A 57671-nucleotide genomic window follows, 5' to 3' on the forward strand; every position below is an offset into this window, starting at 1 on the left:
ACCGGTGGGACGCGGCGGGCCGGCTCGCCGGTCTGCTGCTGCCCGACGGCGGCGCCGTCGACATCGCGTACGACCCCGCGGGTGCCGTGGCGGGGCCCCCACCGGCTGGTGGGGGCCCTCTCCGCGTCTGCGGGGCCCTCCGGGTGCTCCGGTGGCCGGCCTGGTGTGCTCGCCCGGCCACGGGGCGGCCACGGCTCCCCGCCCACCGGAGACGAAGACGGCAGGCTCCACCCGCCGCGAGCGAACAGCGCGGGTCTCGCCTGGCGCCCGCGGCCGACCGCGCTCTCGTCCGCTGCGAGCGGACAGCGCGGGTCTCGCCCGCCGCGAGCGGCCGACCGCGCTCTCGTCCGCCGCGAGCGGGCAGACCCGGGGCTTGTCCGCCGCGAGCGGATGGGGAGGTCTCGCCGGCGGCGAGCGGGACGCTCACGTCCCGTCCGCCCGCGCGAAGCGCCCATGTCTCGCCTGGCGCCAGCAGGCGGAGGTCTCGCGTGCCGGGGGGCGCGGGGGCCGTTCGTCCGGCGCGAGCGGAGGGGGCGCCCGCACGGACGGGTGGCCCGGGCCGGGTGCGAGCGGAGGGAGCGCCCCGGCTCACCGTGCGCTGCGGACGCGGGTCCATCCCGTCCGGTGCCAGCGGACGGATCAGTCAGGCACTGCTCGCGCGAGCGGGTGGGGATGATCCCACCAGCCCGCGGGCGGGACGCCCACGTTCCGTCCGCGCGGACGTGGGTGCGGCTCGTCCGGCGTCAGCGGAGGCCGGGGGTCGTCCGCCGTCGGCGGGCAGCTCACGTGCCGGGTGCCGCGGGGGCGAGGGCCTCTCGTCCGGCGGGGGCGGAGTGGGCCGGTCATGCCCGGTGCGAGGCGGAGGCCGGGGCTCGCCCCGCTGCCCGGGCGGCTCGTGCCGCGGGCGGGTGGGCGGCGGGAGGGTTCAGACGACCTGGTGCAGCCAGCGCACCGGGGCGCCCTCGCCCGCGTAGCGGAAGGGTTCGAGCTCGTCGTCCCAGGGCTTGCCGAGCAGCTTGGAGAGCTCGGCCTCCAGGTCCGTCTCGCCGCGCTGGGAGCGGACCAGGGCCGCGCGCAGCCGGTCCTCGGGGATCAGGATGTCGCCGTGGATGCCGGTGACGGCGTGGAAGATGCCGAGGTCGGGGGTGCAGCTGTAGCGCTCGCCCTCGGCGGTGGGGCAGGGCTCGGCGGTCACCTCGAAGCGCAGCAGGTGCCAGCCGCGCAGCGCGGAGGCAAGCTTGGAGGCGGTGCCGGCCTGGCCCTGCCAGGAGAACTCCGCGCGCCAGGTGCCGGGCGCGGCGGGCTGCCGGATCCAGTCGAGGTTGACGCGTGTGCCGAGCACCCCGGCGATGGCCCACTCGACGTGCGGGCACAGCGCGCGCGGCGCGGAGTGCACGTACAGAACTCCACGTGTCGTCACCGGGACCTCCGGGCAGAGCGGGACATGGTGCGGGCTGGCGGACGGCTGTGGCGCTGGACCACGTGATGGCGAGGCTACCGTGAGACGGCGCAAGGAGTGTGACGTACCGTCGGTCCCGGTGCCGAGAAACGCCCCCCATTCACCCAGGGGGACGCTTGTGCGGGCGCGCGGCGCCCCTCCGGGCCGGGCCGGGAACCTCCGCGCGTTGTCATGGAGGGAGAGCACCTCACGACGACCGAGGGGATCGGGAGCGATGCACAAGGGAAGCCGGCGGACGCGGACCGCCGTGGCGGTCGTGGCGGCGTCCGTCCTGGCGACCGCGGGCTGTGACGCCTTCGGCCACGGCGGCCCCGGTTCCCGGGAGCCCGGCACCGGCACGTCGCGGCCCTCCCCCAGCCCGTCTCCGGTGTGGGACCGCAGTCCGGAGTCGATCGCCGCGGTCGGCGACTCCATCACGCGCGGGTTCGACGCCTGCGCGGTGCTGTCCGACTGTCCCGAGGCGTCGTGGGCGACGGGCAGCGACACCGGGGTGGACAGCCTGGCCCTGCGGCTGCTGGGGGCCGACGGGGCGGCCCGGCGCAGCTGGAACTACGCGGTGACCGGCGCCCGGATGGCCGACCTGACCGCCCAGGTGACCCGGGCCGTGGCGAAGCGGCCGCAGCTGGTGACGGTGATGGTGGGCGCCAACGACGCCTGCCGCACCTCCGCCGCCGCGATGACGCCGGTGGCGGACTTCCGCGCGCAGTTCCAGGAGGCGATGACGAGGCTGCGCAGGGCGCTGCCGAGGACGCAGGTGTACGTCTCCAGCGTGCCGAACCTGATGCGGCTGTGGTCCGAGGGCCGGACGAACCCGCTGGGCAGGCAGGTGTGGCGGCTGGGTATCTGCCCGTCGATGCTGGGCGACGCGGAGGCGCTCGACGCCGCGGCGACCGCGCGGCGCCGGACGGTGCAGACCCGGGTGGAGGCGTACAACGGGGTGCTGAAGGAGGTCTGCGTGAAGGACCGCCGGTGCCGCTTCGACAACAACGCCGTGTACGAGTACCGCTTCGGCACCGAGCAGCTCAGCCACTGGGACTGGTTCCACCCGAGCAGGAACGGCCAGGCGCGGCTGGCGGAGATCGCCTACCGCACGGTCACGGGGAGGACTCCGTGACGCCGTGACGCCGTGACGCGGTGACCTAGGGTTCCCCCATGACTGAACTGTTCGGCACACTTTCCGACGGCACCCCGGTCCACCGCTGGACGCTGGAGCGGGGCGGGGTACGGGTGCGGGTGCTGTCGTACGGCGGGATCGTGCAGTCCGTCGAGGTGCCGGACCGGGACGGGCGCCCGGCGGACGTGGTGCTGGGCTTCCCCGGTCTCGACGGCTACCTGGAGCACCCCGGGCCCTACCTCGGCGCCCTGGTCGGCCGGTACGCCAACCGGATCGCCGGCGGCCGCTTCCCGCTGGACGGCCGCACGTACGCGCTGGCGCGGAACGACGGGCCCCACTCGCTGCACGGCGGCGAACGCGGCTTCGACAAGCGGGTGTGGGACGTGACGCCGGTCGAGCACGGGCTGCGTCTGAGCCGGGTCAGTCCGCACGGCGAGGGGGGCTTCCCCGGCCGGCTGCGGGTCACGGTGACCTGCACGCTGGACGAGACCGGCGCGCTGCGCTTCGCCTACCAGGCGGTCACGGACGCGCCGACCGTCGTCAACCTGACCCACCACGGCTACTGGAACCTGGGCGGCGCGGGCTCGGGCGACGTCGGCGGGCACGAGCTGCGCCTGGCCGCCTCGAGGTGGACACCGGTCGGCGACGACCTGATCCCCGCCGGCTCGCCGGCGGGCGTGGCGGGCACCCGCTTCGACTTCCGGCAGCCGCGCAAGGTCGGCTCCGGCTACGACCACAACTTCGTGCTCGACGCGGGCGTGACGGACACGCCGGTGGAGGCTGCCGAGCTGTACGACCCGGTCTCGGGCCGCGTGCTGACGGTGGCGACGACCGAGCCCGGCATCCAGGTCTACACCGCCGACCAGCTCGGCGCGCCCTTCGCGCCCGGCGCGGGCATCGCGCTGGAGACCCAGCACTTCCCGGACTCCCCGAACCGGCCGGACTTCCCGAGCACCGAGCTGTGTCCCGGCGAGGTGTTCCGCTCGGAGACGGTCTACGGCTTCTCGGTGCGCTGAGCGGTCCCGTCCCGGCCGGTCCGCCGGTCCGTGACACCACGAGCCCCGGTCCGGGCGTCAGGACCCGGGCCGGGGCTTCCGTGGGATTCACGTCCCGGATCAGACGTTAATCGCCGTGGTGCCGCGGCGCGGGGTGATCGGGCGGATCGGGCCGACCTCGTACGAACCCTTCACATCCGCGGCGCGGGTCCGTCCCCGTCCACACCCGGGCCGTCTCCCGCCGGACGGCCCCGGCGCGCGAGCTGGACGGCGGGCGGCCGGTGGCAGGAGCCGGGCGTCACCGGCCGGCCCGTCGGCGAGGCGTGAGGTGGTCCCGGACCGAAGCGTGAGCGGGTCCCGGACCGAAGCGCGAGCCGGTCAGGCCGAAGCGCGAGCCGGAGGGCGTCAGCGGTGTCCGGCGCCGGGCGTCACCGGTCGGCCCGCTCCTTGTGGAGGTCCACGGCGGTGCCCTCGCCGGGCTCCTCGCCGAGCAGGTCGCGGGCCAGCAGAGTGGCTCCCGCCACCGCGCCGGGCATCAGGAAGACCGCCACGAACGGCACCAGGAACGCCAGGCCGAGCGGTGTGCCGAAGCCCCACACCAGCGCCTTGCGGGAGCGCAGGAGAGTGAGCCGCTCGCGCAGTTCGACCCCGCGCCGCTGGAGGGCCACGGCGGCGAGTTCCTCGGTGAGGAAGAAGCCGGTCACGAAGAGGCCGACCACCGGGACGACCGTCTGGCCGATGACCGGGAGGAACCCGAGGGCGAAGAGCAGGACGCCCCACAGCGCGGCCCGGATCAGGATGCGGAGGCTGTCGCGGGCCGAGATCCACAGCTCCCGCCAGAACGGCAGCCCCGACTCCGGCGCGGTGCCGTCGGCGGACACGTCACGGTCGACCCGCTCGGAGAGGCTCTCGTAGAAGGGCTGGCCGACCAGCAGGGTGACCGCGGTGAAGGTGAGGACGGCCAGGAGCAGGCCGAGGGCGAACAGGACGGCGGTGAGGAAAGCACGGAAGAGGCCGGACCACGGGCTGGCCCAGTCGTCGGCGAACGGGGTGGCCCAGGTGACGGCGCCCTCGCCCCACAGGCCGAGCGCGGTGAGCGCCGCCGCGTAGAGGACGAGGGTGATCAGACCGGGCAGCAGGCCGAACCCGTAGTGCCTGCCGTGCCGGGCCATCCACCGCTGCCCCTTGAGGAGATACCTGAAACCCGCCCCGAGATCGCGCATGGGGGAACTGTACCCAGGGCCTTCCGCCCGACTCGGGCCGGCTCGGGCCGCCGCGTCCGGTACGGCTGCGCCGCGCGGCCGGCGGCCGGGCCGCCCCGGGCCCGGCTGCCCTCACCCCCCGCCGCCGGAGAACTCCCGGCAGCAGGGAGGCGGGGGCCGCACCCCACGTCCAAGGGTGCGACCCCCGCCGTACGCAACGAGCGACGTCGGGCCACGTCACGGGGTCCGCCACGATTGGCCCACCGCGCGGCGCTCGCGGCGCTCCCGCACCGGGACACCGTCACCGAGGGGGGCGGGGCACCGGGAAGGTGCGGCCGCCTCCGCGGACCGGCCGGGCGCCGCGGTCAGAGCTTGACGATCATCTTTCCGGTGTTGTCGCCGCGCAGGACGCCGAGGAACGCCTCCAGCGTGTTCTCCACGCCCTCGACGACCGTCTCGCGGTACTTCAGCTCCCCGGAGCGCACCCAGGGGCCGACCTCCTGGACGAACTGCGGCTGCAGGTCGTAGTGGTCGCCCACGAGCAAGCCCTCGATCCGGCCGCGGGTCTGGATCAGCCGGGCCAGGTTCCGGGGGCCGGGGGCGGGCTCGGTGGCGTTGTAGACCGAGATCATGCCGCAGATCGCGATGCGGCCCCCCTGGTTCAGGGAGCCGATGGCCGCCTCCAGGTGGTCGCCGCCGACGTTGTCGAAGTACACGTCGACGCCGTCAGGGGCCGCGGCGCGCAGCTGCTCGCTCACCGGGCCGTTCTTGTAGTTGAAGGCGGCGTCGAAGCCGTACTCGTCGACGAGCAGCTCGACCTTCTCGTCGGAGCCGGCGGAGCCGATCACCCGCGAGGCGCCCTTGAGCCGGGCGATCTGGCCGACCTGGCTGCCCACGGCGCCGGCCGCGCCGGACACGAAGACGATGTCGCCCTCCTTGAAGGAGGCGGTCCGCAGCAGGCCCGCGTAGGCGGTGAGGCCTGTCATGCCGAGCACGCCGAGGTACGCCGACAGGGGCGCGGCCTCGGGGTCGACCTTGACGGCCTGCCGGGCGTCGACGGCGGCGTACTCGCGCCAGCCGCCGTAGTGCAGGACGTGGTCGCCGACGGCGATGTTCTCGGCGTTGGAGGCGACCACCTCGCCGACCGCGCCGCCCTGCATCGGCTTGTCCAGCTCGTACGGCGCCACGTAGGACTTGGCGGCGCTCATCCTGCCGCGCATATAGGGGTCCACCGAGAGGTACTCGTTGCGGACGAGGACCTGGCCGTCACCCGGCTGCGGAAGCTCCGACTCGACGAGGGCGAAGTCCTCGGGCTTCGGCCAGCCGACCGGGCGGCTGAGCAGGTGCCATGCGCGGTTGACGGCGGGAAGAGTGGGGCTGTCGGACATGCTGTGCGCCTTTCCTCCGGGGGACGGCGGTTACTTCAGTACCTGAAACAACGATGCCCCTGAATATTTCAGGTTGTCAAATAAACCGGTAGGCTGGGGAGCATGGCCGCTCCGCAGAAGACCCGTCGCCCCGACGCGCTGACCCTCGAGGTCGTCGAACTCATCGGGGACGTCGTGGCCCGGTTCCACGAGGACTACGAGGAGGCCGCAGCGGCGCACGCGCTCACCGGAGCACAGGCGCGCCTGCTCAGCCTGCTGTCCCTGGAGCCGCTGCCGATGCGGAGGCTGGCGCAGCGCCTGAAGTGCGAACCGTCGAACGTCACGGGCATCGTGGACCGGCTGGAGGCCCGGGGGCTGGTGGAGCGGCGGCCGGATCCCGCGGACCGCCGGGTGAAGGTGGCCGCGGCCACCGAGGAGGGCCGGCGGGTGGCCCGGGAGCTGCGCGAGGGCCTCCGCTTCGCCCGCGAGCCGCTGGCCGGGCTGTCCGACGAGGAACGGCGGGCCCTGCGCGGTCTGCTGCGGCGGATGCTGGACGCCTGACCCGGCCGGCGCGTGGCGCGCCGCGGGGTGCGGCCGCCGGGCCGCGGACGGCGCCCCGGCCAGGGGGTTCCGGCCCCGCAGCCGTGGCGCCCCTCCCGCGAGTTCGGCCGAGCGTGGGGAGCCGTGCCGAGCATGGGGAGCCGTGCCGGGCGTCGCGGACCCGGGCCGGTCCGGACGAAGTCCCTAGCTGCACCACCACAGGAAGCGGTCGCAGTGCTCCGTGGGGGTCGGCTCCGGAGTCGGCTCGGACGTCGGCGGGGGCGGCGGAGCGCTCGTCGGCTGGGGCTGCGGCGGTGGCTCCGGGTCCGAGGTGACCGGGGCGCCACCGGTGTCCGGTCCGGTGCTCGGCGCCTGCGGGGACTGCGGCGCCCCGCTCTCCTGCGCCTCCTCGTCGTCCTTCTCGTCCCGCGCGGAGGCCGAGGCCGACGGGGAGGACGACGCGTCCGGCGAGGCCGTGCCCGTGCTGCCACCCTTGCCGGGCGCGGCACCGGGGGCCCGCGACTCCTCGTCCTTCCCGGAGGGGGCCGAGCCGCCGTCCGCCGAGTCGTCCTCGGCCACGGCCGGCGTCGGGCTGGAGAAGACCGGCGCGTCCATCCCCAGCTCGGCGAGGCTCAGCCCGCCCGCGGCGAGCACGAAGCCGGCACTGATCAGCAGGACCCGGCGCCTGCGCCGGCGGTGGGCCGCGGCCTTGCGGTCGCGACGGCTCCCGGCCGCGCCCTCCACGCCGTCGGCGTCCTCCTCGACCCCGCCGCGCCCGCGCGACGGCGACCCGCGCCGCGCGGACCGCCTCCGCGGCCCGTCCGGTTCGCCGTCCGGGCCGCCGTCGTCGGAGCCGCTTCCCGGACCGCCGTCGCCGGGATCGTCGTCCCCACCGTCCGCCGCACCGCCGCCGGCGGGGCCGTGACCGTCGGGGTCCCCGGCCCGGTCCCGGCGGGCGCGGCCCTCGTGGCTTCCGGCGCCCGGGTGGCCGAGGTGACCTTCGTGATCGCCGGGACCGGCAGGCGCGGTGGGGGCGGCAGGCGTGGCGGGTGCGGCATGACCGTGGCCGCCGGTACCGGTCGGGCCGGCGTGGCCCTCGTGGCCGCCGGCGCTGTCCTGGCCGGCGTACCCCGCGTACGCGTCGGCCCCGCCGAGACCGCCGCCGTACTCCGCTCCAGGCCGGGCACTCGCGTGGCCGGCGTACTCCCGGTGCGACCCGATGCCCGCGTGCCCGGCGTACTCCCCCTGCGGCACGGCACCCGCGTGCCCGGCGTACTCCCCCTGCGGCACGGCACCCGCGTGCCCGGCGTACTCCCCCTGCGGCACGGCACCCGCGTGCCCGGCGTACTCGCCCTGCGCCCCGATGCCCGCGTGGCTCCCGTACTCACCCTGGTGACCGCCGTACGCCCCGTGCTCGTACACGCCGTGCGGCTCGTACGCCCCGTGGGCCTGGTGGCCGGCGGACGGCTGCGCCGGGACGCCCGCCCCGGCTCCCCGGCGCGGATCCGCCTCCTGTGCGTACGGGGGCGGCGCTTCGGCCGGTGCGCCGCACCCCGGGCAGGCGAGGGCGCCGTTGAGGTGCCGTCGGCACGGGTGGCAGTAGTCCATGACGCGGGAAGACTAAGTTCCGGCCGGGCAGCGTTCCTAGGGGACCCTGTGAAGGTTCTGTGGGGAGTCGAAAAAGCTCTCGAAAGGTCGGCCGAAACCGTTACGCGTCCGACCCATTGACACCCGCGGCGGCCCGTCCCTACTGTCACGCCAGCATTTCGAACATGTGACGAAATATCGAACAGGCTGAGGGGCAACTGCCGTGCGCATCACCGGAATCAGCACACACGTGGTCGGGACGCCGTGGCGCAACCTGACGTACGTACAGGTGCACACCGACGAGGGGATCACGGGAGTCGGCGAGACCCGGATGCTGGGCCGCACCGACGCGCTGATCGGCTACCTGCGGGAGGCCGAGGCCAACCACATCGCCGGGTCGGACCCGTTCGCGGTGGAGGACCTGGTCCGCCGGATGAAGTACGGCGACTACGGCCGCGCGGGCGAGATCGTCATGTCCGGCATCGCGGTGGTCGAGATGGCCTGCTGGGACATCAAGGGCAAGGTCCTCGGCGTGCCGGTGTGGCAGCTCCTGGGCGGCAAGGTCACCGACCGGGTCAAGGCGTACGCCAACGGCTGGTACACCACCGAGCGGAGCCCGGAGGCCTATCACAAGGCCGCGCAGAAGGTCGTCGCACGGGGTTACCGGGCGCTGAAGATCGACCCCTTCGGCACCGGCCACTTCGAGCTCGACCACGAGCAGACCCTGTACTCCGTCTCCCTCATCGAGGCCGTCCGGGACGCCATCGGCCCGGACACCGAGCTGATGCTGGAGATGCACGGCCGCTTCTCCCCCGCCACGGCCGTCCGGCTGGCCAGGGAGCTGGCCCCGTACCAGCCGGCCTGGCTGGAGGAGCCGGTCCCGCCGGAGAACCTCAAGGCCCTGAAGAAGGTGGCCGAGAAGGTGGACCTGCCGGTCGCCACCGGTGAGCGCATCCACGACCGGATCGAGTTCCGCGAGCTGTTCGAGAACCAGGCCGCGGACATCCTCCAGCCCGACGTCGGCCACCTCGGCGGCATCTGGGAGACCCGGAAGCTGGCCGCGACCGCCGAGACCCACTACATGCTCGTCGCCCCGCACAACGTCGGCGGCTCGGTGCTGACGGCCGCCAGCCTCCAGGTCGGCTTCACCTCCCCCAACTTCAAGATCCTGGAGCACTTCAACGACTTCGCCGACGCGGAGATCAAGAAGGTGGTCAAGGGCGCCCCGCAGGTCGTCGACGGCTACTTCCACCTCTCCGACGCGCCGGGCCTGGGCGTGGAGCTGGACACCGACGCGGCCGCCGAGTTCCCGCAGCAGCAGGCGCGGTTCGACCTGTGGGCCGAGGGCTGGGAGCAGCGCAGGCCGAAGGGCACCCGGTGAGCCGGGCCGTCCTGATCGAGGCGCCGGGCGCGCACCTCCTGGTCCCGCACGAGCCGCGCGAGCCCGGCCCCGGCGAGGCGCTGGTCGCCGTGCACGCGGTGGGGATCTGCGGCAGCGACCGGGAGGTCTACCAGGGCAACCGGCCGGAGGGGTACGTCCGTTACCCCCTCGTCCCGGGCCACGAGTGGTCGGGGACGGTCCGGGCGGTCGGTGCCGGGGTGCCCGCCGCCCTGGCCGGCCGGAAGGTCGTCGGGGAGGGCTTCCGCAACTGCCAGGTCTGCGACCGCTGCCGTGCGGGGGAGACGACCCTGTGCGGCGCCGGATACGAGGAGACCGGGTTCACCCAGCCCGGTGCGATGGCCGGCACGCTCACCCTGCCGGCCCGGCTGCTGCACGTCCTGCCGGACGACGCCGGCCTGACGGCCGCCGCCCTGCTGGAGCCGGCCGCCTGCGTCGCCGCCGCCGCGCTGAAGGCGGACGTGCGGCCGGGCGAGCGGGTCGCGGTCGTCGGCACCGGCACGCTCGGCATGTTCGCGGTGCAGTTCCTCCGGGCCGTCTCCCCGGCCGCCTTGCTGGTCGTCGGCACCAGCGACGACCGGGAGGCGCTGTCCCGGCGGTTCGGCGCCACCGACTTCCGCACCACGGACCGGCCCCTGCCCGGCGACCTCGACGTCGTGATCGAGGCCGCCGGGTCCGCGTCCGCCGCACGCACCGCCGCCTCCCTGCTCCGGCGCGGCGGGCGTCTGGTGCTCACGGGCATCCCGGCGCCGGGCGCGGACGGGCTCGACCCCACCGACCTGGTGGTGCGTCAGCTGGAGGTGCGCACCGTCTTCGGTGCGCCACCGGCCGCCTGGGCGTACACGGTGCGGGTGTTCGCGGCCGGACTGCTCGATCCGCTGCCACTGGTCACCCACGAACTGCCGCTCGCCGAGTTTTCCCGGGCCATCGCCCTGGCCGGGGCGGGCGACCCCGCGGTCGGCAAGGTGCTGCTCCGCCCCTGAAGCCCCGGGCCCAGGCCCGGTGCGGCACCGCCCGCCGACCGTTCCGTCGCCCGTGCTCCGGCCGGGTGCGCCGGCGCCGAGGGGCCGGGGCGCCCGCGGCGCGAGAGCGGCCGGCGCGGGGAGCACGAAGGGCGGGGGTCGCCGGCGCGGCGGCATCTGCCCAAAGCCCCCGGCGAACGGGCCGTCCCCACGGCGGCCGGTGCGGCACCCGCGCCCCGCGCGCGGTCCCGCACCGACGTACACCCCGAGCCGCGAACCTTGTCCGGAATATCGAACACTAAGGACAGCTTGTGACCCACGCTTCCGCCACGGCAGCCCGCAGGCCCGGTGAGCGGGCGCTCGCCGCACTGGGCCTGGGCGCTCCCGCCCTCGACCCCGCCGACGCCTCGCCCCACACCTTCCCGGGCGGCGGCCGCTGGCGCACCGAGATCCCCTCGTGCGAGGGCCCCGAGGCGCTGGCGGCGGTTCTGGAGGAGGCCGCACGGCTCGACGTGCCGATCCACCGGATCAGCCAGGGCAGCGGCGTGTGGATGCTGACCGACGCCGAGATCTCCGAGATGGTCGATGCCACCCGTGAACGCGCCGTCGAACTGTGCCTGTTCACCGGCCCGCGCGGCACCTGGGACATCGGCGGCTCGGTGCGCTCGGACTCACGCGGCGCGGGGCTGAGGGCCCGGGGCCACGACGCGGTCGCCGGCTGCGTCGAGGACGCCGTCCGGGCGACGGAGCTGGGCGTCAAGTGCCTGCTCGTCGCCGACGAGGGCGTGCTGTGGACGCTGCACCGGGCGCGCGGGACGGGCCTCATCCCCGCCGACACGACCCTGAAGGTCTCCGCGCTGATCGGTCCGGTGAACCCGGCGTCGTTCGCCGTCTACGAACACCTGGGCGCCGACTCCGTCAACGTGCCCAGCGACCTGACGCTCGATCACCTCACCGAAATACGGCGGGTTTCGGCCGCCCCCATGGACATGTACATCGAGGCCCCCGACGATCTCGGCGGTTACGTACGGATGTACGAGGTCGCCGAGCTGATCCGGCGCGGCGCACCGCTCTACCTGAAGTTCGGCCTGTCGAAGGCCCCCGGCCTCTACCCGTACGGGCACCACCTGCGGGAGGCGACCCTGGCCACGGCCAGGGAGCGGGTCCGGCGCGGCCGGCTCGCCCTGGACCTGCTCGCACGCCACGGCGCGGACGGCGGCATGGCGCCGCTCGGGTCCCGGCTGCCCGGCGGGCTGAGGCGGTTCGCCGTCCCGTCATAACGTTCCGGAAACTCGGCTTCACAGAAGCCCACACAGCCGCGCACAATCCCACACACCTCCTCTCGGCCCCACGCCCGGCACCACGCCCCAGCGACTGCGCACCTGAAGAACTCCCGACCGAGCCCTGCACCCACACGTCAAGGATGATGATCATGCGTAACCGCAGAGCCGCCCTCGCCGCCCTGGCCTCAGCCGCCTCCCTCGCCCTCACCCTGACCGCCTGCGGCCAGAACAGCGAGGGCGGCAGCAAGGGGGACGGCAAGGGCGCCAAGGGCGCGACCATCGGCATCGCGATGCCGACGAAGTCCTCCGAGCGCTGGATCGCCGACGGCAACAACGTCAAGAAGAACCTGGAGTCCAAGGGCTACAAGACCAAGCTGGTCTACGGCGAGGACGACCCGGACCAGCAGGTCTCGCAGGTCGAGAACCTGATCACGCAGGGCGTCAAGGCGCTGATCATCGCCGCCATCGACAACAAGTCCATGAACAACGTGCTGCAGCAGGCCAAGGACGCCGGCATCCCGGTGATCTCCTACGACCGCCTGATCCTCGGCACCCCGGACGTCGACTACTACGCCTCCTTCGACAACGAGAAGGTCGGCGAGCTGCAGGGCACCTACATCGTCGACAAGCTCGGTCTGAAGGCCGGCAAGAAGGGCCCGTTCAACATCGAGCTGTTCGCCGGCTCCAACGACGACAACAACACCCGCTACTTCTTCCAGGGCGCGATGAAGGTCCTGCAGCCCTACATCGACGGCAAGCAGCTCGTCGTCCGCTCGGGCCAAACCCGGCTCAACCAGGTCACCACCCTGCGCTGGGACGGCGGCACCGCCCAGAAGCGCATGGACGACATCCTGACCTCGTCCTACAAGTCCACCCGGGTCGACGCGGTCCTCTCGCCGTACGACGGCATCTCCATCGGCATCCTCTCGGCGCTGAAGTCGGACGACTACGGCTCCAAGGCCAAGCCGCTGCCGGTCGTCACCGGCCAGGACGCCGAGGTCGCCTCAGTGAAGTCGATCATCGCCGGCGAGCAGTCGATGACCGTCTACAAGGACACCCGCGAACTCGCCAAGGTGGCCTCGAACATGGTGGACGCCGTGCTGGACGGCAAGAAGCCCGAGGTCAACGACACCAAGACCTACGACAACGGCGCGAAGGTCGTGCCCGCCTACCTGCTCACGCCGGTCGCCGTCGACAAGGCCAACTACCAGGAGGCCGTCGTCGACTCCGGCTACCTCAAGGAAAGCGACCTCAAGTAACCGCCGGCACCCACTGATTGGAAGGCACGACCATGGCGGGACCCGTCCTGGAAATGCGCTCGATCGTCAAGACCTTTCCCGGTGTCAAGGCGCTGTCGGACGTCACCCTGACCGTCCGGCGGGGCGAGGTCCACGCCATCTGCGGGGAGAACGGCGCCGGCAAGTCGACCCTCATGAAGGTCCTCTCCGGCGTCCACCCGCACGGCACCTACGAGGGCGACATCCTCTTCGAGTCGGAGGTCTGCCGCTTCAGGGACATCCGGGCGAGCGAGCAGCGCGGCATCGTGATCATCCACCAGGAGCTGGCCCTGGTGCCCTACCTCTCCGTCGCGGAGAACATCTTCCTCGGCAACGAGCACGCCAGGCGCGGGCTCATCAACTGGAACGACACGCTCAGGCACGCCGGCGAGCTGCTGCGCCGGGTCGGGCTCGACGAGCACCCGGAGACCCGTGTCGCCGACATCGGCGTGGGCAAGCAGCAGCTGGTGGAGATCGCCAAGGCGCTGTCGAAGGAGGTCAAGCTGCTCATCCTCGACGAGCCGACCGCGGCGCTCAACGACGAGGACAGCGGCAAACTGCTGGACCTGATCCTGCAGTTGAAGGACCAGGGCATCACCTCGATCGTCATCTCCCACAAGCTCAACGAGATCCGCAGGGTCGCCGACTCGGTGACGATCCTCCGCGACGGACGCACCATCGAGACGCTCGACGTGAAGGCCCCGGAGACCACCGAGGACCGGATCATCAGCGGCATGGTCGGCCGCGACCTGGAGCACCGTTTCCCGGCGCGGACACCGCACCGGCCCGAGGAGGGCGCGGCCCCGGCCCTGGAGATCCGCAACTGGACCGTGCACCACCCGATCGACCAGCAGCGCAAGGTGGTCGACGACGTGTCGCTGCAGGTGCGGCGCGGCGAGATCGTCGGCATCGCGGGCCTCATGGGCGCCGGCCGCACCGAGCTGGCCATGAACGTCTTCGGGCGCGCCTACGGCCGCTACGCGGGCGGCACGGTGCTCAAGGACGGCCGGGAGATCCGCACCAGGACCGTCCCGGAGGCGGTCCGGCACGGCATCGCCTACGTCACCGAGGACCGCAAGCACTACGGCCTGAACCTCATCGACACCATCAACCGCAACATCTCGCTGACCGCGCTGGACAAGGTCGCCCGGCGCGGTGTGGTGGACGAGCACGCGGAGCGGCGGGTCGCCGAGGGCTTCCGCACGTCCATGAACATCAAGGCGCCGACCGTGTTCGAGCCGGTGGGCAAGCTGTCCGGCGGCAACCAGCAGAAGGTCGTCCTCAGCAAGTGGGTCTTCGCCGGTCCCGACGTGCTAATCCTCGACGAGCCCACGCGCGGCATCGACGTGGGCGCCAAGTACGAGATCTACACGGTCATCGACCAGCTGGCCGCCCAGGGCAAGGCGGTCGTCTTCATCTCCTCCGAGCTGCCCGAGCTGCTCGGCATGTGCGACCGCATCTACACGATGGCCGCGGGGCGGCTGACCGGTGAGTTCTCGCGGGCGGAGGCCTCGCAGGAGGCACTGATGCGGCAGATGACGAAGGACAAAGAGGTATCGCGATGAGCACGGAAGTCACCGACAAGACCCCGGCGGCCGCGCCGCCCGGCAGGGGCGGCGCGGGCACCGGCGGCGGTCTGCTGGAACTGGTGCTGGACGGCATGCGCCGCAACATGCGCCAGTACGGCATGCTGATCGCCCTCGGCCTGATCGTCGTCCTGTTCGCCGTGTGGACCGAGGGCGACCTGCTGCTGCCGCGCAACGTCTCCAACCTGGTGCTGCAGAACAGCTACATCCTGATCCTCGCGATCGGCATGATGCTCGTCATCATCGCGGGCCACATCGACCTGTCGGTGGGCTCGCTGACGGCGTTCGTCGGATCGATGGCCGCGGTGTTCATGGTCAGGAACGACCTGCCGTGGCCGCTCGCCGTGGTGCTGTGCCTGGCCGTGGGCGCGGTGGCCGGCGCCGTCCAGGGCTTCTTCATCGCCTACGGCGGCATACCGTCGTTCATCGTGACCCTGGCGGGCATGCTCATCTTCCGCGGGCTGACGGAGATCTTCCTCAAGGGCCAGACGCTCGGCCCCTTCCCGGACGGCCTGCAGAAGGTCGCCAACGGCTTCCTGCCGGAGGTGGGCCCGAAGACCAACTACCACAACCTCACCCTGCTGCTGGGGCTGGCGCTGATCGCGTTCGTGGTGTTCCAGGAGCTCCGCGACCGCAAGCGGCAGCAGGAGTTCGCCCTGGACGTGCCGCCCGCCCGCCTGTTCGCGCTGAAGCTGGTCGCGCTGGCCGCCGCCGTGCTGGTGGTCACGCTGCTGCTGGCCAGCTACAAGGGCGCCCCGATCGTCCTGCTGATCCTCGGCGTGCTGCTCGTCGGCTTCGGCTACGTGATGCGCAACGCCGTCATCGGCCGCCACATCTACGCCATCGGCGGCAACCTGCCCGCGGCCAAGCTGTCGGGCGTGAAGGACAAGAAGGTCACCTTCCTGGTCTTCCTGAACATGGGCATGCTCGCGGCCCTGGCGGGCCTGGTGTTCGCCGCCCGCTTCAACGCGGCCTCGCCCAAGGCCGGCCTGAACTTCGAGCTGGAGGCGATCGCGGCCTCGTTCATCGGCGGCGCGTCGATGAGCGGCGGCGTCGGCACCGTCCTCGGCGCGATCATCGGCGGTCTGGTCCTGGGCGTGCTGAACAACGGCATGAACCTCGTCGGCATCGGCACCGACTGGCAGCAGGTCATCAAGGGCCTGGTGCTGCTGGCGGCGGTCGGGTTCGACGTGTGGAACAAGCGCAAGGTCGGTTCGTAGGTCAGCTCGGGCCCCGCACGGACGGTGCGGGGCCCTTCCTCTCAGGGGAGCCGCAGTGGAAATGAGCAGACGAACGGTCATCGCGGGCGCGGCGGCCGCGGGTGTCACGGCCGCGACGGCGGGGACGGCGCACGCCGCCCCGGCAGGCAGGGGGAAGCCGGTGAAGGAGCTCTTCGGCACGCTCGCCGACGGCACCAGGGTGTACCGCTGGTCGATGGCCAACGGCGGCACCCGGATGAAGGTGCTGTCCTACGGCGGCATCGTGCAGTCCCTGGAGATCCCGGACCGGCACGGGCGGTACGCCAACGTCTCCCTCGGCTACGACGACCTCGACGCGTACGTCGCCGGCACCACCTTCTTCGGCGCGACCATCGGCCGCTACGGCAACCGCATCGCGAAGGGCCGCTTCACCCTGGACGGCACCACCCACCAGCTCTCCGTCAACGACGGCGAGAACAGCCTGCACGGCGGCGCCAGGGGCTTCAGCACCCGCGTCTTCGACGTCGAGCCGTTCACCCGGGGCACCGACGTCGGCCTGCACCTGTACTACACGAGCGCCGACGGCGAGATGGGCTACCCGGGCACCCTGCGCACGAAGGTGACCTTCACGCTGACCCGGCACGGCGACTGGCGCATCGACTACCGGGCCACCACCGACAGGCCGACGGTCGTCAACCTGACCAACCACACCTACTACAACCTCGCGGGCGAGGGCAGCGGCAGCATCCACGACCACGAACTGACGCTGCGCGCCTCCCGCTACACCCCCACCGGCTCCGGTCTCATCCCCACCGGCGAACTGGCGCGGGTGGCGGGCACCCCGTTCGACTTCCGTCGTGCCAAGCCCATCGGACGGGACATCCGCGCCGGGCACCCCCAGCTGATCACCGCCAAGGGCTTCGACCACAACTTCGTCCTCGACAAGGGCGTGACCGCCGGGCCCGAGCACGCCGCCACCCTGCGCGACCCGGAGTCGGGCCGCACGCTGAGCATCGCCACGGACCAGCCGGGCGTGCAGTTCTACTCGGGCAACTTCCTCGACGGCACGCTGGTCGGCCCCTCCGGCCGCACCTACCGGCAGGGCGACGGGCTGTGCCTGGAGACGCAGCACTTCCCGGACTCGCCGAACCAGCCGTCCTTCCCGTCGACCGTGCTGCGCCCCGGGCAGGTCTACCGCACGACGACGGTCCACTCCTTCGGTGCCTGACCGGACCCGGCGTACCGGGCCGTGCGCGTGAGTTGAACGGCCCGGTGGTCCCCTTCGTATGCATGGGTGGTCCGCGCCGCCCCGCGCGGGCCACCCCACAGACGACGGGTCCGGACGTCCCCGCCGGACCCGCCTCACACGGAGGTTCCATGGCCGGCAACGTCACCTCGCTGTTCCGCGGCACGGCGGCGCACAGCCCCTCGATGGCGGCGCTGACGCGGGAGGGCGGCGACGGGGCCGGGCCGGTGGACTTCTGCATCCCCTGCAACCCGTACTTCCCGACGCCGGACATGTTCGACGAGATGGCGGCCCGGCTGCGCGAGATCATCACCTACTACCCGAGCGGCGCGGACACCATCACCGCCGAGCTGTGCAGCCTGCTCCAGCTGCCGCCGCAGTGCGTCGCCATGGGCAACGGGTCGACCGAGCTGATCACCTGGATCGACCACCTGCTGGTCCGCGAGTCCCTCGCCGTGCCCGTCCCCACCTTCGGCCGCTGGACCGACCAGCCGATGGAGACCGGCAAGCGGGTCGACATGTTCCCGCTGCAGGAGGCCGGCGGCTTCGCCCTCGACCTCGCGCAGTACGCGGAGTTCATCCGGTCCCGCGGCTCCCGGGTCGCCGTGATCTGCAACCCCAACAACCCCGACGGGGGTTTCCTGCACCGGCAGCAGGTGGTGCAGTTCATGGACGCGATGGCCGATCGGGACCTCGTCGTGATCGACGAGTCGTTCCTGGAGTTCGCGGACGCGGAGGCCGAACCCAGCGTCGTCCAGGAGGCCATGCTGCGCCCCAACGTCGTCGTCCTGCGCAGCCTCGGCAAGAACTTCGGCCTGCACGGCATCCGCTTCGGCTACCTGGTCGCCAACCCGGCGCTGGCGGGCCGGGTCCGCTCGATGCTGCCGAAGTGGAACCTCAACTCCTTCGCCGAGCACGTGGTGTTCATGCTCAAGGAGCACGGCGCCGCGTACCAGCAGAGCCTGCAGCAGGTGCGCCGCGACCGGCTGGAGATGGCCAGCCACCTCTCCGCGCTGCCCGGCCTGACGGTCTATCCGTCGCAGGGCAACTTCCTCTTCGTGCGCCTCCCCGTGGGCGCCGAGGGCACCGTGGTCCGGGACCGGCTGCTCACCGAGCACCGGATCCTCGTCCGCGAGTGCGGCAACAAGATCGGTTCGTCCAGCCGCTTCCTGCGTCTCGTGGTGCGCCCCCAGGTGGACGTGCGTCGCCTGGTGTCCGGCCTGGAGTCGGTGCTCTACGGGACCGGGAGGGAAGCCGCCGTGCCCGAGCCGGGTGCCGGGACCACCTACAGCTCGGGTACGGCGGCCGTGGACCGGCTGATCAACGAGACGAACGGGGCGGGGACGCGGATGCCGGCCGCCCCGGCGGCGGGTGCGGGGGCGGGGCCCGCGGCCGCCCCGGCCCCTGGACCCGTCCCCGTCCCCGTCCCCGGCCCCGGCCCCGGCCCCGGCCCCGGCCCCGGCGTGCCGCTCCCCGCTCCCGTGCCGGCCGCGTCCGCGATACCCGCCGCGTCCGCCGCGCGGCCGGGCGGCGCGGGGATGCCGCTGTCGGCGGCGGCATCGGCCCTGCCCCAGCCCCCCGCCCCGGCCCCCACCCCGGCGCCCGTACCCGCTCCGGTCCCCACACCGGCTCCCGCCCCTGCTCCCGCTCCGGCGCAGCCCCTGGCCCCGGCCGCGTCACACCAGGTTCCCGCCCCGGCGCCGGTCCCGATGCCGGCACCGGTCCCGATGCCGGCGCCGGTGCCCGCCGCGGCGGCGGTCCCGGTGCCCTCTCCGGTGCCCGGCCCGGCGCCGGTGCCGATGTCGTCCCCGGTGCCCGCCGGGGCGGCGACCGGGCTCACCCCGCCGGGCGTCCCCGCCCGCGGCGGTCTCACGGCCGCCCAGGTGAGGGGCATGACCGCCCCCGGCGTCCCCGGCCTGGCCCCGGCCCCGGCGACCGGCTGGCCGGCCCCGCAGAGCTGGCCGGACGCGGCGGGAATGGGCCAGGCGGGCTGAGCGGGCCGGGCGAGGCGGGGATGGGCCAGGCTGGCTGACCGGGTGGCGCCAGGCCGTACCCGGCCCGGTTCGCGGCCGTCCCCTGGGCATCGTGCGTCCCGCGCCCGGCCGGTAGGTTGTGCGCCCCGTCGATGATCGACCGGGTGCGGCCGGGGGGCGGCCGGGGAGGGACTGGTTGTGGGCAAGCTGCCTGACGAGGCGCTCGCAGTACTCGGGCTGCCCGCGATGCCGGCCGCTTTCGGCGACCGCTCCGAGCCTCTGGCCGATGTTCCGGGTGCGCAGGTCGTGGAACGGCGGTCCTTCTTCCGCGCGATCAGGGAGTCGCTGGCCTCGGAGAGCACGGACGCCTCCGGCGGTGCGCTGCCCCCGTTGTCCTGACCGCATCGCCCGTCACGACCCGGTCGGCGGGCTCGTCACTGAGGCATCGGAGACGGCTCTCACGGACCGCACGGGCGAGCGGGCGTGATCGCCCAACGGTGCCCGCCGGGTTCCGTCGCGGAACGTCCTCGGCGGCCCGGGCGACCAGGGGCCGGGCGGCCTCAACCGGATGCCGTTGAGCCCGCCGGGGTTTCCCGTTGGCGTGCGCTGAGGCGCCAGTACGGCACCGGCAGGTCCACCTCGGCCCGCACGGTCTTGCCGGGTGCCCCGTGTTCGCGGGCCAGCACCTCCCAGCGGTCCGCGAGGGCGCCGACGACCGCCAGTCCGCGGCCGGTGTCGTCGAGGGGGCCGGCCGGCCGTACCTCACCCGGCTCCGGCGGCAGCGCACCGGCGCGGGGATCGGTCACCTCGACGCGGACGCTGCCCGTGACGAGCGAGAGCCGCAGCTCGAAGTCCCGCCCCGGCACCCGGCCGTGGGTCACCGCGTTGGCGGCCAGCTCCGCGACGACGGCCGCCACGGCGTCGGAGGGCGCGGAGGCCGGCGGGACTCCCCAGGTCTCCAGCTGACGCACGGCGAACCGGCGGGCGAGCCGGGCACCGCGCGGTGTCGCGCTGAGTCGCTGAGTGAACGTACGTACGGTAACCGGCGGTTCGGGGGTGGTGCGTGCTGTCATGGCTGGATACTGGCGCGCACGGAGGCCGCTCAACCAGGTCAGAGCCGCGTACGCTGTCGCGCCGTACGCGGTGACCGGCTGGACGATACCGGTTACGTTCTGTGACCATGGGTGCGGGAGGTGACCGACGGTGGTCGAAGGCACGGTGGGGACGGGCGGCGCGGGAGCGGGTGCGGGCGGGAGTGGGGAACCGGAGTCCTCGGACAGTCTGCGGACCTTCGGCGCGGTGGTGCAGGGACTCCGGGAACACGCGGGGCTGAGCCGGGAGGAGTTCGGCGAACTCGTGCGGTACTCCAGGCACACGGTCGCCTCGGTGGAGCTGGGCCGCCGCATGCCGGACCCGGCGTTCGTGGAACGGGCGGAGGAGGCGCTGGGCAACATGGGAGCGCTGCGTCGGGCGGCGGGGTGCCTGGCCCGGCAACCGGGGCTCGCGGCCTGGTTCCGGCAGTGGGCGCGCATGGAGACTTCGGCGATCAGTCTGTACACCTACGAGTGCCGGGTGATGCCGGGCCTTTTGCAGTCGGAGGCATACGCGCGGGCGGTATCGCTCAGTGTCCCGCCGATCCCGGATGATGAGCAGCTCGAAGAGCGGATCTCCGCGCGCCTGGCACGACAGGAGTTGCTGTCGACCCGGCGCAAGCCGCCGTGCGCTTTCAGCTTCATCGTGGAGCAGGCTGTGCTGGAGCGGCACACCGGTGGAGACGACGTCACTCACGAACTACTGGATCGTCTGCTGGACATGAGCGATCGCCACTGGAACGTTGAACTGCAGGTCATGCCGCTACGGCAGCCCGTGCATGCCGGGTTGGACGGCCCCGTGCAGCTACTGGAAACGCCGGAGAACCAGTGGTTCGCCTATTCGGAGGGGCAGAAGAACGGCCGCCTCATCTCGGACCGAAAAGAGATCAGTGTCCTCCATCAACGGTATGCAAAACTGCGCTCGCAGGCCCTGACCCCCGAAGACTCCCGAAGCCTGCTGACGCGAATGCGAGGAGCGCCATGAGCACGCCGGAACTGGCCTGGTTCAAGAGCAGCTACAGCAGTGGAAGTGAGGGGGACTGCGTCGAGGTTGCTTTCAGCTCGCGCAAGTCCACCCACAGCAGCGGCGGTGAGGGCGACTGCGTCGAGATCGCCGTCCGCCCCGCCGCCGTTCACGTCCGCGACTCGAAGGCCAGGCGGGGCCCGCGGCTCGTCCTCTCCCCCGCCGCCTGGGCCGGCTTCCTCGCGTACGGCGCGAACTAGGCGCCGGGCGCCGGTGAGGGCGGCCCGGCCGGTGCGGGTCGGGCGGGCCGCCGTTCGTGCGCGGGTCAGGACGCCGGGCACTCCTTCCACGCCAGGTGGTACACGGTGCTGATGTCCCCGTCGGTCGAGTCCATGGTCATGAAGCTGACCTTGCCGGGCGCGGACGTGCCCGCGCTGACCCGCAGTTCGGTGTTGATGTTGAAGTTGCGCAGGACGCCGCAGGGCGCCCAGACCAGCTGGGCCCAGTCGGTCTCGTCGGTGGCCTGCCAGTCGTCGTTGTAGGGGCCGCTGAGCGGGTGGTTCCTGATGGCGGTGCTCGGGGAGCCCTGGAAGTAGTACGACGCCCTCTGGGTGCCGCTCGCGCCCTGCTGGAGCGAGGCGAAGCCGCGGTAGTCGGCGCTGGCGATGGCGTAGCTGAAGCCCTGCGGGACGTGGACGACCAGGTTGAGCTGGCAGTTCTTGCGGAACGCCGTGGGGTCGGAGGTGCCGCCCGCCTGGGCGAGGTAGTCGCTGTAGGTCACGGTGAAGGCCGTGTTGTCCGGGGAGACGGCGACGGCGGCCGTCCCCTGCGGACAGCCGGAGCCGTTCACCGTGGCCACATCGATGACGATCTTGTCCGTGGGCGGGTCGTCGAAGACGGGGGACGGGTGCTGCGCGGGGAGCGCGGTGGTCAGGAGCGCGGCGATCGCGCCGCTCATGAGCAGTCCGCCGGTCATGGTTCTCCCATCCGTTCAAGGGCGTGCGGTGGGGGGTGCTGGGACGTTCCGGTTCGGTCAGGGTGCTCTTCGGTGCCGCGCCTATGTGTCATGGGCACGCCAAATCCGGTGGCGCATGCGCCCCCGGCCTGTGGAGAAACCATGAGGGGCCCGTGAAGGCCAGGAGCGGTCGCATCGTACGCGCGCACTGCGCGGCAGGCCAGGTCGGTCTCCGGCCATTCGGGCGGTCCTGGCGGTCCGCGGCCGTGGAGAATGGCCGGGCCCGCTCCCCGTAAGATCGCCCGGGAGGCAGACCCTTGGCGCTCAGCAGACGTACTTTCAGCGCCCTCGCCGGCACCGCCGCGCTCGGCTTCGCGCTGGGCGGCAGTGGCGGGCCGGGGGCGTCCTCGGCCTACGCCGCACGCGAGGTGCCCACGGGCCCGCCGCCCGCGCCGCCCCGCGCCGACGGCCGGCGGCACTCGGTCGAGTTCGACCGCCACTCCCTCGTCGTGGACGGCCGGCGGCTGGTCCTGTGGTCGGGCGAGATGCACCCCTTCCGGCTGCCCAGCCCCTCGCTGTGGCGGGACGTCCTGCAGAAGCTGCGCGCGCACGGCCACAACGCCGTCAGCGTTCCCGTGGCCTGGAACCACCACTCCCCCGCGCCGGGACGGTACGACTTCACCGGTGTGCGGGACCTGGACCTGTTCCTGCGCACGGCGGCCGAGACCGGCCTGTACGTCGTGCTGCGCCCCGGACCGTACATCGGCGCCGACGTCGACGGCGGCGGCCTCCCGGGCTGGCTCCGGGCCGCGCCCGGCACCACCGCCCGCACCGCCGACCCGGCCTACCTGGCGCACGTCGACGAGTGGCTGGGCGCCGTCGACGCCGTCGCCGTACGGCACCTGTTCACCTCGGGCCGGGGCACGGTGCTGCTCTACCGGCTGGAGGACGGGGCCGACGTCCGCGTCAACGAGCCGGCCGGCCGCGCCTACCTGGCACACCTGTACGGCCGGCTCCGCGCCGACGGCATCGACGTCCCCCTCTTCCACGCCGGCGCAGACCGCGGCCGCACCTGGATCCCCGGCTTCTCCGGCGCCGACGCCGGAAAGGGACCCGGTCTCCTCGCCGTGCGCGGGGCCGGCGCGGCCGATCCGTGGGGCGGGGCCCGGTTCGGGGGCAAGGGCTACGCCGAGGCGCGGCGCACCCACGACGCCGCGTACGAGCGGCGCACCGGACTCACCCGCCTCGCCCAAGGCGTCACCGTGCACGAGACCGGACCGGCCTTCGGCGGCACCTCCTGGGGCTGGCTGCCCGCGCCGGACGTCTACACGTCGTACGACCACGGGGCCGCCGTCGACGAGGCGCGCAGGCCCACCGGGAAGCTGGCGGCGGCGCACCAGATCGGGCACATGCTGCGGACCTTCCCCGACTTCCCCAAGCTGGAGCCGGCCGGGCACGTCGAGGTGGCCGGGCTGACGACGCATCACCTGACCAATCCGGACACGGGCGCCCACGTCCACGTCCTGCGCAACGACGGCGACCGGGACGTGGCGTCGACGATGCGTCTGGCCGGGCACGAGCTGCCGGTCACCGTGCCGGCCGGGGACGCCCAACTGGCCGTCACCCACCTCACGCTGGGGCGGCGGAAGGTGCGGTACTCCACCGCGCAGCCGATGCTGTGGACCCGGGCGGGGCGGCAGGACGTCGCCGTCTTCGTCGGCCGGCCCGGCGAGCTGGCGCACCTCGCCCTGGACTGCGCCGAGGAGCCGCTGGTGACGCGGCTGGACGCGGAGGCCGCGTTCGTCTACGACCTGGGCGTGCTGCGCGTGACGGCGCCGTTCGGCGAGCGGGGGCTGATCCGCGTCCTGGTCGAGGGCGACGGCGAGGACCGGCCGCTGCTGCTGCTGTTCGCCGACGACGCGACCTCGCTGCGCCTGTGGCCGTACGACACGCCGTCGGGCTCCCTGCTGGTCTACAGCCCGGCCGCGATGCTGCGCACCGCCGAGCTGCGCGGCTCGACGGTCCACCTCACCGGCGACACCCTGGGCGTGGGCCGGATGGAGGTGTGGGCGCCGCGCGGCATCGACCGCGTGACGTGGAACGGCAGCAAGGTGCCGGCCACGCCCAGCACGTCCACGAGTCTGCTCAGCGACGGCCCGCTGCCCGGTGCGCCGGACACCCCCGGGGTGAGCCTGCCCGCGCTCGGCGACTGGCGGATGCGGGTGGAGAACCCCGAGTCCGGGCCGGGCTTCGACGACTCCGCCTGGCGGGCGGCCGGCGGGACGGCGCCGGACGGCGCGGCACCGCCGTCCGGGGGGCAGCCGGTGCCGTCCGCCGACGACCACGGCTTCCCCTACGGGGACGTGTGGTACCGGGGCACGTTCACGGACGCCTCCGGCGTCGAGGCGGTGTCACTGTCCTACCGCACCGGCACCCAGGGCCTGCTGATGGCGTGGCTGGACGGCGACCCGCTGGGCACGCACCGCATGCCGGTGCCCGACGGGCGCACCCTGGACCGGAACACCTGGACGGACACGGCCGCCTTCCCGGTCGGCGAACGGCTGCGCACCCCGGGCAGGCACGTGCTGTCGGTGCTGGTCCGGCCGATGGCGCACGCCCAGGACGGCCCGGCGGAGGTCCCCCGGCGGGCGGCACGCGGGCTGACCTCGGTCGCCTTCACGGGGGCCGCGCCGAAGGTGAGCTGGCGGATCCAGGGCGCGACGGCACCCGACCCGGTGCGCGGGCCGCTGAACAACGGCGGCCTGTACGGCGAGCGGGAGGGCTGGCACCTGCCGGGCTTCCCGGACCGCGACTGGGAGTCCGTGCGCCTCCCGCGCGCGGAGCGGCGGCAGGGCGTGACCTGGTACCGGACCACCTTCGCCCTCGCCGTGCCGGCGGACACCGACGCCTCGGTCGGCCTGGTCCTCGACGACGAACCCCACCGTTCCTACCGCGTCCAGATCTTCCTGAACGGCTGGAACATGGGCCAGTACATCAACGACGTGGGCCCGCAGCACACCTTCGTCCTGCCCAACGGCATCCTGCGCACCCGCGGCACCAACACCCTGGCCCTGGCGGTCCTGTCGGAACTCGGCACGCTCTCGGGCCCGGGCCGGGTCCGCCTGGAGCTCCTGGACGCGGTGACGGGGGGCGTCCCGGTGACGCCGGTGCCGTCGCCGGGGCGGTGAGGGGCGGGACTCGCCGTCTTCCGGGACGTCCAGGGCTTTGGCAGTCCGGCCGTGTCGCGTACCGACGGGTTTCCAGGTCGGCGACGTGCTGCCGTACCCCTTCTCCTCGCGTCCGGTGTCGGGTCCGGTCGCCGTCAGCGTTGCCGTGAAGGACGACCGTCATTCGGCGCCAAGGATGCGGAGGCCGTGGTGGAGGCGGAAGTCCTCGTAGTCCTTGAGGTTGAGGGTGGCCAGCGGCAGATCGTAGGTGGGAGCGCAGGCGGCAATCCACATGTCGTTGGTCGGGCGGGGCCGGCCACGCTGTATCCCGGCAGCCGAAAGCCGTCCCCAGGTGGCGGCAACGGACTCGTCGCCTGGCAGGACGGGGATGTCGGCGAGCCAGTCGGCGAGTGCCTGACGGCTGCGGGCGCCCCAGTGGCGGATCTCCATCCACTTGGTCAGTTCGCCGTAGGTCACGAAGGTGATCAGCGGCTTGCGGCCGATGAGGCGGGTCGCGAGCGGCCCGGTGAGCTGGCGCTTGTGGGACAGGGAAGCGACGTCGGTGTCAAGGATGACGGGTTGCATGGGGCCTCAGGCAACGTCTCGATGGCGCTCGGCGTACGTGAAGGCGAGGAACTCTTCGAGTTCCTCGTCCGACTCGAACGTGTCGGCGGCGAGATCGTCCAGGGACCGGATCGGCTGGGTGTTCTTCGCTGCCAGCATCTCCTCGACCGACAGGCGCGGCCGGGGCGGCGGGTAACTGAAGTCCTCCGGTGCGGGCGTACTCATCAGGACCTCCACCAGGACGGGGACCGGCTCCGTGGCCCAGCATACGGGTGCCTGCACCTGCACACACCAAGGTTTCCCCACCGGTCAGGCTCCGAACACACGTGCCGCGAAGCCGTCCGTCAGGGCAAGCGCCGGCCATGGCTTGCGTAGGGCTGCCTGGTCGGCATCGAGACCGCGTCGCCTTGGCCGGGTTCCAGTGCCCGGCCGCGCCACAGTCCTTCCCCGCCGCACGGCCGTCGCCGGATCGCATGACGCGGACACATCCACACGCGTAGGCTCGGACGACCTGCCGTGGACAGGGCACGAGCCGGAGGGGAGAAGCGGATGGACGGGGCGGGCGGGCGCCGAGCCGCGGTCCGGGTCGCCGGGGCGCCGCCACGGCGCGGGGTGCCCGGGTCCCTCCTGCCCGCCGTCGCCGGGCCGGCGCCCCGCGGCGGGAGCGGAGGGGCGGCACGGTGACGCAGCTGCCCGGGCCGGCCGGGGTCTGCTGCCTCCTCGGTCCGGCCGTCGACCCCGGCCGTCTCGCGCCGGTCCCGGACGCGCGGCCGGTCCCGCTCGCGCTGGACCCGGCGGCGCTGGCCGACGCGTTCTCCATCTCCTTCTGGATCCCGACCGCGGTCCTGACCGCTGCGCTGGCCATCAAGCTGCCCACGATCATCCGGCTGTGGAAGGACCCCCTGCTGCGCGCGGTCGGCGGACTGCTGCTGCTGGCCTGCGGGGTGTTCACCTTCGTGGCGCCGTCGACGATCGCCTGGACCAACCGTGTCACGGGCGTGCCGAACATCTCGGCGCCGTGGGTGTACTCGCTGCTCACCGCGTTCTGCGGGTCCTGCCTGCTGCTGATCATCGCCTGGCGCAACGGCCTGTCGGACCGCTCGGCCGCGACCCGTCGCGCCATGCGCCGGGTCGTCTCGGTGTACTCGGGCGTGATCGTCGCGCTGTGGGTGCTGTTCGCCCTCGCGGACGTGCCCGTGGAGCGGCTGCGGGACCTGGACACGTACTACGCCAACACCCCGTTCATGCGCGAGGAGATCCTGCTCTACCTGCTCGCGCACTCGGTCGCCGTCCTCATCACCTCCCGGGTGATCTGGAACTGGGTCCGCACCGACGGGCTCGACGCCTGGCTGCGCGGGGGGCTGAAGTCCCTGGGGGCGGGCTACGGGCTGAACCTGATCTTCGACGCGCTCAAGCTCACCGCCGTCGTGGCCCGTTGGACCGGGCACGACCTGGACTGGCTGAGCACGGACCTCGCGCCGCCGGTCGCCTGCGTGTCAGCGATCCTCATCGCGATCGGCTTCATCGTGCCGCACGCCGGTCAGTACCTGCACGAGCGCTGGCGCGTCCGGCTCGCCCACCACGAACTGCGCCCGCTGTACCAGCTGATGCGGACCGTGGACGGCGGCGGGGTCCCCGCGCTGCTGCTGGCCAGCCCGGAGCTGCGGCTGACCCGGCGCGAGACGTTCATCCGCGACACGCTGCTGCCACTGGCCCGCCGCATCGACGAGGACCTGCGCGGGCGGGCGTACGACGCCGCGCTCGCCCTCGGTCACCCGTCCGGGGCGGCCAAGGCGCTGGCGGCGGCGGTGGCGATCCTGGACGCCGTCGAGGACCGCGCGCGGGCCCCGCAGGACGAGAGCGCCTCCGGCCCCGACACCACCGACCTGCTGCGGGAGATCGGCGCGGTGTCCCGGGCCCTGCGCCGCCGCGACCGCGTCGAGGCGGTGCGCGCCCGTGCGGGCCGGCCGGCGAAGAGCGTGCCGGTCCATGAATGAGCACGGCCCGGGGACCTTCCCCTCCCGTCGGCCCTCCGAGGATGATGGGGGCAGGCGTGGTCGGAGCACGGGGGAACAGGGTGCGTAGGAAAAGGGAGATGCGGCGCCTCGCCGACGCCCTCGTCGACTCCATGCGGGTGCCGGTGCCCGCCGACCCCGAGGCGCTGTTCGCCGCCCTGGTCGACTCCGTCAGCGCCTGGCGGGGACGCGAGGTCGTCGTCCGCCGGGAGGTCTTCCCGCCGCACACCGCCAGCGGGCTGTGGCTGGAGGGCGAGACGCAGGACGTGGTGGTCGTCGACCGGCGGGCCGCCGTGTGGCACCAGGTCGTGATCTTCTGCCACGAGGTGTGGCACATGAGGATGCGCGACGCCGGCCCCCCGTCCGCCGCGGACGCGGACGGCTCGCCCCGGCCCGTCGCGGCCCGCACCGACTTCAGCCTGGCCGACGAGCAGGAGGCCGACCTCTTCGGCATGCTGATGGGCCGCCGGCTGCGCGGCTGGCTCGAGGCCCCGGCCGGCTCCGTGCCCGCCGCCGGCGACGACGACCTCGCCGGGCGCATCGGTGCCGCGCTCAACTACCGCGGGACACGGGGACGATGAGCGGCGCGATCAACTACGTCAGCTGCGGTGTGCTCTGGCTGGGCCTGGGGATGAAGACCCCGGACCTGATGCGCCACCGGCACGACCCGTACCTGCGCGCCATCTGCGCGGTGCTGGGCCTGGCCGGCGTCTGCTTCTTCCTCGGCGCCCCGCCCACGGTGGGCGCGATCAACCGCCTCAGCGGTGTCCCGAACCTCGCCGCGCCGCTGACGTACGCCTCGATCACGGCCTACAGCGCCGCCTCCCAGGTGCTCATCGTCTACTGGCGGGGCGGGCCGCGCGTGCACCTGGTCGTGCGCCGCTGGATGCTGGCCTACGCGGTCGTGCTCGCCGGCATCACCGCCACCTTCTGCCTGGGCGACGCCCCGGTGGAGCGCCGCACCGACCTGGACACCTACTACGCGACGACGCCGTTCATCGCCGAGATGATCGTCCTGTACCTGGTCGGGCACCTGGCCGCCGTCTGCGTCACCACGGTGTCGTCCCTGCGCTGGGCCCGGGAGGTGCACGGCTGGCTCCGGGCGGGACTGGTGGTCCTGGGCCTGGGCACCCTGTGCAACGCCGGCTACAGCGTGACCAAGCTCGCCGCGGTGGCGGCCCGCTGGTGCGGGCGGGACTGGTCGGCGCTGGGCACCCGCGTCTCCCCGGCGGCCGCCGGGCTGGGCGCTCTGCTGACGGCCGTCGGCATCCTGGTGCCGCTGGCCGGCCCCCGGCTGGTGGAGGGGGCGCGCGCCTGGCGGACGTACGGCCGTCTGGCACCCCTGGAGCGCGCGCTGGACGACGTCCTCACCCGCCGCGCCCTGCGGCTGCCCAGGCCCCGCTGGGCCGCGCCCGCCACCCGGCTGATGTGGCGTCAGACCAGCATCCTCAACGCGCTGGGCTACCTGGACTCCCGTTTCGACCGCGCTCTGTACGGGCGGGTCCACGAGGCGGTCCTGGAGGCGACGGGCGACGCGGAGCGGGCCGCGGCCGCCGCGTGGGCGGCGGTCGTCGCCGAGGCCGGGCGGGCGGAGGCCGGAGGCGGTCCGGACGCCCCGCCCACCGGCGCGGCCGGCCGGCTGCCCGGTGCGGTGCCGGGTCCCGAGGCCCTGGTGCGCATCGCCGACGCGCTGGCCGCGTCCCCGTCCGCCCCGTCCGCCCGCGTCCGCAGCGGCACGGCCCCCACGGCCCCGCGGGGCACCGCGTGAACCGCACGCCGCCGGCGCGGCCGCCGCACCCTGCCGCACCCGGGGCCGGACGGGGGTGCCGGGCATGAGCCTCGTCGTCTACCTGGCGGCCCTGGTGTTCGCGCTGTCCGGCGTCGTGCTGCTGCGCCGGCCGCGCACCGCCGCGCGGAACCCGCTGACCGTCTCCACGTGCGTGGCGATCGCGCTCGGCACGCTGGTCTTCGTCTGCTCCGCGCCGCTGACCCTCGCCGCCGTCAACGACCTCACCGGTGTCCCGAACTTCGGCGCCCCGCTGACCTACGGCATGCTCTCCGCGTACAGCTGCTCCCTGCTCGTCCTGCTGATCCACTGGCGGGGCGGGCCGCCCGAGCGGGTCAGGAACCTGGCGCTGCGCAGCGTCGCCGTCTACGTCCCGCTGGTGCTGGCGATCGTGGTGCTGTTCGCGCTCGGCGACGCGCACACCGAGCGGCTCACCGACCTGGACACGTACTACGCCAACACGCCCTGCCTGCGCGAGATGATCGTGCTCTATCTGCTCGGGCACAGCGCCGCGACCGTGTCGATGTGCGTGCTGTGCGTGAAGTGGAGCCGCGAGGTCACCGGGCTGCTCAGGGCCGGGCTGCGGCTGATCATCCTGGGCGTGCTGCTCGACGTGGCGGGCTTCCAGGCGACCAAGTACGCGGCCGTGGCGGCGCGCTGGTCGGGTCACGACCTCGATGTGCTGTCCACGAAGGTGGCCCCGCCGATGGCCTCGCTCGGCGCCCTGCTGTGTTCCGCCGGCTTCGTGCTGCCGAGGCTGCTGCCCGCGCTCCTCGCGCAGTGGCAGAGCCTGCGCGACCACCGCAGGCTGGGACCGCTGTGGGCGCGGGTGCGCTTCGCCTCCACCGCGCCGGGGCCGCCCGCCTCCTGGTGGCGGCTCCCCCAGGAGCGGCTGCAGTGGCGGGAGGTGTCCATCCACGACGCCCTCCTCGCGCTGGCCCCCTACTTCGACGACCGGGTCCGCGAACGTGCCCGTGACGCCGCCCTGCGCCGGGGGCGCACCGCGCACCAGGCGCGGATCGCCGCCGAGGCGGCCATGCTCGCCGACGCGGCCCGGCGGGCCGCCGCCCGCGAGGCGCCCCTCGACACGCCGAGCGGCTACCGCCTGCACGCCACCGAGGTGCCCGGTGCGGACGGGCTGGTGGAACTGGCGGAGGCACTGGCCGGCACGACCGACGTCACCGCCGCCCGCAGCGGAGCGGTGCAGACCTCCCATGGCTGAGACCATGGCCGACTCCGAGGAGCCCCATGCCGCGTAGAGCTGTCGTCATCGGTGCCGGGCTGGCCGGCATGCTGGCCGCGGCGGCGCTGTCCGACGCCGTGGAGGAGGTGGTCGTGCTCGACCGGGACCACCTGCCCGACGGACCGGAGCACCGCAGGGGGCTCCCGCAGGGCCGCCACGCGCACCTGCTGATGGCCGGCGGGCTGGCCGCCATGGAGGACCTGCTGCCCGGGGCCGGCGTGCGCGGCCGGCTGCTCGCCGCGGGCGCGCGGGAGATACCGCTCGGCTCGGGCATGGTGGCCCTCACGCCCGAGGGGTGGTTCCGGCGCTGGCGCCACGACGGGCCTCGCATGATCACCTGCACCCGGGCGCTGCTGGACTGGACCGTCCGGCGGACGCTCCTCGACCGCACCGGGGCCGGGTTCCGCACGGGCCGCGTCCTCGGCCTGACCGGGACCCGGGGACGTGTGCGCGGGGTGCGGGTGGCGGACGCGCGCGGCGAGCACGACCTCGACGCGGACCTCGTCGTGGACGCGAGCGGCCGCGGGTCCCGCGTGGTCGCCTGGCTGGCCGAACTGGGGGTGACCGGGATCCGCGAGCGGACCGTCGACTCCGGCCTGGTCAACGCCACGCGCATCTACCGCACGCCGGCGGGTGCGGAGGACTTCCCGCTGACGATGGTGCAGGCCGATCCGTACGTCTCCCGGCCGGGGCGCAGCGGCATGGTCCTGCCCGTCGAGGGCGGCCGCTGGATGGTCAGCCTGGCCGGCACGCGCGGCGGCGAGCCGCCCACCGACCCCGACGGCTTCCTGCGGTACCTGCTCGACCTGCCGGATCCCATCGTGGGCCGCCTCGTCTCGGGCGCCGAGCCGCTGACCGACGTGCACGTCAGCCGCAGCACCAGCAACAGCCGGCGCCACCTGGAGAAGGCCCCGCACTGGCCGGAGGGGTTCGTCGTGCTCGGCGACGCGCTGGCCAGCTACAACCCCGCCTACGGGCAGGGCATGTCGGTGGCCGCGCTGGGCGCCCGGTGCCTGGCCCGGGAGCTGCGGCGCACCGGGCCGGCCGCGCCGGGCCTGGCCCGCCGGGTGCAGCGCGCGGCGGGCCGGTCGGTCGACGCGGCCTGGGCGGCGGCCGTCGGCCAGGACGTGTGGTACCCGGGCATCCGCGGCGGTCGGCCGGGCCCGGCCGACCGCCTCGTCACCGCCTACAGCCGGCGTCTGACACGGGCGGCCACCGGCTCCTACCGGGCGGCGGCGGCCCTGTGGGACGTCACCAGCCTGCTCACCGGCCCGGCCCGCCTGCTCCACCCGGTCACCGTCGTGGACGTCCTGAACGGCGCCCTGCTCCCTCCCCTGACCGGCGCCCCGCTCACCCCCGCCGAGCGGAAGATCCTGACGGAGCTGGACCGGACGGCGGGGTGAGCCGGGGCCGGGCACCCGGTGGGGCGGGGCGGACGGGGTGGGAGGCGGTCCGGGGGGCGAACCGCGCCGGAGACCCGACCGGCCGGAGGACGGGACCGGTAGGGGTGCCGGGCCGTCCGGAGACCCGACCGGCCGGACGCCGGACCGCCCGAGGCGCCGGGCCGGCAGGAGGCCGGTCAGCCGGCGAACGCGGGCTGCGGCAGCCCCCGCCCCGCGTCCGGGACCACCAGCAGGGAGCCCGCCAGCGGGTGCGGCGCGGACAGTCCCGTACGGGCCGTGGTGATGTACAGGTCGGTGAGGCCGGTTCCGCCGAACGCGCTGGAGGTGACGCGCGGGACCGGCAGCTCGACCACCCGGTCCAGCGCGCCGGCGGGCGTGTAGCGGCGGACCGCGCCGCCGTCCCACAGGGCCACCCACACGCATCCGTCGGCGTCGACGGTCAGCCCGTCCGGCGCGCCGGCGCCGTCCTCCAGCGACGCGAACTCCCGCCGGCCCGTCACGTGTTCGCCGTCGACGTCGAAGACGTCGATCCGCCGGGTCGGCGAGTCGACGTAGTACATCAGCCGGCCGTCGGGGCTGAAGCCGGTGCCGTTGCTCACCGCCACGTCGTCCAGCACGACCTCCACCGTGCCGTCACCGGTGAGCCGGGACAGCGTGCCGCCGCCCGGCGCCTCGTCGTAGCGCATCGTGCCGGCCCACAGGGCGCCGTCGGGCGCCACGGCGGCGTCGTTGCCGCGGCGGCCGGGGACCGGGTCGTGGTGCAGCCAGCGGAAGGCGCCGTCCGGGTCCGTCAGGCCCACGCCGTCCCGCAGGTTCAGCACCAGCCCGCCGCCCGCGCGCGGCGCCGCGGCACCCACGTGCTGCTCGGTCGTCCGGACCGTGCGGCGGCCCGAGGCCGGGTCGAAGGTGTGCACCCGGGAGCCCAGGATGTCGACCCAGATCAGCCGCCCGGCGGCCGGGTCCCACACCGGGCCCTCGCCGAGCCCGGCCGCAGCGCGTACCGCCACCTCGTACGGCGCCGTCATGCCGCGCTGCGGTGACCGAGGCGCTCCGACAGCTCGGCGGCGCCCTTCGCGGCGAGTTCCTCCAGCTCGGCGCGGCGCTCCTCGCTCCAGCGGATCATGGGCACGGAGATGGACAGCGCCGCGACCACCTGACCGGCGCGGTCGCGCACCGGGGCGGCCACGCAGCTGACGTCCGGGTTGGACTCGCGGTTCTCCACGGCGACGCCGCGCCGGCGGATCTCGGCGAGGGCCTCGCGCAGGGCGGCGGGATCGGTGATGCTGTTCGGCGTCATCGCGGTCAGCTCGGCCCCGTCGGGCAGGCGCGCGGCAAGTTCCCGCTCGGGCAGGGAGGCGAGCAGCATCTTGCCGACCGACGTGCAGTGGGCGGGCAGCCGGCGGCCGGCGGCGGACACCATGCGGACCGCGTGCGTGGAGTCGACCTTGGCGATGTAGATGACGTCGGTGTCCTCCAGGATCGCCACGTGCACGGTCTCGTCGCAGGTCTCGGCGACGGAACGCGCGACCTGCAGGCCCTCGGCGGCGAGGTCGAGCTGCTCCGCGTAGCGGCTGCCGAGCTGGTACGGGCGGACGCCGAGCCGGTAGCGGCCCGGCTGACCGGCCACCGGGACGATGTACTGGCGGGCGGCGAGCGTGGTGACCAGTTCGTGCACGGTGGTGCGCGGGAGCTGGAGCCTGCGCACGATGTCGGGGGCGGAGAGCGTGCCGTCCCCGTCGAGGAAGAGCTCGAGTATGTCGAGAGCCCGGGTCACGGCTGGTACGAGACGTCCCACGACCGGCCCCCTCTCTTGTTCCAGGCCTATGTTCGAGATTTCAACAGGCGACCGGCATGACGAACGGACAGGTTAGTCACCGCGGGGTGCGCGGGCAATGGCGTGGGCCGTGGAGGCTCCAGAGGCAGGCGCGCCCCGCGCGCACGGAACGACCCTGTCCGGAACCGCCGGGCCCGCCCCGCCCCCGCCCGGACTGAGCGAGGATGGACCGCATGCCCACCGCAAGGCGCCCCGGCGACCCCGACGGCCAGAACCACCCCGGCCATCCCGACCACCGCGGTCAGGCCGACCGCCCCGCTGCGGCGGACGGGCCGGGTGGTGCGGCCGGCGGCCCGGGACGGACCGGCGGTCCCGGCGGCCGGTCCGGCCGTCCCTTCGGTGCGCTCGGCTTCCAGCTGGTCCTGCTGCGCCGGATGGCCGACCACAACCCGGAGCTGGTCGACGACGCGCGCCGCACGCTGGGCGTCTCCCTCGCCGAGATGCGCGAGGCGAACAAGCGCTGGCAGGCGATGGTCCGCTCCCGGCGGCCGAGGTCCGCCGCCTCCCTGCCCGCCGGCCCCGACGGCTTGGGGGGCGCTCCCGTCCGCTCGGTGCTCGGCCGCCCCGAGACGGTGGCGCGGCGCACGGTCGGCGACGTGGAGTGCGAGGCGTGGCAGTGGCGGCTACCGCTCTGGCCCGACCTGCGCTTCGAGGTGCTGGCCGGACCGGGCGGCGTGGTGTGGAGCGGGTGGCTGGTCCGCGCCCCGGGCAGCCCCGCTCCCCCGCTGCGCACCGTCGAGGACCTCGTCCCCTGGTCCTGCACGGTCGACGAGGCCGCCCGCGCGTTCGCTCCCGCCCGCCCCCTGGAGGGCACCGCGCCCACCCGCCGGGGCCTCGCCTTCACGGCCCCCGACGCGCGGGGCGTACGGCGCCAGGTCGTCGCGGAGTTCACCTGGGGGCTGCTGCAGCGGACCCGGGTCGACGGATAGCGGCGGGGGCGGGACCGTCTCGGCCCGGGTCAAGGGATGACGCCGGGCTGGACGGCTTCTTGCCAGCGGGTGACGGCGGCCTGGACGACCGTTTCGGCCCGGGTCAGCGGTGACGGCGGCCTTGAGCGGCGTCCTGGCCGCCGCTGCCCGTGCCGGGACCGTGCTTGCCGTCCCGGGACCGCGGTGCCGGGACCGCCGGACCGGGCCGGGGCGGCCGATGCCGGGCCGGGGCGGCCGGTGCCGGGCCGGGACCGTGCTTGCCGTCCACCGTCCCGGGACCGCCGATGCCCTCCCGGGACCGCCGCTGCCGTGCCGGGACCGCCGAATGCCGCGCCGGGGCGGCCGGTGCCGGGCCGGGACCGTGCTTGCCGTCCACCGTCCCGGGACCGCCGATGCCCTCCCGAGACCGCCGATGCCCTCCCGGGACTGCCGGTGCCGTGCCGGGGCGGCCGGCTCGCGCTGCCTTCGGCCGCCCGCCGGTTCACGGTGTCCTCAGCCGGCCGGGACACCCCGGAGTGACGACCGCCTCACCCACGGCTCGTGAGGACTGGGGTAGGAACGGAGTGTCCTTCCCGCTCCGTCTCCGTGCTCAGCGTTTCCTGCTCCGTGCTCCGTGCTCCGTGCCCCGTGCTCCGTCTCCGGTTTTGGTTCCGGCGCTCCGTGCCCCTGGTCCCGTCGTCAGCTCCGCTCCCGAAGGAGTCCCTGCGTGTCCTCACTCTTCCCGGCCCTGCGGGGCAGCCCTGACGAGCAGGTCGCCCTGCGGTTCGGTGACCGGTCCCTGACGTACCGGGCGCTGGCGGCCGCCGTCGATGGCCTCGCCGCCCGCATCAGGGGCGCGGACCGCGTGGCCGTGTGGGCGACCCCGGCGCTGGAGACCGCCGTCGCGGTGGTGGCGGCGCTGGAGGCCGGTGTGCCCGCCGTGCCGCTCAACCCCAGGTCCGGGGAGAAGGAGCTCGGCCACGTCCTGTCCGACAGCGCGCCCGCGCTGCTGCTGGCCGCGCCCGGTGACGACGTGCCCGCCGCACTCGCCGGCCTGGCCCGCGTCGACGTCGACGTCGACGTGCACGGCACCGCCCTGCCCGGGCGCGACGTCGACGTGCACGGCACCGCCCTCGCCGGGCGCGACGCCGCCGGCCCGCACCGTGCGACCGCACCGCCCGGCAGCCTCGCGGCCGGCGAGGATCCCGCCCTGGTCGTCTACACGTCCGGGACCACGGGTCCGCCCAAGGGCGCCGTCATCCCGCGCCGGGCGCTCGCGGCCACCCTGGACGCGCTCGCCGACGCCTGGCAGTGGACCGGCGACGACGTGCTCGTGCACGGGCTGCCGCTGTTCCACGTGCACGGACTGGTGCTGGGCGTCCTCGGCCCGCTGCGGCGCGGCGGCTGCGTGCGGCACGTGGGACGGTTCACCCCGCAGGCCGTGGCGCGTGAGCTGGCCGGCGGGGCCACCATGCTCTTCGGCGTCCCGACCATGTACCACCGCATCGCGGAGGCGCTGGACGAGGACCCCGGCCTGGCCGGGGCGCTGGCCGGAGCGCGGCTGCTCGTCTCCGGTTCCGCCGCGCTGCCCGTGCACGACCACGAGCGGATCGCGGCCGCCACCGGGCGGCGGGTGATCGAGCGGTACGGCATGACGGAGACGCTGATGAACACCAGCGTGCGGGCGGACGGCGACCCGCGGCCGGGAACCGTCGGCGTGCCGCTGCCCGGGGTCGAGGTGCGGCTCGTGGAGGAGGACGGCACGCCGATCGGGGCGGACGACGGGGAGACGATCGGCGAGGTCCACGTGCGCGGGCCGAACCTGTTCACCGGCTACCTGAACCGGCCCGACGCGACGGCCGCCGCCTTCACCGCCGACGGCTTCTTCCGCACCGGCGACATGGCGGTCCGCGACCCCGACGGCTACGTCCGCATCGTCGGCCGCAAGGCGACGGACCTGATCAAGAGCGGCGGGTACAAGATCGGCGCCGGGGAGATCGAGAACGCGCTCCTCGAACACGCCGGGGTGCGCGAGGCCGCCGTGACCGGAGAGCCGGACGCCGACCTCGGCGAGCGCATCGTCGCCTGGGTCGTTCCGGCCGATCCGCAGTCGCCGCCCGGGGCCGGGGAACTGGCCGACCACGTCGCCCGCCGGCTCGCCCCGCACAAGCGGCCGCGTGTCGTCCACCTCCTGGACGCCCTGCCCCGCAACGACATGGGGAAGATCATGAAGCGGGCGCTGACGCATGACTGAGCGGCTCACGGCCCGGCAGACCGTCCGCCTCGTCACCGACGACTTCACCGAACTCCCGCACACCGAGCGCGAGTCGGCCCCCGACGGCCCGCTCGGCTGGCGGGACTACGACGCCTCGCGCGCCCGCGCCACCGCGCGCACCGGCGAGCGGGAGTCCGTGGTGTGCGGCACCGCCGGCATCGGGGGGATCCGTGCCGTGGTGGCCGCGTTCGAGTTCGGCTTCCTCGGCGGCTCCCTCGGGGAACGCACCGGCGACCGGCTGGTGTCGGCGTACAGCCACGCCCGTGCGCACCGCCTGCCGGTCGTGGCGCTCGTCGCCACCGGGGGCAGCCGCATGCAGGAGGGCATGCTCGCGCTGACCCAGCTCCAGCGCGTGGCCCGGCAGATGGTGCTGACCCGCGAAGCGGGCCTGCCCCAGCTCGCGGTGGTGCGGGACCCGACGACCGGCGGCGGCTGGGCGACGCTCGGGGCGGGGGCCGACGTGACGCTCGCCCTGCCGGGTGCCCAGGTCGGCTTCGCGGGGTCGCGGGTACGGCCGCCCGGCGCCGACCCGGCCGCGTACACCGCCGAGGCGCAGGTCGCCGCGGGCTCGGCGGACGCGGTGGTCGGTCCGGGGGAACTGCGCGGGAGTCTGGAGCTGTGGCTGCGCCTGCTCACACGGCCCTCGGCCGCCGCCGCTCCCCCGCCGCACGCGCTGCCCCCGGCAGGCCCGCTGTCCGGCGGTACCCCGCCGATCGGGGGCGCGCCGCCCCGCGGCTCCTCCGCCGTGCTGCCCGCCAGTGGCTGGGAGGCGGTCCTGCGCGCCCGCTCCCCCGCCCGGCCGCGCGCCGAGCGCTACCTGGACGCCTACTTCACCCGGCGGGCGGCCCTCGGCGGCGACCGCTGCGGCGGCAGGGACGACGGCATGCTCTGCGGGTTCGGCGAGCACGGGGGCCGGACGGTCGCCTACGCCGCCCAGACCGGGACCGCGACCCGTCCTGCCGGCTACCGTACGGCCGCCCGGCTGGTCCGGCTCGCGGACCGGCTCGGGATCCCGGTGCTGACGCTGGTGGACACGCCGGGCGCGGCCAACGACGCCGAGGCGGAACGGCAGGGCGTGGGCCCCGCGATCGCCGACCTGTTCGGCGCGGTGGCGGCGGCCCGGACCCCGGTCACCACGCTGGTGATCGGCGAGGGCGGTTCGGGCGGCGCGCTGGCCCTGGCCGCGTCCGGCAACACCTGGGCCACGCCGGACAGCTACTTCTCGGTGATCGCCCCGGAGTCGGCGGCGGCGATACTCAAACGCCCGCCGGACGAGGCCCCGGCCACCGCCGGCCGGCTCCGCATCCGCCCGCAGGATCTGGTGGACCTGGGGGTGATCCGGGGGATCGTGCCGCTGTCCACCGGGTGACCGGGTGCCGGACACCGCGACCGCCGGGCGGTGGCGCTCCGGACGGCCCACCGCGGTCGGCGAGCGACGACCGCCCCGAGCGGCAGCCACCCGGCCGGCGTACGTCGAACAACCGCCGGTCCAGCCTCCCCGCCCGCAGGTACGGCAGTGCCTCGTCCGGTACGACGGTGAGGTCGCCGCCGACCGTCCGCGTCCGCACTGCGCCGGTGACCCCCTTGGGCCGCTCCACGGTGACCGTCCTCTTCCCGCCGCCGAGCTCGGTGACGGTGACCCGGCCACCGGTGACGAGCGTGACGGTGCGGGGAGCGGGCGCCGCGGTGCGGGAGGCGGCGGAGGCTGTGTGCCGGACGGCGGGCGCGGGGGCGCCGGGAGCCGGCGTCGCGGTGACGGGAGCCGGCGTGGCAGCGCGCGAGGCGGCGGAGGCAGTGTGCCGGACGGCGGGCGCGGGGGTGACGGGAAGCCGGCGTCGCGGTGCCGGGAGCCGGCGTGGCGGCGCGCGAGGCGGCGGAGGCAGTGTGCCGGACGGCGGGCGCGGGGGTGACGGGAAGCCGGCGTCGCGGTGCCGGAAGCCGACGTGGCGGCGCGCGAGGCGGCGGAGGCAGTGTGCCCGGCGGCGGGCGCGGGGGTGACGGGAAGCCGGCGTCGCGGTGCCGGGAGCCGACGTGGCGGCGCGCGAGGCGGCGGAGGCTGTGTGCCCGGCGGCGGGCGCGGGGGTGACGGGAAGCCGGCGTCGCGGTGCCGGGAGCCGGCGTGGCGGCGCGCGAGGCGGCGGGGGCGGTGTGCCCGGCGGCGGGCGCGGAGGGTGCCGTCGGGCACGGACGCCGTCGCCGGTCCGGTGGGCAGCAGCGCGAGCAGGAGCCCGGCCGCCGGCAGGGTCGTACCGCGTCCGGGTGCCCTCGTGGTCATCCACGCCTCCTCCACGCCGCCGAGTCGAGTGCTGCGCGGAGTCCCGGACGCCGTGCGGCGCACGGGAGTTGACGGGACGTGGCGGATCGGCGCCCGGCGGCTTCCCGCCGGCCGCACGGGGGCTCGGGGCGGGGACGTGGAGGGGCGGAACATACCGAAGCCGCGGACCCTCACCTGGTGCTGACGGCCCCGGACACGGCCGGCTACGCCCGTTCGGCGGCACCCCGCCCGGCCCACCCCAGAAGGCGGCACCCTTCCCGTCCCGCGCACGATGCGAAGGAGGCCGCCGAACCGGCGGCGGCCGCACGGTCCGTGCTCTCGGGAGGATCAGCCATGACCGCCAGTCTGGAGCAGTTGCGCCGCTGCCATTTCGCCGTCGATCTGGGAGCGGCCCGGACCCGTGTGTACGTCAAGGGCGCCGGGCTCGTCGTCGACCAGCCGTCGGTGGTCGCCGTGAACACCCGCAGCAGCGCCCTCATCGCCGTCGGCGAGCTCGCGGAGAGGATGACCGGCCGCACCCCCGACTACATCCGCGTCGTCCGCCCCGTGACCGGCGGCACCGTCGTCGACATCGACATGGCCCAGCGCATGCTGCGGCACCTGCTCGGCGACCGGATGCGCCGCTCACTGCGCCGCAAGCCCTGGCTGCGCGCCGCCGCCTGCACCCCGCACGACGCCGATCCGCTCGCCCAGCGGGCGACGGTCGAGACGCTGGTCGGTCTCGGGGCACGCCGGGTGGAGCTGGTCGACACCCTCATCGCCGCCGCCGTGGGCTGCGGCCTGCCCGTCGAACGGGCCGAGGCCAGCATGATCATGGTCTGCGGCGCCGCGGCCACCCAGGTGGCCGTGCTCTCCCTCGGCTCGATCGTCACCGCGCAGCGCATCCCCGTCGGCGGCGAGGCCGTCGACCACGCGATCGTGCAGCACCTGCGGCAGGCGCACGCGCTGATGCTGCCCAGCCAGTCCGTACGGCCGCTGCAGGTGGCCCTGTCCGGCAACGGGCTGACCCCGTACGGCCCGGCGTCGACGGAGATCCACGGCCGGGACGTGGCCACGGGCCGCGCCCGCTCCGTCCAGATCGACACCGCCGCCGTGCGGGACGCCATCCAGACGCCGCTGACCGCCGTGCTCGACGGCATCTGCAAGGTGCTGCGGGAGTGCCCGCCCGACCTGGTGGCCGACGTCGCCGAACGCGGCATCGTGATGGTCGGCGGCTCGGCCCTGCTGCCCGGCCTGGACGAGATGCTGCGGAAGGCGACGGGCGTGCCGGTGCACATCGCGGAACGGCCCGACGTGTGCTCGGTCCAGGGGCTGGGCGCCATGCTGGAGGGCGAGATCGAACCGCTGGTCCTGAACCCTCTGGCAGCGTGACCCCCGGCCTCGGCCGTCCCTGCCCCTTCGCCCCGGCCCGGCGCCGGAGGCTGCCCGCCCGGACAGCCGGCCGGGTCCCCGGGCATCCCCGACCTCGCCTCTCCGCCGCCCCTGCTCCTTCCGCCCGGCCCGGCGCCCGGCGCGGCCCGCCCCAGGTCCCGGACGTCCCCAACCCCACCCCTGCCGTCCCTGCTCCTTCGCCCGGCCCGCCGCCCAGCGCGGGTCGCCCGGTCAGCCGACCGGGTTCCCGTGCATCCTCAACCCCGCCTCTCCGCCGCCCTCGCTCCTTCCGCCCGGCCCGGCGCCCGGCGCGGTCGCCCGGACCGCCGGCCGGCTGCCCGGCATCCCCGCCCGGCCTCCGCCGCTCCTCCCCCTCCACCCCGGCCCGGCGCCCGGCCGGGACCGGGCCGATCCGCGGTACGGCCGGCCGCCGGCGTGAAGCGGTCCGGTCAGCGGGCAGGCGCGGAGATCCACCGTCCGCATCCGAGCCTGGGGACATCCCGCGGACACCACTCGGCGGCCTCCCACCCCGCGCGCTCCTTTCTCTTGCCCTCCCGCCGCCCCCGGTGCCCGGTAGGCGGCCGGCCGCTCCGAGCGGTCCCCCACTCCCGGCGCCCGCCACTCCCAGCGGCCCTCGCTCCCAGCCGCCCTGCTCCGGCGGCCTGGCCCCTCGTTCTCGGCGGCAGAGATCCGCACTACCCCGCGCGCGCCGGTCGCCACCGCCTGTGACGGCACGCCCACCAGGCGTCTCGCCGCCGGGGTGGCGGCGCGGTGGCCGGGCCGTGGGAGCGGTGGTGTCGTCGCGCGCTCCGGGGTACTCGGACGGCGGTCGACGGGCCCGCCGACCGGGGCGAGCCACCGGACGGCGGCAGGCCCTGCCGAGTGACCACACCGTCCGCATGACCAGGACCAGGAGCACGACGATGAGCCACCACACCCCGTCGCAGGCCGAGGGCGACCGAGACGACGCCGACACCTCCGAGGAGCAGTCGGTGGAGGACATCACCCCCTCCCAGGCAGAGGGTGACCGCGACGACGAGACCGAGACGACCGGCGACGCCACCGACCGGTCCTGATGACGTCACGTCACGGGGGCCGGTGCGGGCGGCGGCCCGCACCGGCCACCCCGCGTTCCCGTCGCCGGGCGTGACGGTGGGAGGGCCGCGACGGCACGACGCGGGCCGCGCAGACAGACGGAAGGGCAGACGAAACGAAAGGGCTCCCGGCCCGCGGCCGGGAGCCCTTCCGCTGACACCCCGCAACGCTCAGTTGCAGTACCGCGCCTCCGCGACGAAGAAGCCGGAGCTGTAGCCGTCGCCGTAACCCTCCACGTAGAGCCGGTTGCCCTGCCAGGTCCGATGGCGGTCGAACGCGCCCCTGTCGTAGCAGTCGTCCCGGCCGTCGCTGAACCCGTCCCGGAAACCGTCTCTGAAGCCCTCCCGGTAGCCGCCCTGGCCGGGCACGGCGGAGGCCGCGCTCACGTGCGTTTCACTCGGCGTGGCCGCCGTGGCCTGCCCCATGCCGAGCGGTGTGAGTCCGAGGACGAGGATCAAGCCCAGCACGACGGACCGCTTCCCGTAGCCCATGCGCATGACCTACCCCCTTCACGATCGAAGGTCACGAACGCCTCATATCCACGGTATTCACCCTTATGGGTCTCGCAACCTGCCGGGGCATCCACATCGCCGGACGCCGGGCCGCCGCATGCGCGATGGCCGGTGTGACGCGCCACAGCACGGCCGCACACCGCATCGGACGGAAGGGCCGCCTGGGCGGACCGGTGTGACGGGACGACCGCGTCCCCTCCCGTCGAACGGCGCGTCAAATCCCGTGGGCCGACGCGCTGAGCGTCAAATTCCTTAGACCGCCGTACTGTCCGTCGACTCGCGGTCCTGGCAGCACTCCTGACACCGCGTCGGCACACGGGCACCGCAGCGGCAGGCACCGGAGGCCGCCCGCCGCCGTCGGGCGCGTGCGTCCCGCGGCCGCACCTCCGCCGGTACCGCCGGCGCAACGGCGAAGTCGGCGTCCGCGTGCAGCAGGGTGTAACCGCGGTCCCGCGTCGGCGGTGTCGGTCCCGGCGGTGGCACCCATCGGACGCATCCCCCGGGGCACGCGCCTCGTCGTCCCGATCGCTCCGCGTCACCGGCGTCCCGGCGCCTGCCGCCCCGAGCGACGCTTGCGCTGCACATGGTCACCAAAGATGACCACATGTGGCCGCATGGGCGCGCACCGCCGCGGACCCGGCAGAGCGGCCGGCGCCCTGGATCTTCATCTGAGGGGGTGAACGGAGGCCGCCACGCTGGCGTGGCGGCCCTCCTTCGCGCGTTGCCGCGGATACAAACGCTTCTGCGCGTGCAGCGCCTGGTGGGGCGGGTGGGACTCGAACCCACGGCCGACGGATTATGAGTCCGCTGCTCTAACCGGCTGAGCTACCGCCCCGTCGCGGCGCGTCGCGTACACGTGTGCGCGCCGTCTGCCGCAGCATAGCCGCTCATACGATCTCCTGCCTCGGATGGTCGGCTCTCGACGACCTTGAGGAGCCCGCCGCGCGTGTGGCGGTTGCCGCAGGTCGGCCGCGGGCATGAAAAAGGACCCCGAAGGGTCCTCGTTCATCATGCTCCCCCGACTGGACTCGAACCAGTAACCTGCCGGTTAACAGCCGGCTGCTCTGCCAATTGAGCTACGGAGGACCGAGCTCCCCCGACTGGACTCGAACCAGTAACCTGCCGGTTAACAGCCGGCTGCTCTGCCAATTGAGCTACGGAGGAATGCCTCGTTGCATCGAACGTGTCTACCTGGGTAAGCGCCAGGGGGCGCGCGCTCGCTGCGACACATACATTAGCGCAAGCAGGGGGGTGCTTCGCCAATCGGTTCCCTCCGACTCCGACCTCGACGCAAGGAAAGGGTGGCCGCCATGCGTTACCGGCTCACGTTCGTCGCTGGGCTCGCTCTGGGTTACGTGCTGGGCACGAAGGCCGGGCGTGAGCGTTACGAGCAGCTGAAGAAGTCCGCTCGCCAGGTCTCGCAGAACCCCGCGGTGCGCAACACCGCGGAGACGGCGGCGCAGCAGGGCCGCCAGTTCGCGGGCAAGGCCTATCACGCGGTCAGCGAGAAGGTCGGCGAGCACGTGCCCGACACGGTGGCCCAGCGGGTGCGCTCCCTGCGGGACCGCAGCGGCTCCGGCTCCGGCCAGGACGACTGGGGCACCAGCCACACGTAACGTTCGTCACTCCCGCCCCGGCGCGCCCCTGCGCCCCATCGGACCCGGTGGCAGCCATCCGGCACGGCCACCCCTCGCGGTGCGGCAGAATTTGGACATGGGGATAGTCGCCGGGTTGGACAGTTCGCCCGATTTCACTCGTATCGTCGTCTGTGACACGGACACGGGGGCCGTGCTCAGGCAGGGATATGCCCCGCATCCGGTGGAGGGCCCCGAGGGCGGGGGCCGGCCGGCCGACGTCGACCCGCAGGCCTGGCTGCTCTCGCTCGGGGAGGCCGCCGGCGGCGGGCTCCTGGAGGGCGTGCAGGCGATCGGCGTGTCCGCCCAGCAGAACGCGCTGATCCCCATCGACGCCCAGGGCAACACCGTCCGGCCCGCGATGGTCGGCGGCGACCGGCGGGCTCAGGTCGCGGCGGCCGACCTGATCGACGCGCTCGGCGGCCGCGAGGCGTGGGCGCAGTCCGTGGGCACCGTGCCGCAGGCCGCGCAGCCGGTGACGAAGCTGCGCTGGCTGGCCCGGAGCGAACCCGACGCGGCCCTGCGCACCACCCTGCTGATGCAGGCGCACGACTGGCTGGTCTGGCAGCTGCTCGGCCGGCCCGTCCGCAGGACCACCGACCGAGGTGGCGCCTCGGGGACCGGGTACTGGTCGGCCGCCACCGGCGCCTACCGGCCCGACCTGGTCGAGCTGGCGCTCGGTCACCCGGCCGCGCTGCCCGAGGTGATCGGGCCCGCCGAGGCGGCCGGTACGACCCCGGAGGGCCTGCTGATCTCCGCCGGAACCGGCGAGACCATGGCGGCGGCCTTCGGACTGGGCATCGGGCTGGGTGACGCGGTGGTCTCCCTGGGCGCCTCCGGCTCCGTGATGGCCGTCCACCGCGAGGCGCTCGTCGACCAGACCGGGATGATCACCTCCCTGGCCGACGCCACCGGGATGCACCTGCCGGTCGTCACCACGCTGAACGCCGTACGGGCGCTGCGCGGTACCGCCGAGCTGCTGGGACTGCCCGATTTGGAGAGCCTGTCCGACCTGGCGACGAAGTCGACGCCGGGCGCCCACGGCCTCGTCCTCCTGCCCTACTTGGAGGGCGAGCGCACGCCGAACCTGCCGCACACCGCCGGCACCCTGGCCGGCCTCAGGCGCGAGTCGATGAAGCCGGAGCACCTGGCGCGGGCCGCCTTCGAGGGCATGCTGTGCGGGCTCGCGGACGCGCTGGACGTGCTGCGGGGCAGGGGCGTGGAGGTGCGGCGGATCTTCCTGCTCGGGCCGGCCGCCGAGCTGCCCGCCGTGCAGGCGGCGGCGCCCGCGCTGTTCGGGACGCAGGTCGTGGTGCCGCAGCCCGCGGACTACGCGGCGATCGGCGCGGCCCGCCAGGCCGCCTGGGCGCTCGGCGTGTCGCAGGGCACGCTCGACCCGCGCACCCCGCCGGTCTGGCAGGGCGCGGTCGCCCAGGTCCTGGAGCCCGGCGAGGAACTGGCCGTGGGCCAGGCGGTGCGCCAGCAGTACGTGTCGGTGCGCGAGCAGACCCATCCAGGCGCGTTCCGCGCCTGACGGCGGCCGGGCCCACGACCGCCGGGGCGGCGCGCGAGGCGCGTTCCGGCCTCCCGGCGGTCACCCGTCCGGGCGGTCCGCCGCGGCGGACGACGGCGGTGCGGCGGCGTGCCGCGGCGCGCCGCCCGGACCGACCCGCACCGCCCGGCCCACCCGGCCCGACCGGCGCACGGAACGGCCCGGCGGCCCGGCGCACACCTGCGGCGTCCTCACCCGGCCGGCTCAACGGCCGGGGGCGCCTCGGCCGTTGGCGGTGCGATTAATCGGTTGAGGTAACACGGGTGGAGTGGTCGACGATAGGGGCCAGGGGACACCGACCAGCCCCCACCACCCACTCCGAGAGACGTAGCGTGCTCATACGACTTCTGCGGACCTACCTCAGGCCCTACCAGAGACCCATCGCCCTCCTGGTGCTGCTGCAGCTTCTGCAGACCTGCGCCACCCTCTACCTGCCCACCCTGAACGCCGACATCATCGACAACGGCGTGGTGAAGGGGGACACCGGTTACATCCTGGCGTTCGGCGCCCTGATGATCGGCATCTCCCTGGTGCAGGTGCTGTGCAACATCGGCGCCGTGTACTACGGCGCCCGGACCGCGTCGGCGCTCGGCCGGGACGTCCGGGCCGCCGTCTTCGACCGCGTGCAGTCCTTCTCCGCGCGCGAGGTCGGCCACTTCGGCGCGCCCTCCCTCATCACCCGTACGACGAACGACGTCCAGCAGGTCCAGATGCTGGTCCTGATGACGTTCACTCTGATGGTGTCCGCGCCCATCATGTGCGTGGGCGGCATCGTCCTGGCCCTCGGCCTGGACGTGCCCCTGTCGGCGGTCCTGGTCGCCGTCGTCCCGGTGCTCGGCGTCAGCGTGACGCTGATCGTGCGCCGGCTGCGCCCGCTGTTCCGCGCCATGCAGGTCCGCCTGGACACGGTGAACCGGGTGCTGCGCGAGCAGATCACCGGCAACCGCGTCATCCGCGCCTTCGTGCGCGACACCTACGAGCAGGACCGCTTCCGCAGGGCCAACACGGACCTGACCGACATGCAGCTGGCCACCGGGCGGCTGCTGGCGCTGATGTTCCCGATCGTGATGACGGTGGTGAACCTGTCGTCCATCGCGGTGGTCTGGTTCGGCGCGCACCGCATCGACAGCGGCGGGATGCAGATCGGCGACCTGACCGCGTTCCTCGCCTATCTGATGCAGATCGTCATGTCCGTGATGATGGCCACCTTCATGTTCATGATGGTGCCGCGCGCGGAGGTGTGCGCCGAGCGCATCCAGGAGGTCCTCGCCACCGAGTCGAGCGTCGTACCGCCGCTCGCGCCCGTCACGGAGCTGCGCCGCCACGGTCATCTGGAGATCCGGGGGGCGGGCTTCCGCTATCCGGGTGCCGAGGAGGCGGTGCTCAAGGAGATCGACCTGGTCGCCCGGCCCGGCGAGACGACGGCCGTGATCGGCTCGACCGGCAGCGGCAAGTCCACGCTGCTGGGGCTGGTGCCCCGCCTGTTCGACGCCACCGAGGGCGAGGTCCTCGTGGACGGGGTGGACGTGCGGACCGTCGAGCCCGCGCTCCTCGCGCGGACGGTCGGACTGGTGCCGCAGAAGCCGTACCTGTTCGCGGGCACGGTGGCGACCAACCTGCGCTACGGCAACCCGGACGCCACCGACGAGGAGCTGTGGCACGCGCTGGAGGTGGCGCAGGCCAAGGACTTCGTCTCCGGGCTGGAGGGCGGGCTCGACGCGCCGATCGCGCAGGGCGGCACCAACGTCTCCGGCGGTCAGCGCCAGCGCCTGGCCATCGCCCGCGCCCTGGTGCGGCGCCCGGAGATCTACCTCTTCGACGACTCCTTCTCCGCGCTCGACTACGCCACCGACGCGGCGCTCAGGGCGGCGCTCGCGGCGGAGACCGCCGAAGCGACCGTCGTGATCGTCGCCCAGCGCGTGGCGACCATCCGGGAGGCCGACCGGATCGTCGTCCTCGACGGGGGACGGGTCGTCGGCACCGGGCGCCACCACGACCTGATGGCGGACAACGAGACCTACCGGGAGATCGTGCTCTCCCAGCTCACGGAAGCGGAGGCTGCCTGATGGCGGGGCCGATGGGGCGGATGATGGGCGGAGGCGGCCCCGACAACCGCTCGATGGACTTCAAGGGCTCGGGCAAACGGCTGGTCGCGCGGTTCCGGCCCGAGCGGGTCACCGTGGGCGTGCTGCTGGTCTGCGTGCTGTTCAGCGTGGGGCTGTCCGTGATCGGCCCCAAGATCCTCGGCCGGGCCACCGACCTGGTGTTCGCCGGGATCATCGGCCGGCAGATGCCGGCCGGGCTCACCAAGGACCAGGTCCTGCGGTCCATGCACGAGCGGGGCCAGGGCGACATCGCCGACATGCTGAAGAGCACGGACTTCACCCCGGGCCTGGGCATCGACTTCGGCGCCGTCGGGAACGTCCTGCTGCTCGCGCTGGGCACCTTCCTGGCCGCCGGACTGCTGATGGCGGTGGCGACCCGGCTGGTGAACCGGACCGTCAACCGGACCATGTTCCGGATGCGCGAGGACGTGCAGACGAAGCTGTCGCGGCTGCCGCTGTCGTACTTCGACAAGCGCCGGCGCGGCGAGGTGCTCAGCCGGGCCACCAACGACATCGACAACATCGGGCAGACCCTCCAGCAGTCGATGGGCCAGCTGATCAACTCGGTGCTGACCGTCATCGGCGTGCTGGCGATGATGTTCTGGGTGTCCTGGATCCTGGCGCTGGTGGCGCTGGTGACGGTGCCGCTGTCGTTCGTCGTCGCCACCCGCGTCGGCAAGCGGTCGCAGCCGCACTTCGTGCAGCAGTGGCGCTCCACCGGCACACTCAACGCCCACATCGAGGAGATGTACACCGGCCACGCGCTGGTGAAGGTGTTCGGGCGGCAGGAGGAGTCGGCGCGGCAGTTCGCCGAGCAGAACGAGGCACTGTACGAGGCGGGGTTCAGGGCGCAGTTCAACAGCGGTGTCATGCAGCCGCTGATGATGTTCGTCTCCAACCTGAACTACGTGCTCGTCGCCGTCGTCGGTGGTCTGCGGGTCGCCTCGGGTGCGCTGTCCATCGGTGACGTGCAGGCCTTCATCCAGTACTCGCGGCAGTTCTCGATGCCGCTGACGCAGGTCGCCTCGATGGCGAACCTGGTGCAGTCGGGTGTCGCCTCGGCGGAGCGGATCTTCGAACTGCTGGACGCGGAGGAGCAGGAGGCGGACCCGGTGCCGGGCGAGCGGCCGGCGGAGCTGCGCGGACGCGTGGCGCTGGAGAACGTCTCGTTCCGCTACGAGCCCGACAAGCCGCTCATCGAGGACCTGTCGCTGAAGGTGGAGCCCGGCCAGACGGTCGCCATCGTCGGACCGACCGGTGCCGGCAAGACCACGCTGGTCAACCTGCTCATGCGGTTCTACGAGGTCACCGGCGGGCGCATCACGCTCGACGGCGTCGACATCGCGCGGATGTCGCGGGACGAGCTGCGCGCCGCGATCGGCATGGTGCTGCAGGACACCTGGCTGTTCGGCGGCACGATCGCGGACAACATCGCCTACGGCGCCTCGCGCGAGGTCGGCCGCGAGGAGATCGAGGAGGCGGCGCGGGCCGCGCACGCCGACCGGTTCGTCCGCACGCTGCCCGACGGCTACGACACCGTGATCGACGACGAGGGCTCCGGGGTCAGCGCCGGCGAGAAGCAGCTCATCACCATCGCGCGGGCGTTCCTGTCCGACCCGGTGATCCTCGTCCTCGACGAGGCGACGAGCTCGGTGGACACCCGTACCGAGGTGCTGATCCAGAAGGCGATGGCGAAACTGCAGCACGGCAGGACGTCGTTCGTCATCGCGCACCGGCTGTCGACGATCCGGGACGCGGACACGATCCTCGTCATGGAGAACGGGTCCATCGTCGAACAGGGCTCGCACGAGGAGCTGCTGACGGCCGACGGGGCCTACGCGCGGCTGTACAAGGCGCAGTTCGCGCAGGCGGTCGTCGAGGTGGACTGAGGACTCCGGAGGCGGTCGCTCTGCGGCCGCCGTCCGGAGCGCGGGGGGCCGCTCGCCCGGGGGTGAGCGGCCCCCCGCGTCAGTCCAGGTAGCCCCTGAGCTGGTCGGCGAAGGCGTGGTCGCGGAGTTTGTTCAGGGTCTTGGACTCGATCTGCCGGATCCGCTCCCGGGTCACGCCGAACAGGCGGCCTATCTCCTCCAGCGTGCGGGGGCGGCCGTCCACGAGCCCGTACCGCAGCTGGACGACCTTTCGCTCGCGCTCCCCCAGCGTCGACAGCACGGCCTCCAGATGCTGTTTGAGCAGCAGGAACGCCGCGGACTCCACGGGTGAGGCGGCGTCGCCGTCCTCGATCAGGTCGCCGAGGGCGACGTCGTCCTCCTCACCGACCGGGGCGTGCAGGGACACCGGCTCCTGGGCCAGGCGCAGCACCTCGCGGACCCGCTCGGGTGTCAGGCCGAGCTGGCCGGCGACCTCTTCCGGGGTCGGCTCGTAGCCGCGTTCCTGCAGCATGCGGCGCTGGACGCGGACGACCCGGTTGATCAGTTCCACGACGTGGACGGGGACGCGGATGGTGCGGGCCTGGTCGGCGAGGGCGCGCGACATGGCCTGGCGGATCCACCAGGTGGCGTACGTGGAGAACTTGTAGCCGCGGGCGTAGTCGAACTTCTCCACCGCCCGGATGAGGCCGAGGTTGCCCTCCTGGACGAGGTCGAGCATGGTCAGCCCGCGGCCGACGTACCTCTTGGCGACGGACACGACGAGCCGCAGGTTGGCCTCGATCAGACGGCGCTTGGCCATGCGGCCCATGACCACCAGCCGGTCCAGTTCGTGCGCGAGCCGGCTGTCCGGGTCGGGGGTGCCGAGCAGTTTCTCCTCGGCGAACAGGCCCGCCTCGACCCGGCGGGCGAGCTCGACCTCCTCGGCGGCGGTGAGCAGCGGGATGCGGCCGATCTCGCGCAGGTACTGGCGGAACAGGTCGGCGGACGGGCCGCCGGTCTCGGTGCGGGCGGGCAGCGGTCCGGCGGGCTCGGCCGCCGGTTCGGCGGCCGCCGCGGCTTCCAGTGCGCCGGCGGACGGCTCGTCGAGGTCGGCCGGCGGCTCGTCGAGGTCGGCGGGCGGTTGGCCGGGTTCGGCGGACGGTCCGCCGGGCTCGGCGGACGGTCCGCCCGCTTCGGCGAGCGGGGTCCTTGTCTGCTGCGCGACGGGGGCGGGGGCCGGGGCGAGCCGCAGCCGCGGGGTCACGGCGGCGAGGACGCCGGGGGTCTTCGCGTCCTTCCCGGCGGCCCCGGGGCCGGTGGTGACGTCGGTCTGGGTGAGGGTCCGGGTCTGCACGGGGGGCGACCTCCAGGATGAGCGCTGCTGAGGCGTGCGGCAGCGGTACTCGGGGGCGGAGTCGGCGGTCTCGCCGCTGTCCGTCCCGAACGCGATGGGCGGAACCGCGGGAATGTCGGACCCGTGGGGGACGGACCGGCCGGGTTCCGGGGACTCAGGCACCGGACCCAGTGTGGGGTACGACACATCACCGCCACGAGGGGCGTGCGATGACTTTTTGCGTCCGGTCCGTGACCATGCGGTGATCCGGCCCGTGCGACGGGCTGCCCGCCGTCACCTCACAGCGCTGCCGCGCCCCGCTCCCGCAGCGCCTGGTCGTACTGCTGGAGGATCCACAACTCGTTCTGCACCGCGGCGAGCTGGGCCGGGTCGCCGCCCGTTCCGAGGCGGGTGAGGGTGCTCTGGACGTCGCGGATGCGGCGTTCGACGGCGCGGCGGCGGACCGTGACCAGCTGGGCTCCGGCGTAGGTCTCGTCGGCGTCCTTGCGGAGCATGATCGCCTCGACGGCCAGCTCGGTGACCATCGCGCGGACCGTGTCGTCGGGCGCGGCCTCGCGGACGCGGACCAGGTACTCCTGGGGGTCGTCGACGCCGAGTTGGGCGCCGCCCGCGTCCATGATGGCCTGGCGCACGGCGGCGTAGGGCGCGGCGGTGAACTCGTCGGCGCCGTACGCGTCGAACGCCGGGGAGACCAGCTCCGGCCGCTGGAGGGCCAGTTTGAGCAGCTCGCGCTCGGTGGCGTAGACGGGGTTGCGCAGGTTGAGGGCCGGGCCGCGGACCGTCGCGGGCGCCGCGGCGTACTGCTCCTGCGGGTGGCGCCGGTGCCGGTCGGGGGCCGCCGGGCCGCGCCCGCCGCGTTCGCGCGCCCAACGGGCCAGCTGCGCCACCCGCTTGACCACGAACTGGGTGTCGAGGATGCCGAGCATCCCGGCGAGCTCCACCGCGACCTCGTGCTGGGCGCCGCTGTTCTTGATGCGGGCGACGACCGGCGCCGCCTCGTCCAGCGCGGCGGCACGGCCCGCCGGCGTGTCCAGGTCGTAGCGGGCCACGATCTGGCGCAGCGCGAACTCGAAGAGCGGCGTGCGTGGTTCGACCAGGCCGGCGACGGCCTCGTCGCCCTTGGCCAGCCGCAGTTCGCACGGGTCCATGCCGTCGGGGGCGATGGCGATGTAGGTCTCGGCGGCGAACTTCTGGTCGTCCTCGAAGGCGCGCAGGGCCGCCTTCTGCCCGGCCGCGTCGCCGTCGAAGGTGAAGATCACGCGGGCCGAGCCGTTGTCCATCAGCAGCCGGCGGAGGATCTTGATGTGGTCGCCGCCGAAAGCCGTGCCGCAGGTCGCGATGGCGGTGGTCACCCCGGCCAGGTGGCAGGCCATGACGTCCGTGTAGCCCTCCACCACGACCGCGCGGGAGGTCTTCGCGATCTCCTTCTTCGCCAGGTCGATGCCGTAGAGCACCTGGGACTTCTTGTAGATCGCCGTCTCCGGCGTGTTCAGGTACTTCGGCCCGTTGTCCGCCTCGTACAGCTTGCGGGCGCCGAAGCCGACGACGTCCCCGCCGACGTCGCGGATCGGCCACATCAGACGGCCGCGGAAGCGGTCGATGGGGCCGCGGCGGCCCTCCTGGGACAGGCCGGAGAGGACCAGCTCCTTGTCGGAGAAGCCCTTGCCGCGCAGAAAGCGGGTGAGGTGGTCCCAGCCCTGCGGGCTGTAGCCGACGCCGAAGTGGACGGCGGCAGCCTGGTCGAAGCCGCGCTCGGCGAGGAAGACCCGGCCGGTCTCGGCCTCGGGGCTGGTGGCGAGCTGCTCGGCGTACCAGTCGGCGGCGAGCTTGTGCGCCTCGACCAGGCGGATGCGCTCGCCGCGCTGGTGGGTGGGGTTGTACCCGCCCTCCTCGTAGCGCAGGGTGATGCCGGCCTGGCCGGCCAGGCGCTCGACCGCCTCCGAGAAGGAGAGGTGGTCGATCTTCATCACGAAGGTGATGGTGTCGCCGCCCTCCTGGCAGCCGAAGCAGTGGAAGAGGCCCTTGCTCGGGCTGACCTGGAAGGACGGGGACTTCTCGTCGTGGAACGGGCACAGGCCCTTCAGGTTGCCGCCGCCGGCGTTGCGCAGCTGGAGGTACTCGGACACCACGGCGTCGATCGGGACCGCGTCCCGTACCGCCTTCACGTCCTCGTCGTTGATCCGTCCTGCCACGAGGTGATTCTACGGGGCCGCGGTGACACTCCCGGGGCGTGCGGTGCGGGCCGCGGGCCGCGCACCGGGGAGCGCGGGCCCCCGGGGCGCGGCGGCGGCGGACGACGGACGGCGCGGCCCGGGGGCGGCCGGCCTCAGGGGGCCAGGCTCTCCAGCGGCACGCGCGGGTCCGACAGCGCCTCCGTGTCCACCCGCGCGCGGGTCCGGATCATCCGCTGGATCGGGTCTGTGACATCCCACACGTTCACGTTCATCCCGGCCAGGACGCGGCCCTCCCGCATCCAGAACGCGATGAACTCCCGCTTCCCGGCGTCCCCCCGGATCACCACCTCGTCGTACGAGCCGGGGGGCGCCCAGCCGGAGTACTCCATGCCCAGGTCGTACTGGTCGGTGAAGAAGTAGGGCACGCGGTCGTAGGTGACGTCCTGGCCGAGCATGGCGCGGGCCGCGGCCGGGCCGCCGTTGAGGGCGTTGGCCCAGTGCTCGACGCGCAGCCGGGTGCCGAAGAGGGCGTGCGGGAACGCCGCGACGTCGCCGGCGGCGAAGATGTCGGGGTCGGAGGTGCGCAGGTGCTGGTCGACGACGATGCCGCCGCCGTGGGCCCGGTCGGCGATCCGAAGTCCCGCGGCCTCGGCGAGGGAGACGCGGGGGGCGGCCCCGATCGCGGCGAGCACGTCGTGGCACAGGTGCTCCTCGCCGTCGTCCGTGCGGACGGCCAGCACCATGCCGTCCTGCCCGACGATCTCGGTCAGCCGGGCGCCGAAGTGGAAGCGGACGCCGCGCTCGCGGTGCAGCTCGGCGAAGAGCTCGCCGAGCTCGGGGCCGAGGACGGCGTGCAGCGGGGTGGCGGACGGCTCGACGACGGTGACCTCGGCCCCGTACTCACGGGCCGCGGCGGCGATCTCCAGGCCGATCCAGCCGGCGCCCGCGATCACGAGGTGGCCGTTGTCCCGGCCGAGGGCGGACAGCGTGCCCTTGAGCCGCTCGGCGTGGGAAAGGCGGCGCAGGTGGTGGACGCCCGCGAGCTCGGTGCCGGGGATGTCCAGGCGGCGGGGCTCGGCGCCCGTGGCCAGCAGCAGCCGGTCGTAGCGGACCAGCGTGCCGTCGCCGCCGTAGTGCACGGTCCTCGCGGCGCGGTCGATCGAGACGACCGTCTGGCCGAGGTGCAGTTCGACGTCGTTCTGCGCGTACCAGGCCGGCTCGTGCACGAAGAGGCTGTCCCGCGTCTCCTTGCCGAGCAGGTACCCCTTGGACAGCGCCGGGCGCTCGTAGGGGCGCTCGCGCTCGTCGCAGATGAGGATCACGCGGCCGCTGAAGCCCTCCGCGCGCAGCGTCTCCGCCGCCTTGGCCCCGGCCAGGCCTCCTCCGACGATGACGAATGTCTGATCCGCGTCGACCACGTGATGCCTCCTCGTAAGGGTGCCGCCACCTGCGAGCGTCCCGCACGCAACGTGATGCGGGAAGAGGGAGTGGCCCATCCAGGCCACCCGGGCCCACCTCGCCGACCGCGCGTCACGCCGCCGGGGCCGGCGGTCCCCCGGGTCGCCGCGGGGCCGTGGCCCGTGTCACGGGCGCCCCGCCAGCCGGGCGTGCAGCGAGCGGGCCGAGGCGTCGGTGAGGGAGGCGATCTGGTCGACGATCACCCGTTTGCGGGCGCGGTCGTCCGGGGCCTGCGCGAACAGGGCGCGGAACTGGGGGTCGAGGCCGTCGGGGGCGCGGGCGGTGAGAGCCGCGGCGAGTTCGGCGACGACGACGCGCTGCTCGGCGCGCAGCCGTTCCTGCTCGGCGCGCTGCATGACGTACCGGTCGGCGACCGCCTTGAGGACGGCACACTCCATGCGGGTGCCGCGCGGGACGACGAGTTCGGCGCCGTACCGCGTCAGGCGGCCGCCGCCCTGCCCCGCGCCCGAACGGCCCGGGCGGTGGCCGAACGCCTGCCGGGTGGCGCTCTCGGCAGCGAGGCAGAAACGCCCGATGAGCTGGCTGGTGGCGTCCTTCAGGCGGGCCTGGGCGGGGGCCGAGCCGTCGTACCCGTGGGGCCACCAGTCCTGGGACTGGAGGCGGTCGAGGGCCTCGGCCAGTTCCGCCGGGTCGGTGCCGGCGGGGACGTAGCGGCCGACGGCGACCGCGAACACCGCCTGCCGCTCTGGCTCGGCGTGCAGGCAGTCGGGGTCGATGTGCCCGGCGTGCAGGCCGTCCTCGACGTCGTGCACCGAGTACGCCACGTCGTCCGCCCAGTCCATGACCTGCGCCTCGAAGCAGGTGCGCGTGCCGGGGACGCCCTGGCGGACCCAGTCGAAGACGGGCCGGTCGTCCTCGTACACGCCGAACTTCGGGGAGGACGGGTCGGTGGGGTGGGCGCCGCGCGGCCAGGGGTACTTCGTGGCGGCGTCGAGGACGGCGCGGGTGAGGTTGAGACCGACGCTGACGAGCTCCCCGGAGCCGGGGTCGGTGACGAACCGTTTGGGTTCGATGCGGGTGAGCAGGCGCAGCGACTGGGCGTTGCCCTCGAAGCCGCCGCAGTCCTCCGCGAACTCGTTCAGCGCCTGTTCGCCGTTGTGGCCGAAGGGCGGGTGGCCGAGGTCGTGGGAGAGGCAGGCCGCCTCCACCAGGTCGGGGTCGCAGCCGAGGGCCGCGCCCAGTTCGCGGCCGACCTGGGCGCATTCGAGCGAATGGGTGAGCCGGGTGCGGGGGCTGGCGTCCCAGACGGGGCTTTGCTCCCCCGGGGTGACCACCTGGGTCTTGCCGGCGAGGCGGCGCAGCGCCGCGGAGTGCAGCACGCGCGCGCGGTCGCGCTGGAAGGCGGTGCGGCCGGGCCGTTTGTCCGGCTCGGCGGCCCAGCGCTCGGCGTCCGGCGCGTCGTAGCCGGCCGGCGGGAGGTGGTTCTCGGCGGCCAGGGACACGTTCTCGTAGGCCCTGGCCGTCTCGGGTGCGATCCCTTCCATGCCTCGACAGTAAGGGCACCCGCCGACAACCGGGACGCCGACGCGGGCCCCGGCCGGGCCGGCGCGCCGGGCGTCCCGGCCGGCCCGCGCCGGGACGCCCGGCGCCGGCGGCACCCGGGACCGCGCCGCCCGTCTCAGGCACGCGGGCGGGCGGCTGCCGGGGCGCCTCCGGCCGGGGTGGGCGCGGGTACGGCGGTGGGGAGGGGTGCGTGTCCGGTGGGCAAGGCGAGGGCCGCTTTCGTTCCCGGTTCCGGCGTGGCGAGGACCTGGTCGTAGCGGTGCAGGACCAGGCGGGCCATCGCCGGGTGGGCGCCGAGCGGGGCGGAGGCGATCCCCGCCGTGGCCCCGGCGCACTGCGTGGCGAAGCGTCCGGGGGCGGTGAAACAGGAGGCGACGGCGACGCGGTGGCGCCCGCACGCGGCGAGGGCGCGCAGGGCCTCGGGAACGGTCGGGCCGGCGGCGGAGGCGTAGGCGGGGACGACGGGCACGCCGAGGCGCTCGGCGAGGAGCCGCGCGATGCGGCGGGTGTCGGCCGCCGAGTCGGGGTCGCGGGAGCCGGCCGCCGCGAGGACGACCCCGCTGCGGGCGCGGGCCGCGGCGTCCTCCGGGGCGGCCCAGCCGGCCTCGGCCAGCCGGGCGGCCAGTGTCTCGGCGAGCAGCGGGTGCGGGCCGAGCGGCGCGGCCACGCGCGTGCGGGCCGGGGCTGCCGCCGCCGTCTCGGGGATGTCGCGCTTGACGTGGTAGCCGCGGGTGAGCAGCAGGGGGACCAGGACGGCGTCGGTGCCGGCCAGGGCCGCGAGGGTGTCCGTGAGCGGCGGCTCGTCGAGCTCGACGTGCCCGAGGTGCACGGGCAGCCCGGGGCGCAGTGCGCGCACCAGGCACAGCAGGGCGCGCACGGTGCCGAGCGCCCGCGGGTCGCGGCTGCCGTGCGCCACGAGGACGAGCGCGGGCGGGACCGGCCCGCGCCCGCCGTCGGGTCCGGCCGCGCGGAGCCGGCCCGCGCGGAGACCGCCGGGGCCGCCCGGCCTCCGCGCCGTGCCGTCGGGGCGCGCGCCGCGCGGGGGGCCGCCGGGATACGGGAGGGCCTGGCCGAGAGGACTGTTCACCGCCGTCATGCGAGCAGCCTCGCGAGGGGAGGTTGCACCGCCGTTGCGTACCCGTGACGGGTCTTTTCCGGTGCTTCACCGGACCGGCCGGGGGCGTGTGAGGACCAGGACGAGCCGGCGCGGCACGCATCCACCCGGTGCGGCACGGCGTCCCGGACGCCCGGACCGCCGGCGGCTGCGCGGGCTGCGGCAGCCGGGACCGGCCCGTGCGCGCAGAGACCCTGCCGCCAGGGTTCCCCCTCCGGCGGACGGTCGCCCGATGCGACGC

General features: G+C 74.2%; 45 protein-coding genes, 3 tRNA genes and 1 pseudogene. 29 read left to right on the forward strand and 20 right to left on the reverse strand.

Annotated elements, in window-relative coordinates:
* Positions 1-925: 925 nt before the first annotated feature.
* Complete coding sequence (locus tag ABZ920_RS11570; protein WP_361501903.1) at positions 926-1420, reverse strand: DUF3145 domain-containing protein; 495 nt, start codon at positions 1418-1420, stop codon at positions 926-928.
* A gap of 253 nt (positions 1421-1673) precedes the next feature.
* Between ABZ920_RS11570 and ABZ920_RS11575 the strand changes: the two genes are divergently transcribed.
* Positions 1674-2573, forward strand: a complete 900-nt coding sequence (locus tag ABZ920_RS11575) for an SGNH/GDSL hydrolase family protein (protein WP_361501906.1) — start codon at positions 1674-1676, stop codon at positions 2571-2573.
* Positions 2574-2611: 38 nt separating this feature from the next.
* A complete protein-coding gene (locus ABZ920_RS11580; protein ID WP_361501909.1) occupies positions 2612-3589 on the forward strand; it encodes an aldose epimerase family protein in 978 nt (325 codons plus the stop codon).
* Positions 3590-3996: 407 nt separating this feature from the next.
* On the opposite strand, the gene ABZ920_RS11585 is transcribed toward ABZ920_RS11580, so the two are convergent.
* Positions 3997-4791, reverse strand: coding sequence for an EI24 domain-containing protein (locus ABZ920_RS11585; RefSeq protein WP_361501912.1), 795 nt, complete (start codon positions 4789-4791; stop codon positions 3997-3999).
* 344 nt (positions 4792-5135) lie between these two features.
* Entirely contained in the window at positions 5136-6158 is a 1023-nt protein-coding gene (locus tag ABZ920_RS11590) for an NADP-dependent oxidoreductase (RefSeq protein WP_361501914.1), read from the reverse strand.
* 102 nt (positions 6159-6260) lie between these two features.
* Here ABZ920_RS11590 and ABZ920_RS11595 point away from each other — a divergent pair, with 102 nt between their 5' ends.
* Positions 6261-6698 (forward strand): MarR family transcriptional regulator, encoded by a 438-nt coding sequence (locus tag ABZ920_RS11595; protein ID WP_361501917.1) that lies wholly within the window; start codon positions 6261-6263, stop codon positions 6696-6698.
* Between the two features lie 183 nt (positions 6699-6881).
* Here ABZ920_RS11595 and ABZ920_RS11600 read toward each other — a convergent pair whose 3' ends face one another.
* The gene (locus ABZ920_RS11600; RefSeq protein ID WP_361501920.1) at positions 6882-8285 is read right to left on the reverse strand and encodes a hypothetical protein; all 1404 of its coding nucleotides are present in this window, start codon (positions 8283-8285) and stop codon (positions 6882-6884) included.
* A gap of 202 nt (positions 8286-8487) precedes the next feature.
* Between ABZ920_RS11600 and ABZ920_RS11605 the strand changes: the two genes are divergently transcribed.
* From ABZ920_RS11605 to ABZ920_RS11645, 9 genes are all read left to right on the forward strand, one after another.
* Entirely contained in the window at positions 8488-9645 is a 1158-nt protein-coding gene (locus ABZ920_RS11605; protein ID WP_361501923.1) for a mandelate racemase/muconate lactonizing enzyme family protein, read from the forward strand.
* Positions 9642-10646 carry an alcohol dehydrogenase catalytic domain-containing protein gene (locus ABZ920_RS11610; protein WP_361501926.1) on the forward strand — a complete coding sequence of 335 codons (1005 nt, stop codon included), beginning with the start codon at positions 9642-9644 and terminating at the stop codon, positions 10644-10646. The genes ABZ920_RS11605 and ABZ920_RS11610 overlap by 4 nt, the downstream gene beginning before the upstream one ends.
* A gap of 290 nt (positions 10647-10936) precedes the next feature.
* On the forward strand, positions 10937-11905 hold the full coding sequence (locus ABZ920_RS11615; RefSeq protein WP_361501929.1) for a hypothetical protein: 969 nt from the start codon (positions 10937-10939) through the stop codon (positions 11903-11905).
* Between the two features lie 152 nt (positions 11906-12057).
* Positions 12058-13167 carry a multiple monosaccharide ABC transporter substrate-binding protein gene (gene chvE, locus ABZ920_RS11620; protein WP_361501932.1) on the forward strand — a complete coding sequence of 370 codons (1110 nt, stop codon included), beginning with the start codon at positions 12058-12060 and terminating at the stop codon, positions 13165-13167.
* 32 nt (positions 13168-13199) lie between these two features.
* A complete protein-coding gene (gene mmsA / locus ABZ920_RS11625) occupies positions 13200-14750 on the forward strand; it encodes a multiple monosaccharide ABC transporter ATP-binding protein (RefSeq protein WP_361501935.1) in 1551 nt (516 codons plus the stop codon).
* Positions 14747-15991 (forward strand): multiple monosaccharide ABC transporter permease, encoded by a 1245-nt coding sequence (gene mmsB, locus ABZ920_RS11630; protein WP_361501938.1) that lies wholly within the window; start codon positions 14747-14749, stop codon positions 15989-15991. The genes mmsA and mmsB overlap by 4 nt, the downstream gene beginning before the upstream one ends.
* Before the next feature lie 55 nt (positions 15992-16046).
* Positions 16047-17198, forward strand: coding sequence for an aldose epimerase family protein (locus ABZ920_RS11635; protein ID WP_361501941.1), 1152 nt, complete (start codon positions 16047-16049; stop codon positions 17196-17198).
* Between the two features lie 149 nt (positions 17199-17347).
* Positions 17348-19210 carry a histidinol-phosphate transaminase gene (locus ABZ920_RS11640; RefSeq protein WP_361501943.1) on the forward strand — a complete coding sequence of 621 codons (1863 nt, stop codon included), beginning with the start codon at positions 17348-17350 and terminating at the stop codon, positions 19208-19210.
* Between the two features lie 177 nt (positions 19211-19387).
* Positions 19388-19588, forward strand: coding sequence for a hypothetical protein (locus ABZ920_RS11645; protein WP_361501946.1), 201 nt, complete (start codon positions 19388-19390; stop codon positions 19586-19588).
* A gap of 161 nt (positions 19589-19749) precedes the next feature.
* Here the strand turns inward: ABZ920_RS11645 and ABZ920_RS11650 are convergent, their stop codons facing one another.
* The gene (locus tag ABZ920_RS11650; RefSeq protein WP_361501949.1) at positions 19750-20262 is read right to left on the reverse strand and encodes an ATP-binding protein; all 513 of its coding nucleotides are present in this window, start codon (positions 20260-20262) and stop codon (positions 19750-19752) included.
* A 130-nt stretch (positions 20263-20392) separates the two neighbouring features.
* Between ABZ920_RS11650 and ABZ920_RS11655 the strand changes: the two genes are divergently transcribed.
* Positions 20393-21265: a helix-turn-helix transcriptional regulator gene (locus tag ABZ920_RS11655; RefSeq protein WP_361501952.1), complete on the forward strand. Its 873-nt coding sequence runs from the start codon at positions 20393-20395 to the stop codon at positions 21263-21265.
* Positions 21262-21504 (forward strand): DUF397 domain-containing protein, encoded by a 243-nt coding sequence (locus tag ABZ920_RS11660; protein ID WP_361501955.1) that lies wholly within the window; start codon positions 21262-21264, stop codon positions 21502-21504. Before ABZ920_RS11655 ends, ABZ920_RS11660 begins: the two co-directional genes overlap by 4 nt.
* Before the next feature lie 65 nt (positions 21505-21569).
* Here the strand turns inward: ABZ920_RS11660 and ABZ920_RS11665 are convergent, their stop codons facing one another.
* The gene (locus ABZ920_RS11665) at positions 21570-22220 is read right to left on the reverse strand and encodes a DUF4360 domain-containing protein (protein ID WP_361501957.1); all 651 of its coding nucleotides are present in this window, start codon (positions 22218-22220) and stop codon (positions 21570-21572) included.
* A 296-nt stretch (positions 22221-22516) separates the two neighbouring features.
* On the opposite strand from ABZ920_RS11665, the gene ABZ920_RS11670 reads away from it, so the two are divergent.
* Positions 22517-25387 (forward strand): beta-galactosidase, encoded by a 2871-nt coding sequence (locus ABZ920_RS11670; RefSeq protein ID WP_361501960.1) that lies wholly within the window; start codon positions 22517-22519, stop codon positions 25385-25387.
* A 159-nt stretch (positions 25388-25546) separates the two neighbouring features.
* On the opposite strand, the gene ABZ920_RS11675 is transcribed toward ABZ920_RS11670, so the two are convergent.
* Both ABZ920_RS11675 and ABZ920_RS11680 read right to left on the reverse strand, forming a co-directional pair.
* Positions 25547-25951, reverse strand: coding sequence for a type II toxin-antitoxin system VapC family toxin (locus ABZ920_RS11675; protein WP_361501963.1), 405 nt, complete (start codon positions 25949-25951; stop codon positions 25547-25549).
* Between the two features lie 6 nt (positions 25952-25957).
* On the reverse strand, positions 25958-26155 hold the full coding sequence (locus tag ABZ920_RS11680) for a hypothetical protein (RefSeq protein WP_361501966.1): 198 nt from the start codon (positions 26153-26155) through the stop codon (positions 25958-25960).
* 560 nt (positions 26156-26715) lie between these two features.
* Here ABZ920_RS11680 and ABZ920_RS11685 point away from each other — a divergent pair.
* The 5 genes from ABZ920_RS11685 (at position 26716) to ABZ920_RS11705 (ending at position 32377) form a co-directional block, all read left to right on the forward strand.
* A complete protein-coding gene (locus ABZ920_RS11685) occupies positions 26716-27927 on the forward strand; it encodes an MAB_1171c family putative transporter (RefSeq protein WP_361502292.1) in 1212 nt (403 codons plus the stop codon).
* 98 nt (positions 27928-28025) lie between these two features.
* Complete coding sequence (locus ABZ920_RS11690; RefSeq protein WP_361501969.1) at positions 28026-28526, forward strand: toxin; 501 nt, start codon at positions 28026-28028, stop codon at positions 28524-28526.
* Complete coding sequence (locus ABZ920_RS11695) at positions 28523-29713, forward strand: MAB_1171c family putative transporter (RefSeq protein WP_361501972.1); 1191 nt, start codon at positions 28523-28525, stop codon at positions 29711-29713. Before ABZ920_RS11690 ends, ABZ920_RS11695 begins: the two co-directional genes overlap by 4 nt.
* A 64-nt stretch (positions 29714-29777) precedes the next feature.
* The gene (locus ABZ920_RS11700) at positions 29778-30953 is read left to right on the forward strand and encodes an MAB_1171c family putative transporter (protein ID WP_361501975.1); all 1176 of its coding nucleotides are present in this window, start codon (positions 29778-29780) and stop codon (positions 30951-30953) included.
* 26 nt (positions 30954-30979) lie between these two features.
* Complete coding sequence (locus tag ABZ920_RS11705) at positions 30980-32377, forward strand: FAD-dependent monooxygenase (protein WP_361501978.1); 1398 nt, start codon at positions 30980-30982, stop codon at positions 32375-32377.
* 176 nt (positions 32378-32553) lie between these two features.
* Here ABZ920_RS11705 and ABZ920_RS11710 read toward each other — a convergent pair whose 3' ends face one another.
* A complete protein-coding gene (locus ABZ920_RS11710) occupies positions 32554-33402 on the reverse strand; it encodes an SMP-30/gluconolactonase/LRE family protein (RefSeq protein WP_361501981.1) in 849 nt (282 codons plus the stop codon).
* Positions 33399-34172, reverse strand: coding sequence for an IclR family transcriptional regulator (locus ABZ920_RS11715; RefSeq protein ID WP_361501984.1), 774 nt, complete (start codon positions 34170-34172; stop codon positions 33399-33401). Before ABZ920_RS11715 ends, ABZ920_RS11710 begins: the two co-directional genes overlap by 4 nt.
* Positions 34173-34585: 413 nt before the next feature.
* On the opposite strand from ABZ920_RS11715, the gene ABZ920_RS11720 reads away from it, so the two are divergent.
* The 3 genes from ABZ920_RS11720 to ABZ920_RS11730 all read left to right on the forward strand — a co-directional run bounded on the left by ABZ920_RS11720 (position 34586) and on the right by ABZ920_RS11730 (position 38763).
* Positions 34586-35140, forward strand: a complete 555-nt coding sequence (locus ABZ920_RS11720) for a hypothetical protein (protein ID WP_361502295.1) — start codon at positions 34586-34588, stop codon at positions 35138-35140.
* Positions 35141-35846: 706 nt separating this feature from the next.
* The gene (locus ABZ920_RS11725) at positions 35847-37373 is read left to right on the forward strand and encodes an acyl-CoA synthetase (RefSeq protein WP_361501987.1); all 1527 of its coding nucleotides are present in this window, start codon (positions 35847-35849) and stop codon (positions 37371-37373) included.
* On the forward strand, positions 37366-38763 hold the full coding sequence (locus ABZ920_RS11730) for a carboxyl transferase domain-containing protein (RefSeq protein ID WP_361501990.1): 1398 nt from the start codon (positions 37366-37368) through the stop codon (positions 38761-38763). Before ABZ920_RS11725 ends, ABZ920_RS11730 begins: the two co-directional genes overlap by 8 nt.
* Before the next feature lie 100 nt (positions 38764-38863).
* On the opposite strand, the pseudogene ABZ920_RS11735 reads toward ABZ920_RS11730, so the two are convergent.
* A pseudogene (locus ABZ920_RS11735) lies at positions 38864-39088 on the reverse strand (hypothetical protein); the annotation flags it as partial.
* 914 nt (positions 39089-40002) lie between these two features.
* On the opposite strand from ABZ920_RS11735, the gene ABZ920_RS11740 reads away from it, so the two are divergent.
* Both ABZ920_RS11740 and ABZ920_RS11745 read left to right on the forward strand, forming a co-directional pair.
* On the forward strand, positions 40003-41040 hold the full coding sequence (locus ABZ920_RS11740) for a rod shape-determining protein (RefSeq protein ID WP_361501993.1): 1038 nt from the start codon (positions 40003-40005) through the stop codon (positions 41038-41040).
* A gap of 899 nt (positions 41041-41939) precedes the next feature.
* Positions 41940-42116 (forward strand): hypothetical protein, encoded by a 177-nt coding sequence (locus tag ABZ920_RS11745; protein WP_361501996.1) that lies wholly within the window; start codon positions 41940-41942, stop codon positions 42114-42116.
* 189 nt (positions 42117-42305) lie between these two features.
* Here ABZ920_RS11745 and ABZ920_RS11750 read toward each other — a convergent pair whose 3' ends face one another.
* The 4 genes from ABZ920_RS11750 to ABZ920_RS11765 all read right to left on the reverse strand — a co-directional run bounded on the left by ABZ920_RS11750 (position 42306) and on the right by ABZ920_RS11765 (position 43811).
* Complete coding sequence (locus tag ABZ920_RS11750) at positions 42306-42632, reverse strand: hypothetical protein (protein WP_361501999.1); 327 nt, start codon at positions 42630-42632, stop codon at positions 42306-42308.
* A 773-nt stretch (positions 42633-43405) separates the two neighbouring features.
* Positions 43406-43482: transfer RNA gene (locus ABZ920_RS11755), tRNA-Ile, on the reverse strand.
* Between the two features lie 178 nt (positions 43483-43660).
* Positions 43661-43733, reverse strand: a tRNA-Asn gene (locus tag ABZ920_RS11760).
* 5 nt (positions 43734-43738) lie between these two features.
* Positions 43739-43811: transfer RNA gene (locus tag ABZ920_RS11765), tRNA-Asn, on the reverse strand.
* A gap of 146 nt (positions 43812-43957) precedes the next feature.
* Between ABZ920_RS11765 and ABZ920_RS11770 the strand changes: the two genes are divergently transcribed.
* The 4 genes from ABZ920_RS11770 (at position 43958) to ABZ920_RS11785 (ending at position 49827) form a co-directional block, all read left to right on the forward strand.
* Positions 43958-44263: a YtxH domain-containing protein gene (locus ABZ920_RS11770; RefSeq protein ID WP_361502002.1), complete on the forward strand. Its 306-nt coding sequence runs from the start codon at positions 43958-43960 to the stop codon at positions 44261-44263.
* A gap of 97 nt (positions 44264-44360) precedes the next feature.
* The gene (locus tag ABZ920_RS11775; protein ID WP_361502005.1) at positions 44361-45815 is read left to right on the forward strand and encodes an FGGY family carbohydrate kinase; all 1455 of its coding nucleotides are present in this window, start codon (positions 44361-44363) and stop codon (positions 45813-45815) included.
* Positions 45816-46165: 350 nt separating this feature from the next.
* The gene (locus ABZ920_RS11780) at positions 46166-47899 is read left to right on the forward strand and encodes an ABC transporter ATP-binding protein (RefSeq protein ID WP_361502008.1); all 1734 of its coding nucleotides are present in this window, start codon (positions 46166-46168) and stop codon (positions 47897-47899) included.
* A complete protein-coding gene (locus tag ABZ920_RS11785) occupies positions 47899-49827 on the forward strand; it encodes an ABC transporter ATP-binding protein (RefSeq protein ID WP_361502011.1) in 1929 nt (642 codons plus the stop codon). The genes ABZ920_RS11780 and ABZ920_RS11785 overlap by 1 nt, the downstream gene beginning before the upstream one ends.
* Before the next feature lie 79 nt (positions 49828-49906).
* On the opposite strand, the gene ABZ920_RS11790 is transcribed toward ABZ920_RS11785, so the two are convergent.
* The 5 genes from ABZ920_RS11790 to ABZ920_RS11810 all read right to left on the reverse strand — a co-directional run bounded on the left by ABZ920_RS11790 (position 49907) and on the right by ABZ920_RS11810 (position 57412).
* A complete protein-coding gene (locus ABZ920_RS11790; protein WP_361502014.1) occupies positions 49907-51160 on the reverse strand; it encodes a sigma-70 family RNA polymerase sigma factor in 1254 nt (417 codons plus the stop codon).
* Between the two features lie 278 nt (positions 51161-51438).
* Positions 51439-53352 (reverse strand): DNA primase, encoded by a 1914-nt coding sequence (dnaG, locus tag ABZ920_RS11795; protein ID WP_361502017.1) that lies wholly within the window; start codon positions 53350-53352, stop codon positions 51439-51441.
* A gap of 134 nt (positions 53353-53486) precedes the next feature.
* The gene (locus ABZ920_RS11800) at positions 53487-54752 is read right to left on the reverse strand and encodes an FAD-dependent oxidoreductase (RefSeq protein ID WP_361502019.1); all 1266 of its coding nucleotides are present in this window, start codon (positions 54750-54752) and stop codon (positions 53487-53489) included.
* Between the two features lie 165 nt (positions 54753-54917).
* Positions 54918-56297 carry a deoxyguanosinetriphosphate triphosphohydrolase gene (locus ABZ920_RS11805; RefSeq protein ID WP_361502022.1) on the reverse strand — a complete coding sequence of 460 codons (1380 nt, stop codon included), beginning with the start codon at positions 56295-56297 and terminating at the stop codon, positions 54918-54920.
* 134 nt (positions 56298-56431) lie between these two features.
* Positions 56432-57412, reverse strand: coding sequence for a sirohydrochlorin chelatase (locus ABZ920_RS11810; RefSeq protein ID WP_361502025.1), 981 nt, complete (start codon positions 57410-57412; stop codon positions 56432-56434).
* Positions 57413-57671 lie beyond the last annotated feature (259 nt).

It is taken from the genome of Streptomyces sp. NPDC046831 (assembly GCF_040645305.1).
Taxonomy (GTDB): Bacteria; Actinomycetota; Actinomycetes; order Streptomycetales; family Streptomycetaceae; genus Streptomyces.

Bases quoted from the DNA above. Each gene is read 5' to 3' on its own strand.
- mmsB (WP_361501938.1), top strand. From the start codon at position 14,747: ATGAGCACGGAAGTCACCGACAAGACCCCGGCGGCCGCGCCGCCCGGC.
- ABZ920_RS11705 (WP_361501978.1), top strand. From the start codon at position 30,980: ATGCCGCGTAGAGCTGTCGTCATCGGTGCCGGGCTGGCCGGCATGCTG.
- ABZ920_RS11700 (WP_361501975.1), top strand. From the start codon at position 29,778: ATGAGCCTCGTCGTCTACCTGGCGGCCCTGGTGTTCGCGCTGTCCGGC.
- ABZ920_RS11600 (WP_361501920.1), bottom strand. From the start codon at position 8,285: ATGGACTACTGCCACCCGTGCCGACGGCACCTCAACGGCGCCCTCGCC.
- ABZ920_RS11580 (WP_361501909.1), top strand. From the start codon at position 2,612: ATGACTGAACTGTTCGGCACACTTTCCGACGGCACCCCGGTCCACCGC.
- ABZ920_RS11720 (WP_361502295.1), top strand. From the start codon at position 34,586: ATGGCCGACCACAACCCGGAGCTGGTCGACGACGCGCGCCGCACGCTG.
- ABZ920_RS11660 (WP_361501955.1), top strand. From the start codon at position 21,262: ATGAGCACGCCGGAACTGGCCTGGTTCAAGAGCAGCTACAGCAGTGGA.
- ABZ920_RS11650 (WP_361501949.1), bottom strand. From the start codon at position 20,262: ATGACAGCACGCACCACCCCCGAACCGCCGGTTACCGTACGTACGTTC.
- chvE (WP_361501932.1), top strand. From the start codon at position 12,058: ATGCGTAACCGCAGAGCCGCCCTCGCCGCCCTGGCCTCAGCCGCCTCC.
- ABZ920_RS11690 (WP_361501969.1), top strand. From the start codon at position 28,026: ATGCGGCGCCTCGCCGACGCCCTCGTCGACTCCATGCGGGTGCCGGTG.
- ABZ920_RS11740 (WP_361501993.1), top strand. From the start codon at position 40,003: ATGACCGCCAGTCTGGAGCAGTTGCGCCGCTGCCATTTCGCCGTCGAT.
- ABZ920_RS11680 (WP_361501966.1), bottom strand. From the start codon at position 26,155: ATGAGTACGCCCGCACCGGAGGACTTCAGTTACCCGCCGCCCCGGCCG.
- ABZ920_RS11810 (WP_361502025.1), bottom strand. From the start codon at position 57,412: ATGACGGCGGTGAACAGTCCTCTCGGCCAGGCCCTCCCGTATCCCGGC.
- ABZ920_RS11785 (WP_361502011.1), top strand. From the start codon at position 47,899: ATGGCGGGGCCGATGGGGCGGATGATGGGCGGAGGCGGCCCCGACAAC.
- ABZ920_RS11770 (WP_361502002.1), top strand. From the start codon at position 43,958: ATGCGTTACCGGCTCACGTTCGTCGCTGGGCTCGCTCTGGGTTACGTG.
- ABZ920_RS11710 (WP_361501981.1), bottom strand. From the start codon at position 33,402: ATGACGGCGCCGTACGAGGTGGCGGTACGCGCTGCGGCCGGGCTCGGC.
- ABZ920_RS11695 (WP_361501972.1), top strand. From the start codon at position 28,523: ATGAGCGGCGCGATCAACTACGTCAGCTGCGGTGTGCTCTGGCTGGGC.
- ABZ920_RS11590 (WP_361501914.1), bottom strand. From the start codon at position 6,158: ATGTCCGACAGCCCCACTCTTCCCGCCGTCAACCGCGCATGGCACCTG.
- ABZ920_RS11730 (WP_361501990.1), top strand. From the start codon at position 37,366: ATGACTGAGCGGCTCACGGCCCGGCAGACCGTCCGCCTCGTCACCGAC.
- ABZ920_RS11750 (WP_361501999.1), bottom strand. From the start codon at position 42,632: ATGCGCATGGGCTACGGGAAGCGGTCCGTCGTGCTGGGCTTGATCCTC.
- ABZ920_RS11675 (WP_361501963.1), bottom strand. From the start codon at position 25,951: ATGCAACCCGTCATCCTTGACACCGACGTCGCTTCCCTGTCCCACAAG.
- ABZ920_RS11665 (WP_361501957.1), bottom strand. From the start codon at position 22,220: ATGACCGGCGGACTGCTCATGAGCGGCGCGATCGCCGCGCTCCTGACC.
- ABZ920_RS11805 (WP_361502022.1), bottom strand. From the start codon at position 56,297: ATGGAAGGGATCGCACCCGAGACGGCCAGGGCCTACGAGAACGTGTCC.
- ABZ920_RS11595 (WP_361501917.1), top strand. From the start codon at position 6,261: ATGGCCGCTCCGCAGAAGACCCGTCGCCCCGACGCGCTGACCCTCGAG.
- ABZ920_RS11745 (WP_361501996.1), top strand. From the start codon at position 41,940: ATGACCAGGACCAGGAGCACGACGATGAGCCACCACACCCCGTCGCAG.
- ABZ920_RS11575 (WP_361501906.1), top strand. From the start codon at position 1,674: ATGCACAAGGGAAGCCGGCGGACGCGGACCGCCGTGGCGGTCGTGGCG.
- ABZ920_RS11640 (WP_361501943.1), top strand. From the start codon at position 17,348: ATGGCCGGCAACGTCACCTCGCTGTTCCGCGGCACGGCGGCGCACAGC.
- ABZ920_RS11585 (WP_361501912.1), bottom strand. From the start codon at position 4,791: ATGCGCGATCTCGGGGCGGGTTTCAGGTATCTCCTCAAGGGGCAGCGG.
- mmsA (WP_361501935.1), top strand. From the start codon at position 13,200: ATGGCGGGACCCGTCCTGGAAATGCGCTCGATCGTCAAGACCTTTCCC.
- ABZ920_RS11775 (WP_361502005.1), top strand. From the start codon at position 44,361: ATGGGGATAGTCGCCGGGTTGGACAGTTCGCCCGATTTCACTCGTATC.